This is a genomic window from uncultured Sphingomonas sp. (genome assembly GCF_913777625.1).
Classification (GTDB): Bacteria; Pseudomonadota; Alphaproteobacteria; order Sphingomonadales; family Sphingomonadaceae; genus Sphingomonas.
In genome coordinates, this window is the sequence record NZ_CAJYTI010000001.1 from 1 (window position 1) to 57671 (window position 57671).

Genomic DNA, 57671 nt, shown 5'->3' on the forward strand with positions numbered 1-57671 from the left:
TCCTTTGCCATTGCGCATCGTTCAGTTCGTACCGCTTCACCGCCATCACTTGCTCCGCGTCTCAACACGAATGCCTATGAATCAGCGATCAGCTCGTTTGGGAATCCCGAATGTCGATCCGCACTAGAGGGAGCGTGCACCTAGGCGTCGGCCCAGCGGCGGAGCAGATTGTGGTACACACCGGTCAGCGCCACCACCTCGGCATGGCCCTGCCCCAGGTCTCCGGCCAGCGTCTGGATCGAGCGATCGAGATCGAACAGGATTCGGCGCTCGCCATCGTCGCGCACCATCGACTGGAGCCAGAAAAAGCTGGAGGTCCTGGCACCCCGCGTCACCGGATCCACCCGGTGGAGGCTCGACGACGGATAGAGGATCGCGTGCCCCGCGGGCAGCTTGACGCTCTGCTCGCCGAACAGCCCCTCGATCCGCAGCTCGCCGCCGTCATAGGCCTCGGGCGGTTCGAGGAACACGGTCATCGACAGATCGGAGCGGATGCGGAAGTCGCTGCCGCGCTGGATGCGGATGGCATTGTCGACATGGGTGCCGAATGCCTGGCCACCGGCATAGCGGTTGAACAGCGGCGGGAACACCTTGAGCGGCAGCGCGGCGGCGACGAACAGCGGCGAACGCGCCAGCGCATCGAGGATGATCGCGCCCGCCTTGCGGTGTGCCGCGCCGCCTTCGGGCAACTGTTCGTTGCGCTTGGCGAGTGCCGATTGCGCGCCCGAGGTGACGTTGCCGTCGACCCACTCCGCTGCATCGATGATGCCGCGGATCGTCGCGACTTCCTGGGGCGTCAGCAGGTCGGGAATGGGAATCAGCAAAGATGGGTCTCCAGCTCCGGCCAGGGCGAGCGGCGGAGCCAGTCGCGGGCCTTTTCGACAAAGGCCGGGGTCGCGGTTTCGCGGCAGCGGGTCAGCCAGTGCGCCGCCGTCTCCAGCAGCCCGTCGCCCGCGAGCATGCGGGCATGGTTGAACGCGCCGCGGAAATCGCCGCCCTCGGCCGCGCGGGCATAGCAGTCGGCGGCCTTCCCCATGTCCTGCGGCACCACCCAGCCATCCTCGTGGAAGCTGCCGACATAGTTGATCGCCTTGGCATTACCCGTCGCCGCGGCCTTTTCGAACCAGCCGAGCGCGGCGGCCTTGTCCTCGGTCAAGCCTTCGCCGAGCGCGAGCGCCGTCGCGTAATTATACATGCCCCAGTCGAGCCCGCGCTCGGCGGCGACGCGGAAGCATTCGGCGGCGCGGACCTTGTCGACGCCGGTGCCCCAGCCGAGATCGTAGCAGCGCCCGAGCATGTTGAGCGCCATCAGATGCCCGGCGCGGGCGGCGCGGCCGAACCAGTCGAACGCCTCGTGCTTGCGGCCCTGATCGAGCAGCATCTGCCCCCATACCGCCTGTGCCTCGGCGACGCCGGCCTCTGCCCCTTCCCGAATCAGCGCCGCCCGCGCCTCCGGCGAACCGGAGAGGCGGGCGGCGATCTCGTCGGCGCTCAGGGCATCGATGGATACCCGCATCAGAACTTTACGTTCAGCGTCGCGAAGGCCGAGCGACCTGGCGCGATCGTCGCGTAATGCGAGGTATAGGCCTGGGTGTAATAGGTCTTGTCGGTGAGGTTCTGCACATTGGCGCTGATCCGGATCTTGTCGGTCAGCTGGTACCCCGCCTGCGCATCGAAGCGCCAGTAGGAGGGCACGGTGCGCACCAGCACCTTGGTCGCCGGGTTCACCGTCACCACGCCGCTGGCATCCTGGGTGGCGGTGCGGTTGTCCTGATAGCCGCCGAACACCCGGCTCATATAATAGGCGCCGCCGCCGAAGCTGAAGCGGTGCGTCGGCTTGAAGTTCGCCGAGAGGGTGAAGCTGTCCTTGGCGGTCTGGGGTGCCTGGCGGCCGGTGTTGACCGAGGGGACCAGCACCGTCTTGGCTAGCTGGCTGCCGACCGCAGCGGCCGTGAGCGCGGTGAAGCCGCCATCGACGATCTTCGGATCGAGATGGGTATAGCCGCCGAACACGCTCAGCCACTTGGTGACGTTGCCGTTGAAAGTGAGCTCCAGCCCCCGGATGCGGCGCTTGCCGACGAACTGCACCGTATTATCGGCGCTGGTCACGCGGGCATTGTCGGTATCGGTCTGGAACACCGCGACGCCGAGTGCGAGCTGCTCGTGGAACAGATTGGCCTTGGCACCCGCCTCATAGGATTTGGTCTTCTCGACCTTGAGGCTGTCGAGCAGCGCGGCTGCAGTGACCGTGGTGCCGAGCGAATTGCCCTCCTGGCCTTCGCCCAGCAGGCTGTTCGGCGGCGTCGCGGCGGTGGCGTAGCTGGCATAGAGGCTGGTGTTCGGCGTCGGCTTGAACACCAGGCCGGCCTGCCAGTTGAACAGGTTGTTGGTCTTGCTCAGGCTGAAGGTGCTGGTGGCGGTCGCCGCCTGGCCGGGGGTGACGGTCGATTCGAAGTGATCGTAGCGAGCGCCCAGGTTCAGGATCAGCTGGGGCAGCAGCGTGATCGAGTCGAACCCATAGACCGACACGGTGTGCGCGTCGTTCTGCGTCTCGGTGATCGGCGCATTCTTCACGATCGCGGTCGCCGTCGTCGAGGTATCGCTGGTATAGTTCACCCAGGCGTCGTTCGGGTTCGGGTTGAACAGGCTGGCGCAATAGAAGCGCGCGATCGACGCGCTGTTGCAGCGCGGACTGATCGTCGAGCCGTTGGCCGAAACGAACGCGCCGCGACGCGCCTTCTCCCAGCTGATCTCGACGCCGGTCGAGAAGCTGTGCTCGATCGCGCCGGTCTTGAACGTGCCGAACAGGTCGGTCTGGTTGGTCAGCGTCTTGGTATAGCCATAGCGGGTGTTGCCGCGGCGCCAGACATAGCCGCCGGTCAGCACGTCCCCGCGCGCGCCCGCCTGGCCCGTGGTCGGGTTGGTCGCGGCCGTGCCGTAGACGTTGCCCTGGCTGTCGTCCGGCAGCGTGAAGATATAGTCCTGATAGGTGTAGCCGAAGCGCGACGTGTTGCGCAGCGTGATGCCGCCGAAGTCATGCTCGGCGCGCAGCGTCGCCTGGTGCACCTGCGTGTTGCGGAAGTCGCGATCGGCAAGACCGTAAAAGGCCGAGCGCGAGACCGTGCCGGTCTGCCCGCCGATGGTGGTGAACTTGCCCATCACCGGCGCGCTGTAGATGGTGCCGGTGCCCGGCGCGTTCGCCAGCGTGTAGCGATACGGAATGCCGGCGTCGGGCAGTTCCTGGCTTTCGGTATAATAATAGGCGGCGGTGAGGCGCGTGTTCGTGCCCATGCCGAGCGTGATCGAGGGCGCGATGCCCCAGCGGCGGTTCCAGATCGCGTCCCGCCCGGCGACGTCCTGATCGTGGAACATGCCGGCGATGCGGACACCGATCGTGTCCGTCACCTTCTCGTTCACGTCGAGCGTGAAGCGGCGATAGTCGGCGGTGCCCACGCTTGCCGACGCCGAGACGAAGTTTCCGGATACCGGCAGCTTGGAGATGATGTTGATCGAGCCGCCGGCGCTGCCGCGGCCGCCCAGCGTCGAATCGGAGCCACGAACGATCTGCACGCGGTCGGTGGCGAACACCTCGCGGGTCTGCGCGCCGAGATCGCGCACGCCGTCGACAAAGGTCGAGCCCTGGCTGTCGAAGCCGCGGATGAAGGGGCGATCGCCGATCGGATTGCCGCCCTCGGCCGCGCCGAAGGTGATGCCGGGGACGGTGCGGAGCGCATCGGCCAGCGTGGTCGAGCCGGTCTGGTCGATGATCTCGGCCGAGAGCACCACCACCGAACGCGGCGTGTTCACCACCGGCGCCACCGCCTTCGGCCCCACCTGCTCGTTCGCGCGCTGGCCGTTGACGACGATGCGATCCTGGTCGTCGGAATCAGCGCCGTTCTTGTCCGAGTCGGCATGCGCCGGCGCCGTGGCGACGAAGCCGACACAGGCGAGCGCGAGGAAGGCGGGAACGCGGCTGGAAGTGGCTGGAGAAGACGAACGCAACGCTGGGTACCCCCGTATGATTGTTACGGGCCTGCTATTGAGAACGCCTCGCAGAGTCAACGCTAATGCGAGCGGTTTGCATATTTTCCGGCGATACGGCGGATTTCACCTATCTGGATCGCACCTAGTTTCCACTATACCGGTATAGGAGATATTATCGCGCGGCGGTTAAAATGGCCGAAATCGCTACTACCAGTGCGGCGGCAGCGATGGTCTCGCGCTTGGAGTGCCGGTTCCATTCCCAGAAGCGATACCCGGCGAACACCGGCATGTTGCGGCGAAGCCCGCCGCCGAACTGCTCAATCCATTGATATTCGCGCTGGGTGATTTCGCGCGCCACGCACACCGCGATGGCACAGAAGGCGCCCAGCCAGCTGCCGGGCACATAGCCGACGCCCAGCAGGCGCGCGAGCAGCATTGTGGCCAGCTGCAACGCCAAGGCGAGCGGAAGATGCGCGAACATGCGGCGGAAAACGTCGGAGCCGCCGCACGGTTCAGCGGCACCGCAGAGGATTGCCACCATGGCAACGGACATGCCCGGACGCACCGGCGGGCCAAGTCAGGCGGTCGCGCGCCTGCTGCGCTTCGGGCTGGCCGATTTGAGCACGCCGCGGCGGAACAGCCGTGCGGCGATCGTCAGCGTGATCGCCACCCACAGACCCTGCCAGGCGAAGGCGAGCGCGTGCGGCCACAGCTCCGGCGCGTTCGCGGCCCGTGCCGCCATCGCCATCGGCGAACTGAACGGGACGATCTGCGCGGCGGTCGCCACCCAGCTCTCCGGATTGCCGGCTGCATAGGAGGCCATGCCGAACATGGCGAACTGGAAGATGGTGATCGGCAGCGACAGCATCTGGATCTCGCGCTGGGTGGAGGCGAGCGCGCCGACGCCCAGGAACACCGCGCTTTGCAGCAGATAGGCCATCACGAAATAGCCGATCAGCAGCAGCGGGAAGACCGGCCCCACCGCCACGCTGAGGTCGGAGAACAGCCCGCTCATCGTCGGCGGCAGCAGCCTGGGCAGGTTGGCGACCAGCGTCCCCCAGAAGGCAACGAACAGCAGCGCCGATCCGAACGCGCCGAGCAGCTTGCCGAAGAACACGCTTTCCAGCGGCACCGCGGCGGCGAGGATCTCGATCACCTTGTTCGATCGCTCCTCGGCCATCGCCCCCACCGCCTGGCCCGAGAGCATCAGCGTGACCAGGAAGATGGCGAAGGTGGAGAAATAGGCCGCCTGCCCGCGCCCGCTGACGGTCGGCGCCTCGCGCGTGATGGTCTCGAAACGAGGCGTGCTGCGGATCCCGGCGGCATGCTCTGCCCGCAGCGTCTGGGCGGCAAGCGCGGCGAGGTACCGGCCTTCCGCCTCGGCACCCGCACGCCGCAGCACGGTCGGATGGTCGAGCGGGCCGTAAAGCACTGCCGCGGCCTCGATCGCATCCGAATCGAAGGTCGCGCGCGCCTGGCGCACCGTATCGCCCTCCGACGCTTCGAGCTGCAACTTCGGTCGCGCGGAGTCGCGGGTGAACACGCTGCGCAACTCGCGATCGGCAGCACGCAGCGCGTCCTGCTGGCCCGCGGGCGCGATCGCGACGATCACCTGCCGCGCCTCGCCGGCAGCCCCCGCCGCCTGGCCGCTGAGGCCGCCGATCACGCCGAAGCCGATCATCAGCAGCGGGCTGAGCAGGAACAGCAGGAACGTGGGCGTCATCACCGTGGCCTTGAGATCGCGGCGGGCGATGGTGAGCGCGTGGCGCAGGAAGCGCGGCATCATGCGATCGTCTCCGGCTGGTCGGCCAGCGCCTCGGCGCCGACGATGCGGACAAAGGCGTCGTGCAGCCCCGGCCGCTCGATCGACAGGCCGGAGATGCCGTGCCCGGCCTCGATCAGCCGGACGAGCAGCGCCTCGATGCCGCTATCCGGCACGGTGAAGCGCCAGCTGCCCTCCTGCCATACGGCGTCGGCGGGCAGCATCGCGGCGATGGCGTCGGCATCTTTGCGCGGCGTGTAGCGCGCCCGCAGCGGCAGCAGCGCGCGGGCCTCGTCCACCGTGCCCTCGAACCGCACCTTGCCGCCGGCGATCACCGAGATGCGCTCGCACAACCGCTCGGCATGCGCCATCACATGGGTGGAGAAGAGGATCGTCGCCCCCCGATCGCGCTGGGCGCGGATCAGCAGCTCCAGCCGTTCCTGGTTGACCGGATCCAGCCCCGAAAAGGGTTCGTCGAGCACCAGCAGCTCGGGTTCGTGCACCACCGATCCGAGCAGCTGCACCAGCTGCGCCATGCCCTTCGACAGCTTGCGGATCTTGTCGTCGGCGGCGTGGCCGAGCCCGGCGCTTTCGAGCAAGGCATCGGCACGCTTGCGGCCCGTCTTCCACGGCAGCCCGCGCAGCGCGCCCATGAACGCGATCGCCTCGCGGCACTTCATGTTGGGATAAAGCCCGCGCTCTTCCGGCAGGTAGCCGACACGGTCGCTCTCGTCGCGCGGGTGGCGGCTGCCGAGCAGGGTGCGCTCGCCCTCGTCCGGCTCGATGATGCCGAGCAGCATGCGCAGCGTAGTGGTCTTGCCCGCGCCATTGGGGCCGAGCACGCCGTAGATGAGGCCCTTGGGCACCGCGATCCCCACGCCATCGACGGCGCGGCGCTCGCCGAAGCGCTTGACCAGCCCGGAGGCGCTGACAGCCAGTTCCTGCACTTTGCCTCCCCCTGATTGTCGCAACGTGGTAGCGGGAGCGCGTGGCGCAAGACAAGTCCCTCGAAGAACGACTGAAAGCAAAGGCGAGCGAGATCGGCTTCGCGGCGTGCGGGATCGCGGATGCCGATGCCGCGCCGAAAACCGCCGAGCGGCTGCGCGCGTGGCTGGCCGAGGGCGCGCATGGCGACATGCTGTGGATGGAAGAGCGCGCCGAACAGCGCGGCAGCCCCAGGGGCCTATGGCCCGAGGTGCGATCGGTGATCGCCCTCGGGATGAGCTACGCCCCCACCAGCGATCCGCTCGCCCTTGCCGGCGAAGGCGAGATCGGCCGCATCTCGGTCTATGCGCAAGGCGCCGACTATCACGACGTGGTCAAGCGCCGGCTGAAGGAGCTCGCGCGCTGGCTGGTCGCCGAGGCACCCGGTGCCGACGTGAAGGTGTTCGTCGATACCGCGCCGGTGATGGAAAAGCCGCTGTCCGAGGCCGCAGGACTCGGCTGGCAGGGCAAGCACACCAATCTGGTAAGCCGGGCCCATGGCAGCTGGCTGTTCCTCGGGGCGATCTACACCACGCTGGACCTGGCACCCGACGGCCCCGGGCGTGGCGGCTGCGGCAGCTGCGATGCCTGCCAGACCGCCTGCCCGACCAACGCCTTCCCCGCCCCCTATCGCATCGACGCGCGCCGCTGCGTTTCCTACCTCACGATCGAGAACAAGGGCCCGATCCCGCACGCGCTCCGCGCCGGCATCGGCAACCGCATCTATGGCTGTGACGATTGCCTGGCGGTCTGCCCGTGGAACAAGTTCGCCGCCGCCGCCCAGGCGAACCTCGCCTTCCATCCCCGCGCCGAACTCACCGTGCCGCGGCTCGCCGATCTGCTGGCGCTCGACGACGCCAGCTTCCGGGAGGTGTTCGCCGGCTCGCCGATCAAGCGCATCGGCCGCGACCGGATGATACGCAACTGCCTGATCGCCGCCGGCAACAGCGGCAGCGCGGCGCTGGAGCCCGCCATCCGCGCGCTGCTCGACGATCCGGCCCCCGTGGTGCGCGGCGCGGCGGTCTGGGCACTCGCGCAGGTCGACCCGGCCAAGTGGCGGGAAGAACGTGCGCGGCGTGCGGCAGCGGAACCGGATCCGATCGTGCAGGCGGAATGGGCATCGACAGACGAGGGATGCGGGCCGAGCGGATGTTCAACCGTTTGCGCAGGCACTTGACCCATTCTTTTTAGGTTTTCGCACCTGCGAAGGCACGCTAATCGATGCGTTCCTTTTGGGGGGAGAATCCAATGCGCTTGTTTTTCATCGCGACGTGCTGCCTTGTTGCTTCGCCGGCTTTTGCCCAGCAGACCGCGCCTGCCGCGGCACCGGCGGGGACTGGGCCGGCAGCGGAAGCGCCTGCGCCCGAAAAGCCCATCTGCCGCCGCATCCAGGTAACCGGTTCCAACATGGCCAAGCGCGAGTGCCATAGCCGCGCCGAGTGGAAGGCGATCGACGCGCAGCAGGACCCTAGCAGCGTCCGCGCCTTCCAGAACCGCCCTACCGGCGGTTGACGCGAGGTGTGGGCGTGCGGGACGGCTTGACTCGTCCCGCCCACCCCGCTAGGCGCGCCGCTTCGCAATTGGCCCCGCACCCCCGGTGAAGCGGTGGCCCTTCGCTCTTCTCGCAAGGAAAGGCACAGGCGAAACCGGGATCGCGATCAGGACGGTTCACCGCCCGGGTCAACGTCACAGCAATTGGTAAGGAATTGACATGTCGAAGCGCTCCAGCGCCAAGCATAAGCTCGATCGCCGCATGGGCGAAAACATCTGGGGTCGTCCGAAGTCCCCGGTGAACAAGCGCGAGTACGGCCCGGGCCAGCACGGCCAGCGCCGCAAGGGCAAGATGTCGGACTTCGGCATCCAGCTGCGCGCCAAGCAGAAGCTCAAGGGCTATTACGGCGACATCACCGAGAAGCAGTTCAAGCGCTCGTACGAAGACGCGTCGCGCATGAAGGGCGACACCGGTCAGAACCTGATCGGCCTGCTCGAGCAGCGCCTCGACATGATCGTCTACCGCGCCAAGTTCGCGCCGACGATCTTCGCGGCCCGCCAGCTGGTCAACCACGGTCATGTCCGCGTCGACGGCGAGAAGTGCAACATCGGCTCGCGCCGCATCAAGCCGGGCCAGGAAATCAGCCTGAGCAGCAAGGCGCAGGAAATGGCCCTGGTCATGGAAGCGCAGAGCCTGGCCGAGCGCGACATCCCCGACTATGTCGTGCCGGAAGGTGCGTCGAAGGTCACCTTCACCCGCGTGCCGACGCTCGACGAAGTGCCGTACCCGGTGAAGATGGAACCGAACCTGGTCGTCGAGTTCTACTCGCGCTAATTCGGTTCCTTCGGGAAACGAGAAAGGGGGCGGTCCTTCGGGCCGCCCTTTTTCGTTGGGCTGGACCGGACCCGCAGGGCTTGCCAGAACAGGCGCACCAGGAGGAACTCCATGCGCTTTTCGTTGCTTGCCCTTGCCCTGCTCTCCACCACCGCCGCCCAGGCCCAGACCGCGCCCGCCATCTCGGTCGACACGCTGAAGACCGTCACCCAGACCCTGTCCTCCGACGCGTTCGAAGGCCGCAAGCCGACCACCGCGGGCGAGGACAAGACGATCGCCTATCTGATCGAGCGCTTCCAAAAGGCGGGCCTCCAGCCCGGCAACAAGGGGCAATGGGTGCAGGACGTGCCGCTGGTCGAGCTCAGCGTGCAGAGCCCCAGCAAGCTCAGCTTCACCGGCGGCAAGACGCCGGTATCGCTCGCCTACGGCAGCGAAGCGGTGTTCTCCACCTATCGCGTCACCCCGAAGATCGAGCTGAAGGACAGCGAGGTCGTGTTCGTCGGCTATGGCATCAACGCGCCCGAGCAGGGCTGGAACGACTATGCCGGCGTCGACGTGAAGGGCAAGACCGTCGTCATCCTGATCAACGATCCCGACTGGCAGACGATGACGCTGGACGGCCCCTTCGGCGGCCGGGCGATGACCTATTATGGCCGCTGGACCTACAAGTACGAGGAAGCCGCGCGCCAGGGTGCGGCGGGCGCGATCATCATCCATGATACGGAGCCGGCCGCCTATGGCTGGGGCGTGGTGGAAAGCAGCTGGGGCGGCCCCAAGCTCGAGCAGGACACGCTAGGCAATCATGCCGACCAGTCGCAGCTGATCGGCTGGATCCAGCAGGATTCGGCGAAGGCGCTCTTCGCCAGCGCAGGCAAGGACTATGCCGCGCTGGTCGAGGCGGCGAAGCACAAGGGCTTCAAGGCGGTGCCGCTGGGGGTGAAGGCTTCGGCCAGCTTCGGGGTGGGCATCAAGCGCCAGGCCTCGAAGAACGTCGTCGGCATCCTGCCCGGCACCGAACGGCCGGACGAAGTGGTGCTGTTCTCGGCGCACTGGGACCATCTCGGCCACTGCAAGCCGGTGAACGGGGACGACATCTGCAACGGCGCGGTCGACAATGCCACCGGCACCGCCGGACTGGTCGCGCTGGCCGAGGCCAATGCCAAGGCGGGGCCGGCCAAGCGCAGCATGGTGTTCCTGGCGGTGACCGCCGAGGAACAGGGGCTGATCGGCTCGCAATATTATGCCGAACACCCGGTCTATCCGCTGGCGAAGACGGTGGGCGGGGTGAACATGGACGGGCTCGACATCGTCGGCAAGGCACGCGACTTCGTGCTGACTGGCGCGGGCAAGTCCGAGCTGGAGGACCTGGTGAAGCCGTTGGTCGCCGCCGAGGGCCGGGTGATCGGCGTGGAGCCGAGCCCGGAAAAGGGCGGCTATTACCGTTCGGACCATTTCAGCTTCGCCAAGCTGGGCGTGCCGATGCTCTATGGAGAGAGCGGCGAGGATCTGGTGGTCGGCGGAAAGGCGGCCGGCGCCAAGGCGGCGGCGGACTATACGGAAAAGCGCTACCACAAGCCGCAGGACGAATATGATCCCAACTGGAACTGGGACGGGGCGCTTTCGGACCTGCGAATCTATTACGGCCTGGGCCGCGAACTGGCCGAGGGCAGCAGCTGGCCGAACTGGTTCAAGGATGCCGAATTCCGGACGATCCGGGACAAGGCACGGGCGGGGCAGTAAGGCGGTTCATCGCGCCTTCCATTGTCATCCCGGCGAAAGCCGGGATCTATTGGGGTCTCCGTCGCGGCTTCTGCTGATGCCGAGAGTCGAATGGATCCCGGCCTTCGCCGGGATGACGGCTGGTGGGTGCGGGAACGGCCGGCCTTTCCCCTGTCACGCTACGGGGCTAAAGGCCGCGCCATGACTCGTACTCCTCCCCCCGAATGGGCGCCGCACGACGCGGTCTGGATCGGCTTTCCCAGCCACGCTGACCTCTGGGTCGAAGACCTGGAGCCCGCCCGCGAAGAAGTGATCGCCTTTGCCCGCGCGGTACATGCCGAAGGCCGCGGCGAGCGCGTGATCCTCGTCGCCGCCGATGACGCCGCCGCAGAGGTCGCCCGCACGATGGCTGGCGACGCGGCCGAGGTGGTGACCGAGCTGTTCGGGGACATCTGGCTGCGCGATACCGCCGGCATCATCACCGGCGATGGCGTCGCGCAGGATTTCGGCTTCAACGGCTGGGGCGGCAAATACGACCTGGAAGGCGACGACACGATCGGCGCCCGCCTCGCCGCGCGGCGCGGTCTTACCGCCGCCAAGCATGGCTGGATCCTCGAAGGCGGCGCGATCGACGGCGACGGCACCGGCCTGTGCGTTACCACCGAACAGTGCCTGCTCAACCCCAACCGCAACCCGGACCTCGACCGCGCTGCCATCGAGGCGAAGCTGGCGGCGGACCTCGGCTACACCCGCGTGCTGTGGCTGGGCGACGGCCTCGCCAACGACCATACCGACGGCCATGTCGACAATCTCGCCCGCTTCGTCGGCCCGAACCGGCTGCTGATCCCCACGCCCGTCGAGGACGATCCCAATGCGGCGATCTATGCCGATGCGGTCGCCCGCGCCGAGGCATTCGGCGTGAACGTCGTGCGCATGCCCTCCCCTGGCGCGGTGCTGGACGAGGATGGCGCGGTGATCCCGGCGAGCTACATGAACTTCTACATCGGCAATGCCGCCGTGGTGGTGCCGCTCTACGGCCAGCCCAACGACCAGGCCGCGATCGAGACACTGCAGGGCCTCTTCCCCGGCCGCGCGATCGTCGGCCAGCGGGCAGACCATATCCTCACCGGCGGGGGCAGCTTCCACTGCATCTCGCAGCAGATCCCGACGATCGGGTGACCGCCTTCGCCGTCCGCGCGCTGCTCTCCGGGCTGATCATCGCCGCCGTGGCGATGCTGGCCCGGCGTAGTCCCGCGTTCGGCGCTTTGGTCGCGTCGCTGCCGCTGATCTCGCTGCTCGGGGTCGTGTGGCTGTGGCGCGACACGCAGGACCCGGTGCGCGTGGCGGATCATCTCCAGGCGACCTTCTGGTATGTGCTGCCCTCGCTCCCCATGTTCCTGCTCGTACCCGCGCTGCTGCGATCGGGGCTGGGCTTCGCCCCCGCCCTGCTCGCCGGCATCGCGCTCACGATCCTGTTGTATTTCCTGACCGCCGCGGCGCTCGCCCGGTTCGGCATCACGCTCTGAGGACCGTCATGACTGAGATTACCGTCGGCGCGCTGCAGCTCGCCTTCTCCAACGATATCGATGCCAACATCGCGCGCGTGACCGAGTTGGTCCGCGAGGCGGCCGGGCGCGGCGCGCAGGTCGTGCTGCCGCCCGAACTGTTCGAGGGCGAGTATTTCTGCCGCGTCGAGGACGAGGGCCTGTTCGCCAACGCCAAGCCGGTGACCGAGCACAAGGCGGTGCTGGCGATGCAGGCGCTCGCCGCCGAGCTTAGCATCCACATCCCCACCAGCTTCTTCGAGGCGGACGGGCCGCACCATTACAACAGCCTCGCGATGATCGGCCCCGACGGCAAGGTCTCAGGCGTCTATCGCAAGAGCCACATCCCCGACGGCCCGGGCTATGAGGAGAAGTTCTACTTCCGCCCCGGCAATACCGGCTTCAAGGTGTGGGACGGCCCCGGCGCCAAGCTGGGCGTGGGCGTGTGCTGGGACCAATGGTATCCCGAAACCGCGCGCGCGATGATGCTGATGGGCGCCGAGCTGCTCTTCTACCCCACCGCGATCGGCAGCGAGCCGCATGACGACAGCCTCGACACCGCCCGGCTGTGGCGCCGCGCGATGGTGGGCCATGCGGTCTCCAACGTCGTGCCGGTGATCGCCGCCAATCGCGTCGGCACCGAACATGGCCAGACCTTCTACGGCACCAGCTTCATCACCGACGAGCGCGGCGACATCCTCGCCGAACTGGACCGCGAGGAAGAGGGCGTGATCACCGCGACGCTCGACCTCGACCGGGTGAAGCGCCACCGCGCCGCCTTCGGCTTCTTCCGCGATCGCCGGCCGGAGCTGTACGGCCGCCTGGTGCAGGACATCTGACCGGACCTCCCCGGCGCGTCAGCCGCGCGCCGGGGCCTTGCGAAACGGCACGTCGCGCCGCCAGTAGGTAAGCGCCCGCCACACCCATTCGATGGGGCCATATTGGAAGCGCGCCAGCCACCAGTGCGCGACGACGATCTGCACTGCGATCGCAACCACAGCGACCCCCAGCCGGGTGCCCGCGCTCCAGTCATCGTACATCCCCAAGCCATAATGGTAGAAGATCGGCACGAAGATAACCGACTGCAGGATGTAGTAGGTCAGCGTCAGCCGCCCCGGCGCGGCCAGCGGCTGCACCAGCCAGCGCGCCCGGCTGTCGTAGAGCGCGATCACCAGCAGCGCCCAGAAGGCGGTGCCGGCCAGGTCCAGCCACATGTTGACCAGCGCCCAGAAGGCCCGTCCGGCGCCCGGGCCGAAGCCCTGCGCCATGAACGCCTCGCGCAGCGGCTCGCGCGTCACGAACAGCGCGGCGGCGATGGCGGCCGCGATCGGCAAGGCCCAGGCGCGCCAGCGCCGGCTGCGCACCAGGTCACCGAAGAAGTTGGTGCGGCCCAGCACCAGCCCGAGCAGATAGAGGCCGAGGATCTGCACCATTCGGCCATATTCGAGGAAGAACCAGTATTTGGACTGCTGCCCGGCCCATAGGTTCACCCGCAGCACCTGCCAGAGGTCGCCGCTGAGATAGACCGGCATGCCCGGATCGACCGACGACATCGCCGGGGCATTGGCCCAGGCCGCACCGCTGGCGCCAGCGATCAGCTGGACGATCAGCGACGGGCCCGCCAGACAGAAGGCGGCGCCGGCCAGCAGCGCCGCGTTGCTGCGGATTCGGTTGAACAGCAGCAGCAGGAATCCGATGGCCGCCAGCGTCTGCATGATATCGCCGCGGTAGATCAGCGCATGCAGGAAGCCGATGCCTTCCAGAATGAGTAGCCGCCATGCGAACCGCGCAGTGAAATCCTGCCCACGTTCGGCCGCGCGATCCATCAAGATGAAGAAGCTGAAGCCGAAACAAAGCGCGAGCAGCGAGAAGCTCTTGCCCATGAATAGTGCAAACACCGTTTCGGATATCCAACCGGGTTTCTCCCCGGCCCAAAACAGTTCATAGCTTTCGATGACGTGCACCAGGAACAGCGCCATCAATGCAAAGCCGCGCAACACGTCTACGACGTCGAGCCGGCTATTGTCCCGGCGGGCGGGGGCATTGGCGTGGCGCATCGGCATCCCGGGCGTACCGGCACGGCCGCCATCCCCGGGGCTGCCCGCCGCAGTGTCAACGATGCACGATACTCGCCTCATTTACGTCTTCTTCGTCCGACAGGCGTAGCAACGCCACCATGGTTAGCGCGCGTATCCGCCGGCTGCTGAGCATCGCGTTGTTCGCGATGCTGGCATGCATCGTGCACCCGGCACATGCCCAAGCGGGGGTTGCCGGTCAACCGCTTGGCGTCTGTCTCGTGCGCGATACCGGACAGGCGGCGGAGGCGCTGCTCCATCACCCGGAACGATTCGACTGCACAACGCCGCAACACCGCTTCGGTGCCGGGAACTATTGGGCGATCACCACCCCGATCGATCGCCGCTCGACCTTCATGACACCGCTGGTGCTGCGCTTCGCCAGCGTCTGGCATGGCGGCAGCACGGTCTATTTCGTCTATGCCGACGGCGCGGTCCGCCGGTGGCAGAGCGACCGGCGCGGGCTGACGCCGCTGATCCAGCTCGGCGCGATCGCCCAGCTTCCGGTGCCGGTGCGTGATCCCGCGCTGGTGCGGGTGCTGGTGCATGTCGAACATGCGGCGAACCTGCGCGGCGTGCTGATGGGCGTGCGGATCGCCACGCTGGCCGAAAGCGACCATGCCAATCTGGTGCTCGCCGCGCTCTATGCCTTTTTCGCCGGGGTCGCGCTCGCGCTCATCGTCTACAATTTTGCTTTGTGGTGCGCGATGCGGCACCGCTTCCAGCTGCATTACTGCATGCTGCTCAGCGCTCTGCTCGGCTACACCATCAGTTCGTCCGGCGCGCTCGCCTGGGCGGCCCCGCTGCTCGCCAACAACGACCGGATCCGCTTCAACTATCTGTTCGTCGGCCTCGCCGGCGGCGCGGCGGCGCTGTTCACCCGCAGCTTCTTCGAAGACCAGAAATTGCCCCGCTGGCTGGATCGCGGCAGCCAGATCGTCGCCATGGCGGTGCCGCTGTCGGCATTGGCGGTGGTGGTATTGGGCGCCAACAACCTGCGCTGCGCCGATCTGCTCTACACGCTAGCCTTTGGCGGGCTGCTCGCCATCATCGTGCCGACGCTGTGGAGCGCCTGGCGCCAGGGCTCGCGCTTCCTGTGGCTGTTCGCCGCGGCGTGGAGCGCGCCCTTCCTGCTGGCCTGCGTCCGGGTGCTCGCCGCGGTGCACCTCCTGCCCTGGAACTTCTGGATCGACAATTCGACGATCCTCTCGATCGGCACCGAGGCACTCGTCTCCTCGTTGGCGGTGGCCTATCGGATCAAGTTCCTGCGCGACGAGCGCGACGCCGCCCTCACCCGCGAACTGGTGGCGCGCGAGCTTGCCGATATCGATCCGCTCACCGGCCTGCTCAACCGCCGCGCCTTCCTGCACCGCGCGATCGGGCGGACGAAACCACAGCAGCTGCTGCTGATCGACATCGATCATTTCAAGCGCGTCAACGAAACGCTGGGGCATGACGGCGGCGACGAGGTGCTGCGGCTGTTCGCGCGCGCCTTGCGGGCCGCCGCGCCCGAGCCGGTGCTGGTTGCGCGGATGGGGGGCGAGGAGTTCGCGCTGCTGGTTCCCCTGGATGCCCGCATCGAACCCGAGGCACTGCTTGCCACGCTGCGCAAGGCTCGCATGCCGTTCGATCTGACCATCACCGCCAGCATCGGCACCTGCGCGGGGCCGGTGACCAACGAGATCGACTGGAAGGCGCTGTATCGCTGCGCCGATGGCGCGCTGTTCGACGCCAAGGCAGCCGGGCGCGACCGCGTCCGCGCCTCGCTGCTCGGCGCGGCCTGAGCTTGTATCGCCCCTATATCGGGTGTACGTATTCCGGCGGGGAGAACTGTCTACATGTCGCGTCGGAAGCGTCTGGTGCTGGTTGCAGGGGTTACCGCACTCACCCTGGCGATCGTGCGTCCGCCGCGCCCCCATGCCGATCTCGAGATTCTCACCCACCGCGCCGGCGACTCCGCGCCGCAACAGGTGCGCGCCGCGATCGACCTCGGCATCCTCGCCGTCTCGGTGCTGGTCACCTGGAGCCGCCAGATCGCGCGCTGAGGCGCGGAACCAACCCCGGTTGTTCCCGTAGAGACGGAGCGCGCACCCCGCGCGATGAAGCATGCACGTGTGCTGAAAAGCGCACTTGCGTGGCAAAAATCGGTTGCTTACACTGATGTCAATGACAAAGCCCGAAATGGTCTGGAAGACCGCCTATCGGCATCCAGGAGAGTGGGATCGCAGCTACGCGCCGCGGTCCATGGTAGACCTGTTCGAGGAAAGCGCGGCCGCCCATCCGCACGCCCCGCTCCTCGATTTCATGGGTCGCATCTACAGCTATGGCGAGACACTGGACGGCGCCAATCGCGTCGCCTGCGGGCTGCGCGCGCTGGGCTATGGGCCGGGCGACCGGATCGGCCTGTTCCTGCCCAACGTGCCGCACTATGTCGCCGCCTATTACGGCATCCTCAAGCTCGGCGCGACGGTGGTGAACTTCTCGCCGCTCTATTCGGTGGACGAGCTTGCCGCACAGGTCGCCGATTCGGGCACAAGGCTGCTCTTCACCCTTTCCGCCACCGCGCTGCTCCCCACCGCGCTCAAGGTGCTGGAGAAGAGCGCGCTCGAGCGGCTGGTGGTCGGCTCGGTCGCCGGCGCGCTGCCCACCGCCAAGTCGCTCTTCTACCAGCTGTTCCGCGGCAGCGAAGTGACCGCCAAACCGCACGATCCGCGTGTCCTCGCCTTCTCCAAGCTGATCGCCAACAAGGGCGACTGCACGCGTCCCGCCATCAATCCCGAGCGCGATGTCGCGCTGATCCAATATACCGGCGGCACCACGGGCACCCCCAAGGGCGCAGTGCTCACCCACCAGAATCTCTCGGCCAATGCCCGGCAGGTGTCCGAACTCGATCCCGATCTCGGCAAGGTCGAGGATTCGGTGCTGGGTGTGCTGCCCTTCTTCCACGTCTTCGCCAATACCTGCGTGCTCAACCGCACGGTGATCACCGGCGGCAAGATCGTGATGCTGCCGCGCTTCAACGCGCAGCAGGTGCTCACCGAACTGCGTCGCACCAAGCCCCGCTCGCTGCCCGGCGTGCCGACCATGTACCAGGCGCTGCTCGACGCACCGGGCATGAAGCCGTCGGACTTCGCGTCGCTGCGTTTCTGCATCTCGGGTGGCGCGCCGCTGCCGGAGCAGCTCAAGCTCAACTGGGAGGCGACCACCGGCGCCCACATCATCGAGGGCTATGGCCTGTCCGAAAGCTCGGGCGTGGTCTCGGCCAACCCCTATGTCGGGCTCAACAAGAGCGGCACGATCGGCCAGCCGATCGCCGGCACCCGCGTCCGGCTGGTCGACAAGGAAGACCCCCGCAAGCCCGCCCCCGAGGGCGAGCCCGGCGAGATCGTCGTGCAGGGCCCGCAGATCATGCAGGGCTATTGGAACCGGCCCGAGGCCGATGTCGGCACGTTCGTCGACGATCACTGGCTGCGCACCGGCGATGTCGGCATCATCGACGAGGACGGCTATATTCACATCGTCGACCGGCTGAAGGACATGATCGCGGTCGGCGGGTTCAAGGTGTTTCCCAGCCAGATCGAGGCGGTGCTCTACACCCATCCGGCGGTGAAGGAGACGCTCGTGCTGGGGCTGCCCGATGCATATCATGGCGAGCTGCCGCACGCCTATGTCGCGCTCAACGACGGCATGACCGCCGATCCAAAGGAAATGTGCGACTGGCTCAACGCGCAGCTCGGCAAGCATGAGCGGGTGAAGGAAGTGGTGATCCGCGACAGCCTGCCCAAGACGATGATCGGCAAGCTCAGCCGGAAGGATTTGCTGAACGAGGTGAAGGCGGGACGGTAAGTTCCATTTCTTAAGCCCCTCCCCTTCAGGAGAGGGGTTGGGGTGGGGCAGTGTCTCACCGAGACCAACAGGCGTTCTGGCATCCCTCCACCCCAACCCCTCCTCCCAGGAGGAGAGGCTTGAAGTTCAATCCCCGGCCTTGCCGCCCCCAAACATCACCGCCTTGAGATTCATGAACTCGTGCAGCCCCCAGGGCCCGAGCTCTCGGCCATGGCCGGAGAGCTTCACGCCGCCAAAGGGCGCCGCCGGGACGGAGGCGAGCAGCGAATTCACCGCGGTCATCCCCGCCTCGATGTCGCGGGCGAAGCGCTCGATCTCACCCTCGTCCTGCGTCCACACCGACGAGCCGAGGCCGTAGGGCACGTCGTTCGCCAGCGCGATCGCTTCGTCGATGTTCGCGACCTTGTAGACCGCCGCGACCGGCCCGAAGATCTCCTCCTTCGCCACATCGCTTTCCGGATCGAGGTCAACCAGCACGCCCGGCGTCATCCAGGCGCCCTCGCGCTCGATCCTGGTGCCGCCGGTCAGCAGCGTCGCGCCGGCACGCTGCGCCTTCGCCACCTGCTCCAGGACGGTATCGCGCTGCTGCACGCTGGAAAGCGGCCCCATCACCGTCTCCTTGTCCATCGGATCGCCGATCTTCACCGCCTCCATCCCGGCGACGAACTTGGCGAGAAACGCGTCGTACACCTCGGCGTGGACGATCATCCGCTTCGAGCAGATGCAGCTCTGCCCGGCATTCTGCACGCGGGCGGTCACCGCGGTCTTCACCGCCGCGTCGAGATCGGTGGAGGGCATGACGATGAACGGATCCGAGCCGCCCAGCTCCAGCACCACCTTCTTGAGCGCGCGCCCCGCGGCCTCGGCCACCTTGGCGCCCGCGCCCTCGGAGCCGGTGAGCGTCACCGCCACCACCCGCTTGTCGGCGATGATCGCGTCGATCTTGTTCGACTTGATCGCGAGGTTCTGGAACAGCCCCTCGGGTGCGCCTGCCTGCCGCGCCATCTCCTCCATTGCCGCCGCGCAGCCCTGCACCGACGACGCGTGCTTGAGCAGCGCGACATTGCCGGCGAGGATCGTCGGCGCGAGGAAGCGCACCGCCTGCCAATAGGGGAAGTTCCACGGCATCACCGCCAACACCGGTCCCAGCGGTAGCCAGCGCGCCACGGCATGGCCGGTCGGTGTCTGGACCGTGGTCGGCTCCAGATAGGCGGGGCCATGCTCGGCATAGTGGCGGAAACCCGAGATGCACTTCTCCACCTCGGCGAGGCCCGCGGTGATGGTCTTGCCCATCTCGCGCACCGCCAGCTCGGCGAGATGCTGCGTGTTGGCTTCCCACGCATCGGCGATCTTCGTCAGCAGCGCGGTGCGCGTCTCGATCGAAGTTTCCCGCCACGCCTTGTACCCGACCGCCGCACGCGCCAGCGCCGCCTCGATCCCGGCATCGTCCAGCTCGGCGATGCGGTCGACCGTCTCGCCGGTCGCCGGGTTGATAATTTCGAACATCCGCAAGTCTCCTTCGCGCTTCTCAACGCGGAGCTAGGCGCAGGGTGCCGCGCCCGCAATCATACCGGCGTCCGTTGCGCGCGGAACGGCTTGCCAAGCGACCGTCGCCCGAACACGATGCCGCACCTGCCCTGCCGGAGACCTTCATGCGCCTCGCCTCCCTCGCCCTGCTGCTCAGCGCCGCGATGCCCGCCGTCGCCATCGCCCAGGACGGCCCGACCCGCCTGTTCACCGGCAGCGATCTGTTTTCGCTCGAACAGGCGAGCGATCCGCAGATCAGCCCGGACGGCACCAAGGTCGCCTATGTCCGCCAGTCGGCCGACATCATGACCGATCGCGGCCGCGCGAGCATCTGGCTGGTCGATGTGAAGACCGGCCAGCAGACTCCGCTGATCACCGCCCCCGGCTCGCACAGCCAGCCGCGCTGGTCGCCCGACGGCGCCCGCCTCGCCTATGTCTCCAGCGCCGAGGGCGGCGCGCCGCAGCTGTTCGTCCGCTGGATCGCCACCGGCGCCACCGCGCGGATCACCGGTCTGCCGGACAGCCCGCAGGGCATCGCCTGGTCGCCCGACGGCACCCAGATCGCCTACACCATGACCGTGCCCGGCGAAGGCATGTCGCTCGGCAGCCAGCCGCCCAAGCCCGAGGGCGCCAAATGGGCCGAGCCGCTGGAGGTGATCGACCGCGTCACCTACCGCGCCGATGGCGGCGGCTATCTCAAGCCCGGCTCGGACCATATCTTCGTCGTTGCGGCGGACGGCGGTGCGCCGCGCCAGGTGACCTTCGGCAAATTCGACGATGCCGGCCCGCTCGCCTGGTCGAACGACGGCCGCAGCATCTTCTTTGGCAGCAACCGCCGCAAGGATTGGGAGCGCGAGTTCAACGACAGCGAGATCTATGCGGTGGATGTCGCCTCGGGCGCCCTCACCCAGTTGACCAAGCGCTACGGCCCCGATGCCGCGCCGGTGCTCTCGCCCGACGGGACCCGCATCGCCTATCTCGGCTATGACGACACGCATCGTAGCTACCAGAACACCCAGCTCTATGTGATGAACCACGACGGCAGCGGCAGCCGCGTGCTCACCGCCGCACTCGACAAGAGCATCGACAGCGCGGTCTGGGCCAAGGACGGGCGCAGCCTGTTCGTTTCCTATGACGATCACGGCCGCAAGCTGGTTGCGCGCATCGGGCTGGACGGCAAGGTCAGCACGGTGGCGACCGGCCTCACCGGCGGCGGGCTCGACCGGCCCTATACCGGCGGCGACTTTACCGTCTCGCCAAGCGGCACCGTCGCCTATACCGGCGGCGACGCGCTGCATCCGGCCGACATCTATGTGAACGGCAAGCGCCTCACCCGGCTCAACGACAATCTGCTCGCCGCCAAGATGCTGGCGCCGGTCACCCCGCTGGCAGTGACCGCGCCCGACGGCCGCAAGATCGACGCCTGGCTCGTCACCCCGCCCGGGGTGAAGCCCGGCACCCGCGTGCCGACTATCCTCGAGATTCATGGCGGCCCGCACACCGCCTATGGCCCCGGCTTCTCCTCCGATTATCAGCTCTACGCCGCGCATGGCTATGCGGTGCTCTATGCCAATCCGCGCGGCAGCACCTCCTACGGCGAGGACTTCGCCGACCTGATCGACAAGAAATATCCCGGTGACGATTACGGGGACCTGATGGCCGCGGTGGATGCCGCGATCGGGACGGGCGTCGCCGATCCGGACAATCTGTTCGTCACCGGTGGATCGGGCGGCGGCGTGCTCACCGCCTGGATCGTCGGCAAGAACGATCGCTTCAAGGCCGCCGCGACGCAGAAGCCGGTGATCAACTGGATCAGCGAGGCGCTGACCATGGACAATACCGGCTTCACCTCGCGCTACTGGTTCGCCAAGCAGCCCTGGGAGGATCCGATGAGCTATTGGAACCGCTCGCCGCTGAGCCTGGTCGGCAACGTCAAGACGCCGACGCTCGTCGTCGTCGGCAGCGAGGATTACCGCACCCCGGTGAGCGAATCGGAGCAGTACTATGCCGCGCTCCAGATCCGCGGCGTGCCGACCGCGCTGGTGAAAGTACCCGGCGCCAGCCATGGCGGCATCGCCGCGCGGCCGAGCCAGTCCGCAGCCAAGGCGGCGGCGATCCTCGCCTGGTTCGATCGCTATCGCACGGGTACGACGTCCGCCGGCAAATGACCCGCCCCCGTATCTAATGAACAGCCGCCCGCCCCTAGCCGTCATCCCGGCGAAAGCCGGGATCCAGTCGCCTCTCGGCTCCAGCAAGAGCCATGGCGGTGACCCCAATGGATCCCGGCTTTCGCCGGGATGACAGTCGGGTAGAGGCCTGCCGAAGGAGCCCGCGCACAAATACCTGGGGCCCCGGTTGCCATCGCCCCCTGCCCTGCCGCATAGCGGCGGCATGGCTACCCAAGCAGACATCACGGCGCTCTCCTTCGAAGAGGCGCTGAAGGAACTGGAGAAGATCGTGAGCCGGCTGGAGAGCGGCGAAGCGGCGCTGCAGGAGGCGATCGACCTCTATGAGCGCGGCGACCAGCTGCGCCGGCAATGCGCGGCGCGGCTCGACGCGGCGCAGGCCCGGATCGAGGCGATCCGCACCGATGCCGACGGCCGCGCCGCCGGCACCACGCCCTTCGCGGCCGGCTGAGGCGTGGCGAGCGTGACGCACGCTTCGCTCGCGCTCGAATCGGCGCTGCGCCAGGTCGCCGCCGAGATCGACGCCCAGTTCGACCGGCTGCTCGACGTACCGGACGATCCCCGTGCCGACCTGTACCGCGCGATGCGCCATGCCGCGATCGGCGGCGGCAAGCGGCTGCGGCCGCTGCTGGTGTTCGCGACGGCCCAGCTGTTCGCGGTCGACAAGACCTGCGCCGCGCGCGTAGCGACCGCGCTCGAATGCATCCATGTCTATTCGCTGATCCATGACGATCTGCCGGCGATGGACGATGACGACATGCGCCGCGGCAAGCCGACCGTGCACAAGGCGTTCGACGAGGCGACCGCGATCCTGGCGGGCGACTGCCTCCACGCGCTCGCCTTCGAGATCCTCGGCCACGAAGCGACCCACCCGGATCCCTATGTCCGCGTCGAACTGATCGCCGAACTCGCCCGCGCCTCCGGCCCCTCGGGCATGGCGGGCGGCCAGATGATGGACCTCGAGGCGGAAAAGGCGAGCTTCGATCTCGCCACCGTCACCCGGCTCCAGGCGATGAAGACCGGCGCGCTGATCTCTTGCGCGGTCGAATGCGCCGCGATCCTCGGCCGCGTCTCGCCCGAGGGCCGCACGGGGCTGCGCGGCTATGCCCGCGACATCGGGCTGGCGTTCCAGATCGTCGACGACATCCTCGATGCCGAGGGCGACGAGGCGGTGGTCGGCAAGAAGCTCGGCAAGGACGGCGCGGCGGGCAAGGAGACCTTCCTGTCGCTGCTCGGCATCGATCGCGCGCGCGAACAGGCGCGGATGCTGGTCGACCAGGCGATCGCCCATCTCCACGCCTTCGGCCCCGAGGCCGATCTGCTGCGCGACGTGGCGCGCTTCACGCTGGAACGCGACCGCTGAGCGGTCCTGGGGGGAGAGACCATATGCACAGCCGTATCGGGGTCTATCCCGGCACCTTCGACCCGATCACCCGCGGCCATATGGACATCATCCGGCGCGGCGCGAAGCTGGTCGACCGGCTGGTGATCGGGGTCACCACCAATCCTTCCAAGTCGCCGATGTTCACGGTCGAAGAGCGGATGGCGATGGTCCGCCGCGAGGTGGAGGGGCTGGCCGGCACGATCGACGTGGTCAGCTTCGATTCGCTGCTGATGGATTTCGCCGAGCGCGAGCGGGCGAGCGTGATCATCCGCGGCCTGCGCGCCGTCGCCGATTTCGAATATGAATATCAGATGGCGGGCATGAACCAGCAGATCAACGACCGGATCGAGACCGTCTTCCTGATGGCCGATGTCTCGCTCCAGCCGATCGCCAGCCGGCTGGTGAAGGAGATCGCCCTCTATGGCGGCCCGATCCACCGCTTCGTCACCCCCACCGTGGAGGCCGACATGGTCGCCCGGGTCGAGGCGATCGGGCGCAAGGGCAGCAACTGACCGCAGGTCACCCCGCCGGGCTTTGCGGCGCCCGGCGATTGGTCTAGAGCCGCGCATTCACCAGAAGCGAGTGGGAAGTTCGATGCGTTTGCTAGCCACGATGGCCGCCATGGCCGCCACGCTGTTTGCCATGCCGGCGTTGGCGCAGGGCGGGGGCGGCGGCAAGCCGAAACCCGTCATCGAGCCGTTCAAGGGCGTCAATGCCGATGCAAACACGCGCCCCTCGGTGCTGGTTCCGGCCGACCCCGAGAATACGTGGGTGCTGGACCTCTCGACCGGCGGCCGCGTGACGATCCGCCTGCGCCCGGACGTCGCACCCAAGATGGTCGAGCGGGTCAAGACGCTTACCCGCAAGCATTTCTATGACGGCCTTACCTTCCACCGCGTGGTCGACGATCCCTACAACATCGCCCAGGGCGGCGATCCCAAGGGCGACGGCACCGGCGATTCGGATCTCCCCAACGTGCCCGCCGAGTTCAGCTCGCTGCCGCATGTCCGCGGCACCGTGTCCGCCGCGCGCCGCGGTGCACCGGACGGCGCCACCGCCGAGCAGAAGACCGAGGCGGAGAACAGCGCGAACAGCCAGTTCTTCATCATGATGCAGCCCAAGCTGGCGTTCGATCACGACTATACCGTGTTCGGCCGGGTCACGTCGGGGATGGAGTGGGTCGACAAGATCCAGCGCGGCGAGCCGCCGCAGAACCCGACCAAGATCATCCACGCCTATATCCAGTCGGACAATCCCCCGCCCTACCAGCCGATGGCGCCTGCCGCTCCGGCCGCAGCAGGCCCGATGCTGATCCCGGTAGGCCCGGCCGCACCGGCCAAGACCACGCCGGCGGCGAAGAAGCCGGCGCCCAAGAAGCAGTAATCGCAGCCGTCCCGTGAACGTCGACCTTTTCGATTTCGAGCTGCCCAACGAACGGATCGCGCTCCGCCCTGCCGCGCCGCGCGATTCCGCCCGTATGTTCGTGCTGGACGGCGCGGAGACGCGCGACGCGATCGTCCGCGACCTCGCCCAGCAGCTCCGCCCCGGCGACTGCCTGGTGTTCAACGACACCCGCGTGATCCCCGCCCAGCTGGAGGGCACGCGCGGCGAGGCGCGGATCGGCGCGACGCTCCACAAGCGCGAGGGGCCGCGCCGCTGGCGGGCCTTCATCCGCAACGCCAAGCGGCTGCGCGACGGCGACGCGATCGATTTCGGGCCGGACGCGATCGCCATCGCCTCGGATCGCGGCGAAGACGGCAGCTTCGCGCTCGACTTCCAGGGCGACGAGCCGGTCGAGCTGCTGTTGCAGCGCTGCGGCCAGATGCCGCTGCCGCCCTATATCGCCTCCAAGCGTCCGACCGACGAACGCGACGCCGAAGACTATCAGACGATGTTCGCGGCCGAACCGGGCGCCGTCGCCGCGCCGACGGCCGCACTGCACTTCACGCCCGGGTTGATGGCGTCGCTGGCAGCGGCCGGCATCGGCCACACCACGCTGACCCTCCATGTCGGCGCGGGCACCTTCCTGCCGGTCAAGGCCGAGGATACCGACGAGCACAAGATGCACGCCGAATGGGGCCGCATCACCCCGGAAGTAGCGGACCGCCTCAACGCGGTACGCGCGGCGGGCAACCGGATCATCGCGGTGGGCACCACCAGCCTGCGCCTGCTCGAAAGCGCGGCGGACGAGCACCGCGTGATCCAGCCCTTCGAAGGCGACACTGCGATCTTCATTACCCCCGGCTATCGCTTCAAGGGCGTCGACGGGCTGGTCACCAACTTCCACCTGCCGCGCTCGACGCTGTTCATGCTGGTAAGTGCGCTGATGGGGCTGGACCGGATGCAGGCGGCCTATGCGCACGCCATCGAGAGCGGCTATCGCTTCTACAGCTACGGCGATTCCAGCCTGTTGCTGCCGGCCCGCTAAGCCCCGCCGTCCGCTGTGCCTCTGGCCTGGTTTCGCATCCGCTGGGGCCATGCACTGACAGCGCTGGTGCTGTTCCTCGTCGAGGCAGCGATCGCGATCTGGCTGCACGACCCGATCATCCGCCCCTATGCGGGGGATAGCCTGGCGGTCGTGCTGGTCTATGCCGCGCTACGGGCGGGCACGTCGCTCGGCGTCCGCCGCGCCGCCCTGATCGCGACGCTGGTCGCCTTCGCCATCGAGGTCTCCCAATATTTTCACCTGGTCTACCTGCTCGGCCTGGGTGGCTCGCGGGTTGCGCGGGCGGTACTCGGCACCGGCTTCGACTTCAAGGATTTCGGCGCCTATCTGCTCGGGACCACCGCGATCCTGATCGTCGAAGCCGTCCGCCGCCGGCGCAGCCGACACCCCTAGGCGGGCCGCCCGCAATGCGGCTATCGCTGGCCAGGCGAACCCGTTCCCGTTCGCGCCCCGTGTACCGATGAGGGTTTGATGCGCCTGTTCCTCTTGCTCGCCGCCTGCACCGCGGCCCTGCCCGTGCCCGCCCTCGCCCAGGAACGCCCCGCGCCCGGGCAGATCACGGTCAACGGTCCCGGCGCGCAGCCGCAGGCGACGGTGATCGCCGAGCCGGTCGCGCTGCTGATCGCAGGGTTCGATACCGATGGCGACGCGCACGTCACCCGCGCGGAGTTCGACGCCGGCCTCAAGCGCAGCTTCGACAGCGCCGATACCGGGCACACGGGCGCGCTCGGCTATATCGCCTATTCGGACTGGTCGCTGCGCTGGATGGGCGATCGCAACACCCTGCCCAGCCCGTTCGAGATGGACCGCGACGGCGACAACAAGGTGAGCTGGGCCGAGTTCCAGGACCGATTCGCGCTGATCTGGGCGCGGTTCGACAAGAACAAGGACGGCGTGATCGAACGCAGCGAGCTGGTGACGATCCGCCCGCCCGCGTTCAGCCCGATGGACGGCAAGGGCAAGCACGGACGGCGGTAATCCCGCCGCACACGTTCGCCGCAATGGGCTAGTATCACACGGCAAACGCCCGCTAGGATCGCCCCAGCATGTCGGGAAATCACGCGCACGGCCACCGTCACGGGCATGGCCATTCACACCACGGGCACAGCCATGGGCACGGCCATGGCCATAGCCATGCACCCGCCAGTTTCGGGCGCGCCTTCGCGATCGGCACCGCGCTCAACATCGCCTTCGTGCTGATCGAGGGCGGCGCCGGCATCTGGACCGGATCGATGGCGCTGCTGGCGGACGCCGGCCACAATCTTTCCGACGTGCTGGGGCTGCTGATCGCCTGGGGCGGCGCGGAGCTCGGCAAGCGCCCCGCCACGCCGCGCTTCACCTATGGCCTGGGCGCCTCGTCGATCCTCGCCGCGCTCGCCAATGCGCTGCTGCTGCTGATTGCGATCGGCGCGATCCTCCTCGAGACGATCCAGCGCCTCGCCGATCCGCCCGCCGTAGCGCCGATCCCGGTGATGCTGGTGGCGGGTGCGGGTATCGTCGTGAACCTCGGCACCGCCCTGCTCTTCGCCCGCGGCCGCGAGCACGACATCAACATCCGCGGCGCGTACATGCACATGGCGGCCGATGCCGGCGTCTCGGCGGCCGTGGTGGTGGCCGGCGCGCTGATCTGGTGGACGGGCCTGCGCTGGATCGATCCGGTGATCAGCCTGATCGTCGTGCTGGTCATCCTCGTCGGCACCTGGGGCCTTCTGCGCGAATCGCTGACCATGGTGCTGCAGGCGGTGCCCGATCGCATTGACCTCGCCTCGGTCGAGAAGGCGCTGCTCGCCCAGCCCGGCGTTACCCGCGTCCACGACCTGCACGTCTGGCCGATGAGCACCACCGAAGCGGCGCTGACGGCCCATCTGGTCATGCCCGATGGTCATCCAGGTGACGCATTTCTGCTTCATCTTCAGCACTTGCTCGCGCACGATTTCCGGATCGAGCACAGCACGGTACAGATCGAATTGGGCAACGGGGCGGAGTGCCGGATGCATGGAACTGGTAGCGGACATGGCTAAGACGGGCGCCTTCGCGAGCCCCCTCGCGACCCGACGCCCCCTGGATCTCGTCATCTTCGATTTCGACGGCACCCTGTCCGACAGCGGCGACTGGTTCGTCTCCGTCGCCAACGATCTCGCCGAACGCTTCCGCTTCCGCAAGATCGCGCCGCACGAGGTGGAGCTGCTCCGCCGCAAGACCTCGCGCGAGGTGATCGATTTCCTCGGCATCGCGCGCTGGAAGATGCCATGGATCGCCCGCTATGTCCGCAAGCTGGTGAGCCGCGACGCGCATCGCATCGAACTCTTTCCCGGCACCCCCCATCTGCTCGACCGGCTGGTCGAAACCGGCGTCAAGCTCGCGCTGGTCACCTCCAACTCGGAGGAGAATGCCCGCAAGATCCTGGGCCCGCGCCATGCCGCCAAGATCCATTGCTATGCCTGCGGCTCGTCGCTGTTCGGCAAGGCGCCGAAGTTCCGCCGGGTGCTCCGCAAGATGGGCGTAACGCCCGAGGCCGCGCTGGCGATCGGCGACGAGACCCGCGACGTCGATGCCGCCCGCGAAGTGGGGATGCGGGCAGGCTCGGTACTGTGGGGCTATGCCGCCGAGGACCTGCTGACCGGCATGGCCCCCGACGCGCTGTTCCGTACGCCGGAGGACATCCTCTCCTATGTAAGCCAGCACCGGGGCTGACACCCCGCGGCGCCCCTCAAGCCGTCATCCCGGCGGAAGCCGGGATCCATTCGCCTGCGCGGCTCGACTCCTTCTGAAACGGAGCGCCAATGGATTCCGGCTTTCGCCGGGATGACGATCAAGAGGGCCCTGCCGAGATCAAATATCCAGCGCCCAGCCGTCGCGGCCCTTGGGGTCGGGCGGGGTGACCGGCACGTAACGCGCCGCACCCGCCGCCAGCCGCAGGATCGTCCAGTCGCCGCGGCGATCGACCGCCTCCAACGTGCAGCCGCACGCCGCGAACGCCTCGACCACCTGGGGGCGCTGCGTCTCGAGCAGCCCGGCCAGCACGATCGTCGCGTTCGGCGCGGCGATGGCGGCGAGCTCCGGCGCCATCGAGACCAGCGGCCCTGCCAGGATGTTGGCGATCACCAGATCGTACGGCGCCTTGGCCGTGATCGCATCGGACAGCGCACCGTCCGCCACCACCAGATCGACGCCCCCGATCCCGTTCGCCACCGCATTCTCGCGCGTCACGTCCACCGCGGCGGGGTCGATGTCGGTCGCCATCACCTTGGCCTCGGGCCAGAGATGCGCGCCGGCAAAGGCGAGCAGGCCGGTGCCGGTGCCGACATCGATGATGTTCGCGAAGCGCCGATCCGCCATGCCGTCGAGCATCGCGAGGCAGCCCGAGGTCGTCGCATGATGCCCGGTACCGAACGCTCGCCCGGCATCGATCAGGAACGCGCGGCCGCCTTCCGGCGCCTCCACGGGATGCGCGCTGGTATGGACGACGAAGCGCCCTTCACGGATCGGCTCCAGTCCTTCCTGGCTCAGCGTCACCCAGTCCTGCGCGGTCAGCGCCTCGACCTCCGGCTCGACATCGCCCGCGCTCGGCACCAGCGCCTTGAGCACCGCGAGCATCGCCGCATCGGGTTCGTTCTCGAAATAGGCGTCGAGCCGCCAATGCTCGACATCGTCCTCCACCGTCTCGGTAGTCATCAGCACCGCGTCGATCTCGATCGTGCCCGCGTCGATCGCCTCGGCCTCGGCGCGAGTGCAGGGCAGGCTGACCTTCCAGCTGTCGATCTCAGCGGACATAGCTGGCTCCATTGGCATCGAGGACCGCACCGGTCATCGAGGGGGGCGCATCGAGCGCGCAGAACTTGGCGATGGCGGCGATTTCCTCCGGGCTGGCAACGCGGCCGAGCGGGATGTCCGCGAGCAGCTTGTCGCCGCCGCGGCTGGCCAGATAGTCCTCGGCCATGCCGGTCATGGTGAAGCCGGGGCAGATCGCGAAGGCGAGGATGCCCTCGGCCGCATAGCCGCGCGCGATCGACTTGGTCATGCCGACCATGCCCGCCTTGGAGGCGGCATAATGCCAGTGCGCCGGGCTGTCGCCGCGATAGGCGGCACGGCTGGCGACGTTGACGATGCGCCCGCCGCTCCCCCGCTCCTGCCAGTGGCGCACGGCGAGCCGGCAGAGCTCGGCCGACGCGGTGAGGTTGACGCGCATGGTGCGCTCCCAGCCGTCGACCCAGGCCTCATGAGACGCGTCGAGCGGATTGGCCTCGAAGATGCCGGCATTGTTGATGAGCACGTCGATCCGGCCGTCGAGCGCCTTGAGCGCCTGTGCCCAGAGTGCCTGCGGGGCGGCGGGATCGGTGAAGTCGGCGGGAATGCCGCTACGCGTGCCCTGGCCGACGATCTTCACGCGCGCATCGTCGCCGAGCAGCGCCGCCGTCGCCGCGCCGATGCCCCGGCTGCTGCCGGTGAGAAGGATATGGGTGGTCATGGGCCCAGCCCTAGCGCGGGCGCGCGGGCGCGTCACCCCGGCGCGGCGGCACTTGCATCCTGGTGGTTGGCCGCCTGCGCCCGACACGCAGCCATTCTCTATGGTGGGGCCATACGCGACAAAGCGCCGACGGAGGCACGCGGTCATGGGCCAAATCGAGCGGTGGATCGGGCAAAGGCTGGACTTGGCCGTCGCTGCCGGGGTCGGTGACTGGGCCGCCTGCCCGCCGACGGTGTTCGGACGATCGATCTATACAATTGCACATGGCGCGATGACGCTTACGCTCTCGGAATTGGGTTCAGCTATACCGGGCCCACGCCCACTGTAGAGCGCCGGTAGGACGCGATCGAAGCCCTCGAACCCGCTTCGCAGCAGACGATCATGAAGCGCCGCGGTGATTTGAACGCGCCCGTGCCAATCGGCCCGGTCCTTCGTGGGCCAACCGTTCGGGCCGAGATGCAGTGGCCCCTCCGGGCCTATTCAAATGTGGTGAGGGTGCCTGATCGGACCGTGAAAGAGTTGGCCTGACGCCACGGCCAGGCCGTCGTAAGCAAAAACCCTTCCCCCCCTGCGCAAGGATCGTTCATCGTCCGGCTGCGCGTCGTCATCCAGCGCCTGCCGGCACGGCAACCGATCCCGGGCGTCGACTGATGCCGGCGATGGACAGGCCAGGCGCAGCGTAGAGATCGAGGACGTTGATCCGGTTGGGGCCGGACCGCAGCCACGACGCCGGGCAGTACAGCGCGGTTTGCGGGCCCAGGCGACAATGACGTCCCAGCAGACGATCATTGACCCAGACGAAGCCCGTACCCCAGCCGGTCATGTCGATGAAGGTATCCCCCACCCGCGGCAGGACGACGGTGGCTTCATGGAGCAAGGCGGGACCGAATTTACGTGGTGTCGCGCGCATGGCATCCAGATGCCGCGCATCGAGCGGCAGGCCGCGCACCTCCCAGCCCCGCAGCGCCACGCCGTTCAGCTGGACCGCACCGAGGATGCCTTTTCGGTCAGACATATAGTGGCCGTAGTTCACCCGACCGAAGGGGTAGACCAATATGTCGAGCCGCTGCGCTACTGCGCGCGCAGGCAGCTGCACGGCATCGGGAGCCTTGGCGGCAGCGACGCGCGATAGCCAGCCGATGACCTGTCCTTCCAGCAATACCAACGCTTCATCGTGCAGACCGGCAATGCGCAACGCGCCGGGGCCACCGGGTGCCAGCGAATGCACGTACTGGACCATCCCCTGATCCTGATGGAGCAACGTCTCCATCGGTTGCGGATCGGCGGCCATTTCGACGCGCGCACTGTCCCACACCGACCCGACCGGCCGGGTCGCTACCGGTTCGAACGCGATCGCTGGCGGTAGCGCCGGCACCGGGGCCGGCGTCGAACCCGTCGCACGCGCGATGATGCGTTGCAGATCGCCATATTGCGGAGTTGGCGCCCCCTGTTCGTCGATCGGCGCACCATAATCGTAGCTGGTCAGCGACGGCAGGAAGTTCGTGCCGTCGGAATCGGCATTGGCACCGGCGCCAAATCCAAAATTGGTGCCGCCGTGCACGACATAGAGGTTGAACGAGATCCGTTGCTGCATGAGCATCGTCAGGGTCTGGCGATAGTCGCCGCTGGCAAAGGCTGGATCGCCCCAATGGGTCAGCCAGCCAGGATAGCCCTCCCCGACCCAGACCGGCGCCCCTTGCGCAATCGTGCGGGCCGCGGCGAAATCGGTGTCGCCGTCCAGGCCCAGTGCGGTGCCCGGGAGATAGGTCTGCGCCGCCTGGATCTGCTTCAGGCCGTCCGAAATGCTGAACGGCCCCTCGATGCCGGCCGTCCGCCACATCGTCCGGATCGTATCGAGATAGGCGAGATCCTTGCCGAACGAGGCATATTCGTTCTCAACCTGGACCATCAGAATGGGGCCGCCACGATCGTGCATGAGCGGCCGAACCACCCGCGCGACCTCGCCGATGTAACGCGCCACGGCCGCCATGTAGCGAACGTCACCGCCGTCCCGCAGGCGGATATCGGGATCGCGCAGCAGATAGGCCGGCAACCCGCCCAGATCCCATTCGCCGCAGACATAGGGGCCGGCGCGCAGATACACCAACAGGCCCTCGCGCGCGCAGAGGCGGATGAATGCGGCGATATCGCGATTGTCGCTGGTGAAGTCCCAAACGCCCGGCGCCAACTCATGGTGATTCCACATGAGGTAGATCGCAATGGTATTGAGCCCCATCGCCTTGGCCATGCGAATGCGATGTCGCCAATGAATCCGTGGGATCCGTGCCGGGTGCATCTCGCCGGACCGGATCTGGAACGGGGCCCCGTCGAGAAGGAAGCCTTCCGGAATGGCCGCGTCGGCGAAAGCAAAGCGATGCCCCGGTTTGGCTCCAGCCGGATCGGCCAGCGCTTGATCGGGAAGCGCACCAAGCAAACCAATGCCCGTCCAGCCAAAAACGGTATGGCCGAGCAACGTGCGGCGATCGATTGTCATCGTTTCAGGACTCCCCACGCCAAGCGCGCAAGCCGGCGCCCTTGACTGCATAAAATACCAGCATGGCGTAGCACGGCAGCGCCAGCGCATAGGCGTTCTGGAGATTGGTGACGTGGGTGCCGATCCAGCCGAACAGCAACGGCAGCACGGCACCGCCCGAGATCGCCATGATCAGCACCGCGGAGGCCCGGGCGGTGTGCCGCCCTAGATCCGCCAGCGCCAGCGGCCAAAGCAACGGCCAGACCAGCGCATGCGCCAGCCCCATCGCCGCGACGCAAAATAGCGGGTCTGGAATGGGTGGGATCCCGCTCCAGCCCCAGACCAGGTGCGCGATGGCATCCGAATGGGCGGATGTCGTCAAGATGCCGATCACGGCGACCAACCCGCTTCCCCCGCATACCGCCAAGGCCGTACGCTGGTTGATCAACCGGGGTACGCATATGATTCCCAGCGCATAGCCCAGTACCATCGCTGCCATCGTGTAGGACGTCAGCAGGGTATAGCTGCGGACGCCCAGACTCTGCCCGAAAAGGCCGATCGTGTCGCCGGCCATCACCTCGACACCCATATATCCAAACAGGGCGATCGCACCGAGCACCAATTGCGGATTCGAGGCCAGACCACGCCCGGCCGGCTGGTGGCTCGGGGCAGGAGCGGGCGTGATTTCCGGCAGATCCGCGAACCGGATCAACCCGATCAGGCCGACCAGAATCACCGCCATGGCGCAATAGGGCGCGATCAGCTTGTGCGCCAGGCGCATGCTGTCGGCTACGCTGGGTTCCGCCGGGCCGAGGTCGGTAAAAATGAAGGCGGTGAACGCCAGTGGTACCAGCACGCCGGCAGATTTGTTGACGATGCCCATGATGCTGATCCGTCGGGTTGCCCCCTCGATCGGGCCGAGCAGCACGAGATAGGGGTTCGACGCGGTCTGCAATACCGTCAGGCCGGTGCCCAAGGTGAAGAGCGCCAGCAGGAACAACGGATAGCTGGCGAACAGCGCCGCCGGGATGTGGATCAGCGCAGCCAGCGCCATGATCCCCAGCCCGACCATCATCCCCGCACGATAGCCGGTGCGTTCCAGCACTCCGGCCATTGGCAGCGCCATCACGGTGTAGGAAATGTAAAATGCGAAGGTTACCAACAGGGACTGCGAGCTATCGAGCCGACAAACGATCTTCAGATAGGGGATCAGCGATCCGTTCAGCCATGTCACCGATCCAAAAAGAAAGAACAGAAGACCGATGAATATCATGATCCTGATCTGCTCGGCAGCGCCTCTTTGACGTACGAGACTGTTATGTTGATTCATGTCGACAAGGCCTGTCCGTAGATTTCTGTCGCGCCGAAATTGGCGTCACGCGATCGATGGTCGTGGGGCAGCGAATTGCGCCAGCGGTTCGCCAGCTGCAAAATCGGGCGCCAGCCAAGCGCACTGCCCCCCGACCAGCGTCGCTCGAACGTCACCCGCCGTATCGAGCACGGTCAGGTCCGCGCGCTTGCCGGGCGCAATACTGCCGGTGTCTTGCGCGATCTCCAGGAAGCGTGCGGGCGTCAGACTGGCCATGTGGACCGCCTCCTCCAGCGCGATCCCGGTCGCGTCGATGATGCGAGCCAGCGCGCGGTCTATTGTCAGGGTGCTACCGGCCAGCCCCCCTGCCGCTGTCCGCGCCACCCCGTCGCGCACCGCAACGTCCATTTCGCCCAATCGATAGGTGCCATTGGGCATCCCCCCCGCACACATGCAATCGCTGATCAGCATGACCTGGTCGGCCGATTTCAACCGGGCTATCAATTGCAATATCGCGGGATGCAGATGCGCCCCGTCGGCGATCACTTCGACGAAGCAATCTTCCATCAGTAGCGCGCCGGCACAGCCCGGCTCGCGATGATGCAAACCACGCATGCCGTTGAACAAATGAACCCCGGAGCTGGCCCCGGCGGCAAGCGCCGCGCGCGTCTGATCGTAACTGGCGTCGGTGTGCCCCAACGCCACCCGCAGCCCCCGCGCCACGGCATGGCGCAGGCTGTCCATCGCGCCGTCGATCTCCGGTGCGAGGGCCAGTACTTTGAGGGCCCCGCGCGAGGCGGCAATCAGCGCGTCGATACGGTCGCGATCGGGCTTCAGGAACCAGTCCGGATTGTGCGCGCCGCGATGGGTGCAGCTGAAGAACAGTCCCTCACTATAGGCGCCCAGAAGCCGTGCCCCCGAAGGAACTTCGTGCATCATATCGGCTACCACGCCCAGTGCGGCGAGCGTCCGGTTCCAGTCGGCGGTGACGGTCGTGGCAAGAAAGCCGGTCACACCGTGGCGCGCGAGCGATCGCGCGATCGTGCGTAACGATACCGGATCCGCATCCATCACGTCGGCGCCCTCGCGGCCATGAATGTGGATGTCGATCAGGCCGGGAATGAGGGTGACATCCCCCAGGTCTAACGAGATCGCCGTGCCGATCGGCTGCGTGCGGGATACGCGTTCGATCCGGCCATCTGACAGCACCAGCCAACTGCCATGGGCGATTCCCGCCTCCGTAACGATCCGATCTGCGCGGAGGGCAAGAGCGGGGCTCACAGGGGCAGCTCCTGGCCAGCCAGGATCGCAGCGCCGCGCGCGCCGCTGCTGTCACCAAACGCAGCCCGGCGTACCGGTGGCGCGGAAAATCCGGCAAATAGTTCCGCCTCGATCGCGCGGGGCAGCTGTTCGATGATCTCGTCCACCAGGGACAACCCGCCGCCCAGCACGACGATGTCGGGGTCATACAGCTTGACCAGCGCAACAAAGGCGGCCCCCAGCAGCGCAAAATAGCATTCGCGCACGACTAACGCCAAAGCATCGCCACGCTGCCAGGCGGCGATCACGTCCGCGGTCCGTGCCGCCGTCACCCCGAAATCGCGTGCCAACCGCAACAGACCGGGTCCTGCGATGTAGGCTTCCAGGCAGTTTTGTAAGCCGCAACCGCACCTGCGGAACGGGAGATCGAACGCCCGTGCGATGTGCGCGGGGAGCGGCAGATGGCCATATTCCCCAGCCATTTGGAGTCGCCCGCGATAGAGCTTTCCGTCGATGACGAGCCCACCGGCGGCACCGGTGCCGAGGATCGCACCGAACACGCTTCGAAAGCCGGCCCCCGCGCCGCCCACCGCCTCGGACAAGGCGAAGCAATGCGTGTCGTTGCACAGCGCGACAGGACGATCGAGCCGCTGCGCAATGTCGATCTCGACATGGCGCAGCCTGGCGCAGGGAACATTCGCGGATAGCGATCGCCCCTGCGCGTCGATCAGGCCCGGAAAGCCCACGCCGACCCGCGTCCGACACCCGGCCTGGGCATCCCCCCAGGCGACCAGACCGGCGATTTCAGCCATGAAACCGGAATAATCGTCGGTCGGCGTGGCAACGCGGTGTCGGGCTAGCGCGGTGAACTGTTCGTCGAACACCGCCGCTTCCATCTTGGTGCCGCCGATATCGAGGCCCAGGATCATGGTTGACGGTCGGGCCAAGCGTAGATCGTCACGCCCTGGACGACCCGGTTGACCTGACCGTCCGCACTCGGGCTGTCGGGATCGATGTTGAGCGCGAGCGCGTGACGCCGGGCCAGTCGCTGGCACCAGATCAGGTAGATCAGCGTAAGCCAAACGTCGCTGATCTCAGCGCCTAGCAGATAGGGCAATTCCCCCAGCCGGATGACCTGCAATGCGCGCCCGTCTTGCGTGACCTCGCGGGCAAGGTCGTCGTCATAGTCGTGGGTATACGGCTCTATGCTGTCCAGCATGACCACCAGCGTGCGCTCGTCGAGGACAAATTTGGGTCCATGACGGAAGCCGAGCGGCGTATCGGCATAGCAGTCGATTCGGCCGCTGCTCAGTTCGAGCATCTTGAGCGCCGCTTCGGTGGCGATGCCGCTCAGGGCGCCGCTACCCAGAAAGGCTATGCGCTCGAAGCCTAGGGCGATCGCCGCGTCGATCTCTCGAGCGGGGTCGGCCAGTAACGTGCGGGCAAGAGCGATGGTGCGCTCGGCCTGTGCTGCATCGGGCGCAAACGCGGCGATCGACGTCAGCAGCATGCTGGAAAAGCTGCTGGTCATGGCGAAGCTGCGATCCAGGGTCGCAGTCGGCATCAGCAAGGAGAAGCTTCGCGAATTGTCGCGTGCATGCAGCGCGAGTGCGCCGGCCGGATTGCACGAAATGGTGAGGTGCCAGCAATTTTCGACGAGCTGATCGGCGAGCTTCACTGCGGCCACGCTTTCCGGACTGTCCCCTGACCGGCCAAAGGATACCAGCAACGTAGGCTTGCGCGGCAGCAGATAGTCGAGCGGGGCGGCCACCAGGTCGGTGGTGGCGATTGCTTCGACGAGCCGATCCAGTGCACGGGTCAGCACCGGTGCTGCCGTCCGCCCGACAAAGGCGGAAGAGCCCGCGCCGGTCAGAATGATGCGTAGATCGTCCTGCGCCAGCAGCGGCGCCAGAAACGCCTCGAGCGCGGGACGCACTCGATCGAGGTTCGCCAGCGCCTCGGTCCAGACATCGGGCTGCTGGGCGATTTCACGCCCGGTCCAGTCGCCGTCGGTGATGCGTAGAGAGTCCGTCATGACTGAAAATCCTCGCGGATCGTGACTGCCGGCGAGCAGGCAGCAGCATAGGGCAACAATGCGGTGCGGATCTTGTGGCGGATCAGCGAGCGGGCGTCGGGCATCAGCGTGCCTTGCCGCACCGCTTCGAATTCGACCGGCAGGTACTGGCTGAGCAACCCAGCAGGGATGGCGTGCGCGTCGATATTGGCGATCAGCCTCTCGACGGCCAAATCCAGCGCGGGATCGGGCCAGTAATAGCGGATCCGGTCGCTGAAGCTGTACCGCCGGAGCAGTCGCAACTCGGTCTCATCCCCATGATAAAATTTGTTCCACGCGCCCGGCACGTCGCGCATGCGCCGTTCGCATACCGCCCGCAAATCCGAGCGCTGCGCGGACTCGACCAGTTCGTCCTCGATATGGGACAGTGCGAAGAGCGCTTCGCGCAGCGCGAAGGTCAGCGCCGGGCCAACCTTCAGAATGGCAAAATGATTCTCGACAAGCGCCGCCAGCGCCTGTGGCAACTGATAATCGGTCGAGTGCGCCTCGAACGCGATCGCCTCGCGCCACCCTTCAGCCAAATCGCGCAGCTTGGCCGCATTGCCCGCCGGATAGTCGATTACCGAGGCATTATCGAATTCGACGCCCGGCTGGACGACCAGCCCGATGACGCGCCGCCACGCATCGTTCAGCCCCGCAGCCTCGAACGCTTGCCGGTGCGTCACGAGGGTGCAGTGTGCGGCTTCGACATCCGTGGCAGGCACCTCCGCGAGTTGCTCGCTCGCGCCTCCGGGCGGCGGAACCTCCGTGCCGATGACATAGCTGATGCTGCTGGACCCGAACTTTGCAATCGCCGCCAGCTCGGCGCGCGCACACAGTTCGGCGGCGCGCGCGGCGATGATCGAATCGTCCAGCACGTCAGGGTCCCCCTGCAGCGGCATCGAGCAATCGAGGTGGATCTTGACGAAGCCCGCCTCGGCAAATGCGGCCACAAGGTCGCAGGCCTTAGCAAGTGCGATGGCGGCAGGTTCCGCCGTCCAGGCAACGGGGCCGAGATGATCTCCGCCCAGCGCCAGCCGCGTCAGCGGAAGGCCTCGCTGCGATGCAATCGACTCGACAAAGAGCCGGAAGTCGGCGGGCGTCATCCCCGTATAGCCGCCGAATTGATTGACCTGATTGGCCGTCGCTTCGACCAGCAGCAGCCCGCCATCGGCGATGGCTTGATCGACGGCTGCTTCGAGGATCAGCGGGTGCGTGCAGCAAACGGAATAAATCCCGCAGGATTTTCCCGCAATATTTGCTTGGATTATCGATCTGATGTCATGCGCCCGCGCATCTGAAATCGATATGATGTCATCGCCTATGATCATGTCGCCTCTACGATAGATAGCTCGACGCCACTTTTCAGAAGCGCGTCGGCATATTTTGGAGAAATATTTGAGTCCGTGACGAGTATATCGATGCTGCCAAAGTTACATATCTTGTGAAGACTCGACCTTCCAAACTTCGAAGAATCCGTCACCGCGATAATATACTGCGAAACCTCGCACATCTTTCGATTCAGGATCGCCTCTTGTTCGAAATGTGTGGTCACGCCCGCAGTGAATTCATACCCATCCACCCCAAGAAAGACTTTATCAAAATTATAGTTCATCAAGCCTTCTTCAGCTCTCTTTCCAAAGAGGGATTGAGACTTTTTGCGAAGATTTCCACCACTCATCATGATCTCAACCCCCTGATACTGGCATGCAGCTTGAGCAACATTCAGGCTGTTCGTCATGACCTTCAGATTGTTGAACCCGTTCAAGCAGCAAGATATCTCACCAGTAGTACTACCCGAATCTATTATGATCGCATCCCCATCACGGATGTACTCACGAGCTTTCCATGCAAGCTTCTTTTTAAGATCAGCATTTTGATGGATCTTTTCGAGCAGGGACAATTCCCTGAATATGCCTTTGCTTGCCGTCGCACCACCACGGGTACGTTGAAGCGCGCCTCGACGATCAAGTAATTCGAGATCCTTCCGAATTGTAACTTCGGAAACACCGAAGCGATGCGCCAGGTCTAGAACATTTACTCTGCCATCGACCGAGGCAATCTGCAGAATTTCATGCCTGCGTTCCGTTGAAATCACAGGTCCATGACTCCTTTTCTCGGCGATTCAGCTCACAGCACGCTGTTGGTTGAGATATGTTGGGCGGACCACTCGCCGTCAACAGCCCCTGCATTGCAGCACTTTCGAAATCGCATACCATTGATATTTCAGCATATTATCGCATCACACCCGCCCCGGACGGGTGATTTCGGCGCGATTTCGAAAGCTTTTCTTCGGTACACCGAGCGACCGGATGTTGCATTTTGCCCGGTGAAATGGTCTCGATAATAACGCAGACGGCAAGCGTCTCCGAACATTATTTCAAAATATAACAAATAATTTCCGCGCTATGCGTCGGGAACAAATATTCCGCGGGCGGCGCACTGCTTTATAAAGGTGAGGAAGACATGATTAATTTGAGGGGTCGAGTTCCAAAAACCTATTTTCTTCTGGCTTCAACTATATTCACATGCCCAGCCCTGGCACAAACGCAATCCACTGCCACAAATACGCCGCAAGTCACGCAGACAGGCGACATCGTCGTAACCGCTCAGCGCCGTGAAGAAAAAATCAAGGACGTTCCTGCGCAAGTAACGGTGCTGGATGGAGATCGCATCCAGCAAATGGCGCTGTCCGATGTCGTAAGTGTCGTGGAGCATCTTCCGGCTATCAGCTTCCAACAGACCGGAGACCCGCGCACCGACATGCTGTCGATCCGCGGCATTGCCACGTTGGCCAACATTCCCGGCGTCGAGCCCGACGCGGCCATCGTGATCGACGGCGAAACGCTCGCTCGAAACGCGCAGCTCGACATGAATCTCGGCGATATCAAACGGGTAGAGCTCCTGGAGGGCCCCCAGGGCACCTTGTTCGGCAAGAATGCCGTGGCCGGCATGCTCAACATCGTCACCACGGCGCCGTCGCTCAGCGACGGCCTGTCAGGGAAGGTTAGCGCCGGCATCGCGGAATATGGCGACTATCGCCTGAAAGCAGGCATCAACGTCCCCTTGTCGCCGACGGTAGCGGCGATGGTAAACGGCTATTGGGCCCAGACCGATGGCTGGGTGCCCAATGCGAATGCGGGGCAGCCCAACGGTGGCAAGGGCCATGGCTGGGGCGTGCGCGGGCAGTTGTTGTGGGAACCCGCAAGCAACCTGGAAGTGCTTCTTCGTGTCGAAGGATCGCGCAAGGTTGTCGCCATGCCATCAACCGTACTGGTCAATCTGACCCAGGCCGATGTGGACCAGGCAGGCGGCGGCGCCAATACGGCGATGACGGCCTGGTACAACAACTTCCTGAAAATTTCCGGAATCACCTTACCTCTCGTCAACAACAATCACACCTACCTCAACGAGGATCGCGTCAACGCGGACGCCCGCAATTTCGCCTTCTCCGGGAAGGTTACGTATTCTCTCGGTAGCGTCAAACTTATCTATAACGGATCTTATAGAAATTACCGCCTGAACAGCAATGACAATGAATTGGGAATTCCGGTCAACCTCGCTCCACTGATGTATGCTGGCCCGTCGAACTACAAAACGACACAGCATGAACTGCGGATCGAGTCGGATAGCGACCAGAAATTGCGCTATACCGGCGGACTGTTCTATTATCACCTTAATGATTATCGCCGTGAGACGGACGTTCAGTGCTGGAACGCGATGTACAGCGTGCCGAATGTGCCGGCACCGACGTCACTCGCCAATTTCAACTGCGCGAGTTATGGCGGGCCCGTCTCCAACGGTCCGTATAACGGCTATAATATTGAGGACTATGCGAGCTCCGTTGTCACCGACAACTATGCCGTTTTCGGTCAGGCCGAATATGACCTGACGCATAACCTCACGGCCTTCGTCGGCGGCCGGTACCTTACCGAGAAGCAGACGATGACCTACCAGACCTTCGCGGATGACAATGAAGGTCCGGCCTATCTGACGCCGTTTTCAGCGTCGGCGACGCATAGTCATTTCATCGACCGCGAGGGGCTTCGCTTCAAGGCTGGCGATGCAACGTTCTTCGCGACGCATTCGACCGGCTTCAAGGGCGTTGCCTGGGACAATGGCGGCGGCAAGAACATCAGCGAATTCGTCGGGCCAAGCGCATTCGCACCAGCGCCGCCCGAGGTCAGTCGCCAGTTCGAAATCGGGGTAAAGGGCGACGCGCTGGACCGCAAGATCAGCTATGGCCTGACGCTGTTCGACCTGCGCGTCCACAATTACCAGGCGCGCGTCAATTTCTTCGACCCGAGCAATCCGGCACCCACCGTGCAGCGCTTGCAGAACGCGGGTACGCTGGGGTCTGACGGCGTAGAAGCGCGGATCGATTTCAGGCCGGACAACCACTGGGCCTTCGGCACCAGCGTCAACTGGATCCATGCCCGCTTCACCAGCGACACCTATATCGCATGCAACAGCTATGCCGTCGCCATGGGCGCCTGCATCGCCGGCGCGGACGGTCAGATGCTGCAGAATCTGAAGGGTCAAGCGCCGACCAATGCCCCCAAGTTCAGCGCAGATGCCAATGTGCAATACGCATTCGCCGGGCCCGGGGGACTCGAGAACAGCGTGCGGCTGGATTTCCGCCACCGCGCCTCTCAAAACAACACGATCAGTCCCGATCCATTCGAAATCCAGCCAGCGTATAGCATCTTCGACCTGAGCTACAATCTGCACTCTTCGGATCAGCGCTATAGTCTCACGCTGTACGTGAAGAATCTTATGGACAAGTTCTACTATCAGCGGCCCTTCGAGCCTGCCGGAATCGGCTGGGGAGCAGGCGAGAACGCCGTCCTTCCGATGGACTACAAGCGTTATTTCGGCGCAGTTTTCACTTCTAAATTCTGAAATCTCGACAGCAACTGAAACTATAGGGGGTGATGATGGTGCGGAAGGTTGAACGGCAGCGTGAAGTCTTGGCTGCCAATGTCAGCGGCATGGCGCTTGCCATGGGCATGTTTTTCGTACCGAGCGTCGGCCACGCCCAAACCTCGGGCGCGGTGTGTATCGCCAGCGGTAGCAGCACGGCACAGGCAGGCGGCGCCTGCACCTGGGCGGCGGACACCGACTATTCGGGCGGGACTCAGGCTTCGACCAGCCACGCCATCATCATCCCTGCCGGTTTGGCAAGTGCGGCGCCCGCATCGGTCTATCAATCGCAGCGCTATGGAGCGCTGACCTACACCATTCCCAATCTGACCGCAGGCGCCAATTATACGGTGACGCTGCATTTTGCGGAGATTTACGCCAACACCGTCGCCGGGAACCGTCGGTTCGCGATTCTGGTCAACGGTGTGCAGCAAGTGGCCGATTTTGATGTCGTGGCGGCTGCCGGGGCAATGTACACTGCAACCGACAAGACCTTCGCCGCCATCGCGAACAGCAACGGTCAAGTGGTGATCGCACTGGCCAATGGCAACAATAACCCGATCATCAGCGGAATAGAGGTTGCCCCGTCCGGTGCGCAGCAGACCTGCATCGCGGTCGGCAGTGCGTCGGCGTCCAGCAATGCGATGTGCGGCTGGGCCGCCGATATCGACTATTCGGGCGGCACAGTGTGGACGACCGCCAATGCCATCACCATTCCCGCGACGCTGACCAATGCAGCCCCCGCCTCGCTCTATCAGGCGCAGCGTTACGGCAATGCGACCTATACGATCCCAAATTTGACGCCCGGCGCGACCTACGCGGTCAATCTTCATTTTGCCGAAACCTATGCCAACACCGTTGCCGGCAACCGTCAGTTCAACGTCAGCATCGCCGGGCAGCAGGTGCTGACCAATTTCGATGTGGTAGCCGCGGCCGGCGCCATGAACACCGCCGTGGTGAAATCCTTCATGGTCGTTGCGCCTTCGACCGGACAATTGCCCATTACCCTGACTCGGGGGAACAACAATCCCATCATCAGCGGCATTCAAGTCGTGCCGGTTCCGGCGCAACAAGTCTGTATTGGGGCTGGCAGTACCGCGATTGTCGGCGGGCCGACCTGCATGTGGTCGGCGGATGCGAACTATGCGGGCGGCACCGCGACTTCGACGACGACAGCGATCTCCATCCCATCCGCGGTTACCAACGCGGCACCCGCCGCAGTCTATCAGTCACAGCGTTATGGTCCGGCAACCTACACCATCCCCAATCTGGTCCCCGGCGCGCAATATACGGTGAACCTGCACTTCGCCGAGATTTATCCGGGCGCCAAGGCGGGCGACAGAACGTTCAACGTGGCCATCAACGGCACGCCGGTCCTGTCGAACTTCGACGTTGCAGCCACAGCCGGTGCTGTGAACACCGCATTGGTAGAAAGCTTCAGCGCAGTCGCTTCGTCCAGCGGACAAATCAGCGTAGCGTTGACCAATGGCAACAACAACGCGATCATCAACGCGATTCAAATAGTGCCGCTATTACCGCAGGCCGCGACTGCAACGCTGACCATGCCCACCTCAGCCAGCTACGGCACGATTGGCACCTATACCCTGTCGGCCACTGCCAATTCGAGCGCGCCGATTTCCTATGCCGTACTCAGCGGGCCCGCACTCATCTCCGGATCGACCTTGAATGTGTTCGGCGGCGGCTATGTCACCATTCAGGCCTACCAGAACGCCAATGGCACCTTCGGCCCGATTACCTCGTCGACCCAGACATATGCGGTCAATACCGCGACCTCCAATCAGTTGAACTGGCGCGCCGTCGGCTCCGGGAGCATCAGCCACTCCGGCAGCGACGCGCCGAACAACTATTTCATCGACACGAACGGTCAGTTTTTCCTCGAAAATGCGTTCAGCCAATATGATACCGTACCAGCCAATCACTATTGGTCCTTCTATTCCGGCACCAATGAATCAACCGCGACGCCATCCCCCGCGAATTCCTACAACTCGAACTGGAGCGTCAACGGTGTAGCAAGACCCGACACGCAGGCCTTGTGCTCCAGCGGCAATCCGGTGTGGACCGGGTTTACCGCAGCGACCGGGCTGACCGCCGGCAGTAATTATACCGACGGGAACTTCTGTGACGCGATCGGCGTCTGGGTCGATCCGGATACGGGCACCTGGTATGGACTCATACACAACGAACTCTATCCAAATGCGCCGCGGATCGACGCCATTTCGCTCGCTACGTCGACCGACCGGGGCAATAGCTGGACGTTGCTGGGACCGGTCCTTACCTCGCCCTACGGAATCGGCAACGCAAGCAGCTATTACTATCAATATGGCGCCGGCGACCAACGGCTCTTCGTCGACACTGCCTCCGGATATTTCTACGTTCAGTATATGACCCGAATCCTGACGCCGCCTGCAGCCGGCAAGCCGGGCGGGCTATTCCAGACGACCTATGTCGAAGTGGCGCGCGCGCCCATCCGCGAGAAGATGGCCCCTGGCTCGTGGCAGAAGTTCTACCAGGGTTCGTTCCAAAACACCCCCGGCATCCAGTGGACCTGCGATCCCGCTGTTAACAGCGCATGCCCTGTCGGCGATGCCGCCGCATCCTTGGCAAGCTATGTCTCTGCCGATTCCAATCCCGTCATGAATCAGTCGATGGTTTGGCCGATATCGTCGCAAAGATCGACAGACCTTTCCACCTACCTCGCCAATGGCGCTACGACGCTGGAAGGGCCGTACGGCATTTCCTGGAATGCCTATCTCGGGAAATATGTGTCCGCCGTTCAGGACTTCACCAACAACAGTTACATAAACTTCTATGTAACCAGTGACCTTGCATCGCAGCAATGGACATATGCGGGGAGCGTGCCCTATTCGACGCCGGAGAATCCATGGTACATGTGGGTCCGCGATACGCAGACCATGACCACCGGCAAGACTACCGGAAGCACGTTCGACTTTCTGTGCACAGTCAAGTGTAACGGCGGCCAAACGGTGTCGGTCGCGTTTGGCTCCGGCGCGACACTGCCGACCTATTACGCCAGTTACGATGGAACGGTCAGTGCCAGCAGCACCTACCTGATCCAGCACCCTTCCGCTTCCGTTCCCGCCGCCAGCGGCACTGGTACGGGCTGGACGTTTACGCCGGTCGGCGACGGCTCGTTCACGATCGGCCAGAACGGCCAGTATCTCACCGTGGCCGACGGTGATGCTGGCCGGGCCTGGGGGGCCAGTGTCGCCCTCGCCGCGCCGCTCGCGGCATCCAGCAGCGGACCGCAACTTAGTCGTCAACAGTGGTTCTTCGAACCGATCCGAATGATCGGCGGCACCGCCGCGCCGGCCAACGAGTATCGCCTGGTCAATCGCTATAGCGGACTGGTGCTCAGCTTCTCGGCCGCAGGTCTGACCGCATCGAACCTCGGCTTGGCCGTGACCGCTCCCAGCCGCGACTGGGATCCCGCTTCGGGCGCGACCTATGCGTCCTGGCACGTCGCTGATCAGACGTTGATCTTCGTCGCACAATGACGGGGCGCCGTTCACACGAAAGAGGCAACATGACACATCTTTCCGGCAAGACCGCGGGGCTCGCGGCGGTATTTTTCGGCAGCATGCGCTCCGGGGTGGCGCAGGCACAAAGCCTCCCCGATCCGCAAGGCTCTGGCGCGCTGGTCAACGCCGTCACCTGGTTGCAAGGAACGTTGCTGGGGTCCGTCGCCACGGTGATCGCGGTCATCGCGGTAGCCGGTGTCGGGTTCGGAATGCTGACCGGGCGGATCAACTGGCGCCACGGCGCGGTCGTGATCCTCGGCTGCTTCATCCTCTTCGGCGCGGCCAGCATCGTCGCGGGGATCCGCGCTGCTGTGGTGGGTGGTTAACGCGTGAGCACGACGCGCGGGAGCCGACGCACCTCGAACCGCATGGCCCGGTCCGGCAGCCCAACGGTGTCTCGATGAGTCGGAGTCAGGCCCGGGGCCGCACCATGGCCGCCCCCGATCTGATGCCGCTCGATCGCTGCACCGTGTTCATCGCGCTGACTCGGCCGCAGATGTTCGCGGGCGTCACCTACAGCCTGTTCATCGTCAACGCGATCCTCGCAGCCGAGCTGTTTCTGCTCACGCGGAGCGTGTTGACGATTGCTGTGGCGGTTGCACTGCATCTTGCCGGAGCGGTGCTGTCCCTCCGCGAGCCGCGGTTCCTCGACTTGTGGATCATCCGCTTGGCGCGCACGCCGCGTCTCGCCAACCATGGGCTGTGGGGATGCAACTCGTACCGCCCCTGACGGGCGATCCCCGCGTCGTCGCGAAAGACGTCTCGGCGGGCCGCCATCTTCCCTATGCCCGCCATGTCGACGAGGGCACGCTGCAAACGCGGGACGGGCTGCTGATGCAGACCATTCGGCTGGGCGGACTGATGTTCGAGACGGCGGATACTGCCGAGCTGAACTATCGTGCCGCCCTTCGCGCCGCGATGCTGCACGCCCTGGGGTCATCGCGCTTCGCACTGTGGCATCATGTCGTGCGCCGCAGCGCCCATGTCGCTCTGGACGCGACGTTCGGCGATGCCTTTTCGCGACGCCTCGACGCGCGCTGGCGCGAAAAGTTGGCGACGCGCCAGATGTACGTCAACGACCTGTTCCTGACCGTCGTCCGTCGCCCGGCGGCCGGCCGATCCGGATTGGCGGGTCGGTTCGGTGCGCTCTGGCCGCGATCGTCGGTCGAGCGTGCCGCCGCACTCGCAGCGGAGGTGCGGGCGCTCGACGGCGCGGTGCAGGCGCTGATCGCGGCGCTCGGCGCTTATGCCCCGCAACGGCTGGAGATCGTGGAGGCCGCAGGAGTCTGGCGGTCCGAACCGTTGGAATTTCTCGCCTGCCTGTACAACGGCACGATGCGGCCGATGGAACTGCCGCAGGGCGACCTGGGCGAGCATCTGCCTTGGCGCCGCGTCAGTTTCGGCGAGAGCAGCTTTGAATTGGCGCCGGCCGGGCACGAACCGCGCACGTTCGGCGCGATCGTGTCGATCAAGGATTATCCCGCGCAGACCATGCCCGGGATGTTCGACGCGCTCTACCGCATGCCGTTCGACATGGTCGCCAGCCAGTCGTTCGCGTTTGTGGAGCGCGCGGCGGCACTCGGCCGGATGAACCTTGCGTTGCGCCGCATGCGCTCGGCCGAGGACGAAGCCGTTAGTCTCCGGCACGAACTGGCCGGAGCAAAGGACGAGGTGGCCGCCGGGCGCGCGATGTTCGGCGAGCACCACACCACGCTCACGCTGTATGGCGCGACCCCCGCCCATGTGGACGAAGCGGTGGCGGAAGTCAGCGCGATGCTAGCGGATCTCGGCATTGTCGGCGTGCGCGAAGAGATCGCGCAGGAAGCAGCTTTCTGGTCGCAATTCCCCGGCAATTTTCGATACATCGCACGCCGTGCGCTGATTTCTACCGCCAATTTCGCCGGGCTTGCCTCGCTACACAATTTCCCGGTTGGCCGCGCGCGCGGCAATCATTGGGGGGAAGCGGTGACCTTGCTCGAAACCACTGCCGCCGGTCCGTATTTCTTCAACTTCCATCGCTTTGACCTGGGCAATTTCACAATCATCGGGCCTTCCGGCTCGGGCAAGACGGTGGTGCTGAACTTTCTCCTGGCGCAAGCCCGCAAGTTCGCGCCGCGCATCGTATTCTTTGACAAGGATCGCGGCGCCGAATTGTTCATTCGGGCGATCGGCGGCCAATATGACCGGCTGCGACCGGGGGTTCCCGCCGGGCTCAACCCGCTGCTGATGGAGGATACGCCCCCCAATCGCAGCTTTCTGATGGAATGGCTTTCGATGTTGGCCGGCGGGGTCAGCGTCGAGGAGAGCGACATCCTCCGCGATGCACTCGATGCCAACTTTGCCGCGCCGCGCGCGCATCGGCGCCTGTCGGATCTGGTCGCGTTGTTTCGCGGCTATGAGCGCCCGCATGCGGGTGACCTCGCGTCGCGGATGCGGCCCTGGGTGGGAGAAGGCGAGCGCGCGTGGCTGTTCGACAATGCGGACGATCTGACCGATCTGAACGCGCGCAGCGTCGGCTTCGACATGACGGCCGTGCTGGACGATCCGGGGCTGCGCACGCCGGCGCTATTCTACTTCTTCCATCGCGTGGAGGAACGGTTGGACGGCACTCCCGCGATCATCGTCATCGACGAAGGATGGAAGGCTCTGGACGATCCGGTCTTCGTCCGGCGGATCAAGGACTGGGAAAAGACCATCCGCAAAAAGAACGGAATTGTCGGTTTTGCGACGCAGAGCGCTTCCGACGCACTGGAAAGCAAGATTGCCAGCGCCATCATCGAACAAGCCGCGACGCAGATCTTCATGATCAATCCCAAGGCGCGCGCCGAGGATTATGTCGATGGCTTTGGCCTTTCGCCGCACGAATTCGACCTGATCCGCACGCTACCGCAATCTTCCCACTGCTTTCTGATCAAGCACGGGCTCGACAGCGTCATCGCGCGGCTCAATCTGACGGGTGAAACCGAAATACTGACGGTGCTGTCGGGGCGCGAGACGACGCTGCGGCGCTACGACGCGCTGGTCGCCGAGACCGGGCTGGAACCGCATGACTGGATCGCGACTCTGGCGGAGACGGCGACATGAGCTGTCCGGCACTGCACACCGGCACGCATTTTCTGGGGACCGCCCTCACCCTGCTCGACTGTCAGGCGCGTGGAATAGGTGCCTACGGCTATGGCGCGCTGGCCGATCCGAGCTCGATGGTGGCGGTCGCATCGGGCGGGATGCTGACGCTCTTCGTCGCGCTGTTCGGTGTGCGGCTGATGCTGGGCGAACCTCTCGACGGCCGCGATGCGGTGGGCGCAGTATTGCGCATCGCCATCGTCCTGACGCTCGCGACCTCCTGGCCGGCTTGGCGGGTGATCGGACAGGATCTGGTGCTCGACGCCCCGACGGACATCGCGAACGTCATCGCCCGGGGGGCGGGGCTGGACCCGACCAGCGGCGGGACGATGGGCGCCCGCTTGCAGGCGGTGGACGATGGCATCGTGGCAATGACGATGCTCAGTGCGAAAGGTGCCTCGGGTGCCTATGCCGGGCAGAATGCCGGGCCGTATGGCGATCCGATCGGCTCCATCGCCCTGATGGACAAGATGGGCCTGGCGCTGGGACGGATCGCATTTCTGGCCGGCACGATCGCTCCCTATGCGGTGACCCGGATCGGCGCCGGGCTATTGCTGGCGCTGGCACCCGCGATCGCCGGCCTATTGCTGTTCGGCGAGACGGCTGCGCTGTTTGCGGGCTGGCTGCGTGGGCTGGCCTTTGTCCTGCTGGCGGGAATGTTCTTTGCCCTGAGCAGTCGGGTGGAGCTGGCGCTGATCGAGCCGTGGCTGCGTGAGGCGGTAAGCTTGCGGGTGGCCGGAGCGATCACGCCGTCCTTTGCCACGGAACTGGTCGTGCTCGCGCTGGCCGGCGGCTCGCTGCAGGCCGGGTTGCTGATGCTGGCCGCGCGCGTCGCGTTTCTGCCCGGCGTCGCGGCGAGTCGCGCGGCGACGGCAGTGCGCGCGGTGCCGCCGACCGCACAGCCTGCAATGGCGGCCAGCCTGGTGCCAAGGCCTGACCTCGGCGTGAGGGGCACCCCGCCGCTCGCCAGCCCGGGTCGGGCCAGCGTGATCGCGGATGCGCTGGCGGTTCGCCTGCACCGCGAAGGCGCATCGGCTTCGGCGCCGCTGTCGACGCCCACCGCCGGGCCAGTAGAGCGGCTTCCCCGGCCAACGACCAGCGCCCCGGCGCCGCTCTCGCAACGAGAACCGCTCGGTAGCAGCTATCGCCGTCAGGGTACGCCCGTTTCATCCCTGCACGCGCGCCGGGATAGCCGGTCATGACCGCATCACGCGATCCCGTGGTTCAAAACTGGCTGGACCGAGCCGATGATTGGCAGCGCGATCGCGAAGCCGGTCAGCGTCGTGCGCTGGCCATCGGATATGGCCTTGCCGGCGTGATGACACTGGTGGCGCTGTGCGAGGCGTTCGCGCTGGCGGCGCTCAGCCCGTTGAAGACGGCAGTCCCATATACCCTCCTGGTCGACCGCCAGACCGGCTATGTCGAAACGCTCAAGCCCCTCGACCAACGCACGATCGCGCCGGACGCGGCGCTCACCCGATCGATGATCGCGCAATATGTCCTGGCGCGCGAGGGCTTCGACATCAGCACCGTGCAGTCGGATTACCGCAAGGTGGTGCTGTGGTCCTCGGGCGAGGCGCGGGACCGCTATGTTGCCGGAATGCAGCCGAGCAATCCCGCCAGCCCGCTTGCGCGATACCCACGCCGGGCGCTGGTCGAAGTCGAGATCCGCGGATTGTCTTCGCTCGCGCCCAACGTGATGCTCGTCCGCTACGCAACCCGGCGCACCGATCTCGCCACCAATGAACCACCGCAAATGTGGCAGGCGGTGGTGTCGTTCCGCTTTTCCAACGAGGCGATGAGCGCGGCGGACCGGTTGCTCAATCCGCTGGGCTTCCAGGTCATTCGCTATCGTCGTGATGCCGAGACGATCGCGGACCCGGTACGCCCCGCGGCAACAGGCGCTACCGCACCATGAGGGCGCTGGCGGCCTTGGCAGCGCTGGCGTTGGCAGGGTGCGCGTCGGGGCGCGGCATCAGCGTGGCACCTGCCGTCGCACCCGTGCCCGTAGCCGCAATCGGCCATGTCTACCGCTTGTCGGGCGATCGCCTCCTATGGCCGGTCGCGATGCAGGATGACGGCGCGCGGACGTTCATCACCTGGGCCAGCGATCAGCCGCTCCCGGCGGTCTTCGCGCTCAACGACCTCGGGCATGAAGAAATGGTCGATGGCTATATGCGTGGCGGTGTTTTCGTGATCGACCGACTCTACGGCGCATTCATATTCCGAATCGATCGGGCGGAAGCCGCGGCGCGGCGGATGTCCGATGCCGGTGCTCCGCGATGACCGTGCCGAGCAACGATTCTGCGTCGAACAGCCTGCGCCCGCTCGTCGCCGGCGCGGCGGGCAGGCGCTCGCTATGGATGGGCATCGCAGTGCTCGGCCTTGTGGGCGCCGGCCTCTTCGCGATGCTCGAAAGCCGCCGCAATGCGCAGCAGGAGCCGGCGCTCGGCGCGAGGTTGGGCGCAGTGGAGGGCGCGTCGTCGACGGCGAGGAGCGATTTCCCGCCACTGACGCTGCCACAGGCCGATCCAGAACCGCCCATGCCGCAGCCGATATCGGTTGGTCCGGCCGCGGCTGCCTTCACCGCGCCGGCATTGCCCCCCGCTCCCCATCCTGTGCCGGCGGCGGTTCCCCCCGCCGCCTATGTCATGCCTGTCCCTGCTCCGGCCGTGGGCATGGGCAAACAGGCCGGTGTCTATGATGGTGCGCGCCAACACGTCGATGTGCCGGGCACCGGCAATGCGAATGCCGATCGCGTGCTGGCAGTCCCGTTCGCCAACCCTTCCAGCACCGTCCCCAAGGGGGCGGTTATCCAGGCGGTGCTGGAAAGCGCGCTCGATTCCACCCGTGTCGGCATGGTCCGCGCGATCGTTTCGCGCGACGTCCACGGCTTCGACGGCACGCACGTGGTGGTTCCGCGCGGGAGCCGGCTCATCGGCGAGTACAAGACTGATCAGGCAGCGGGCCAGGCGCGCGCGCTCATCCAGTGGCAGCGATTGATGCGCCCCGATGGTGCGACAATCGCGCTCGAATCCCCGGCCGCCGACCCGCTGGGCCGTGCAGGCGTGGCTGGCAAGGTGCACAGCCACTTCTGGGCGCGCCTTGGAGGGGCGCTGCTGCAATCTACGATCAATGTCGGCAATCAGGTCGCCGTCAACGATTTGTCGAAGACGGGGGTCTATGTGCTGCCGGGAGTAGGCAGCTACCCCGCTACCGCCGGGGCGGCCGCAAGCGGTGGTGCCCTGATTCCGCAGATCACCACCACGGTACCCCAGCCCAGTCTGACCGTGCCAGCAGGTACCAGCGTTTCGGTGTTCGTCGCGCGCGATCTCGATTTTTCGGAGGTCGGGCCGTGACGGCGCTGGTATCCACCTGGTTGCACAGCGGACTGGCCCCCCTCGCACCGTTTCTGGCACGCACCGACGTCACCGACATCTGGATCAACATGCCCGGTGAAATCTGGGTCGAGGCGTTGGGGCAGCAGCCTTGCCGCCACGTCTTGCCCGAGCTCACCGATGCGCATCTGTTGCGACTGGTACGGCAGGTCGCCGCCCATTCGGCGCAGGCCATCAGCCGGCGCCATCCGATCCTGTCGGCCAGTCTGCCGGGAGGCGAGCGGGTGCAGGTGGTGATGCCGCCGGCGACGCGCGGTGCGATCGCCATCGCCATCCGCAAGCCGTCCGTGGCCAGCCTCGATCTGGCGGCGTACGTGGTACCGAGCGACGATGCGGGTGCCGCCACGCCGCCGGTCGAGGGCGATGACGTCGTCGCGCTATTGCGAGGCGCGGTAAGGGCTCGGCGCAACATCCTGATCTCGGGCGGCACGTCGACGGGAAAGACCACGTTTCTCAACGCGCTGATCGCAGAAATCGCACAGCACGAACGGCTGGTGCTGATCGAGGATACGCCCGAAATCAACGTCGCACAGCCGAACCATGTCGGTCTTCTGGCGGTGCGCGGGGGACAGGGCGAGGCGGAGGTCACGGCCGAGGATTTGCTGATCGCCAGTCTGCGGCTGCGACCCGATCGCATCATTCTGGGGGAGATCAGGGGAGCGGAGGCGGCCACTTTCCTGCGTGCGATCAACACGGGACACCCCGGATCGCTATCGACAATTCACGCCGATTCCCCGCTCCGCGCGATCGACCAGCTCGCGCTGCTCGTGCTGCAAACCGGTATCCGGATGACATTCGAGGATGTGGTGACCTATGTCCGCCGTTCGATCGACATCATCGTTCAGCTGGAGCGCAGCGGCGGGCAGCGGCGGATCCGCCAGACCCTGACGCTGAAGCGGTTCTCCGACTGATTTGTTCGTGGCTGCCACCGCCGCTACCGACAGCTACGACACCGAGGTTGGTCGATCGCGCAGAACGCCCCGGCCGCGCGTACGTCTTTCCATCCTTCCTCGCTCCGATCGATCGGGCAATGGACAGGCCCGCGGGATCGTTGAGCGAGGGAGAGGATCTCCGCGAATGCTTAGCGGGCGATCCCGCGGACTGGCTGCGCAGCAGCGTGGCCTTCGTCCTCCCCCCTCCCCCGCGCATGCGCCGCCGGCGCTGCCCCCTTCGGATCCAACCCCGCCGGACCGGGACTCGCCCAAGCCGGCGTTGCTCCGCGCGCATACCAGGACGCACCGCGTGCGCGTACATCATCCAGCCTCCACCGATAGAACAACTGTACTACCTTCATTAATAGGCACGACAAATTTTCGATAAATTCTTGTTACGGCATCGTGTTATTTGTTAATATCTAACAACGCTGTCGGACTTTCATCGTGGCATCAATTATGAAAAACCCAGAATGCCGCGCTGATTCCGCTGGCTACCGGCTATAAATCAACAACTTAACACGGCAACAAGGATAGGTACGCAGGTGCAGTACAAATTATCGGCAGAATTTTTCGGGACGTTCTGGCTCGTTTTCGGCGGGTGCGGTTCGGCGGTGCTGGCTGCGGCATTTCCCGCACTGGGAATCGGCTTTGCCGGCGTCGCACTGGCGTTCGGCTTGACCGTGATGACCATGGCCTATGCCGTCGGCGGAATCTCGGGCGGCCATTTCAACCCCGCCGTCTCGCTCGGCCTTGCCGTCGCAGGCCGGTTCGATTGGCGCGACCTGCTGCCCTATTGGATCGCACAGGTGCTGGGCTCAGTGGTCGCCGCAGGCGCACTCTACGTCATTGCCACCGGCCAGCCAGGCTTCAGCGTCGGCGGCTTTGCTTCGAACGGGTTTGGCGACTTGTCGCCGGGGCATTATTCCCTTCTGGCAGCCGCATTGATCGAAGTGATCCTCACGGCCGGCTTTCTGGTGGTCATCCTGGGTTCCACCGCGCGCCTGGTTCCCGCCGGCTTTGCCCCGATCGCCATCGGCCTTGCCCTGACGCTGATCCACCTGATCTCGATCCCCGTTACCAACACCTCCGTCAATCCGGCTCGGTCGTCCGGCGTCGCGCTGATCGCGCAAACCGGTGCGCTCAGCCAATTGTGGCTGTTCTGGGTCGCGCCATTGGCGGGCGCTGTGATCGGCGCGCTGATCTGGCGGTACCTGCTGGCGGGGTCGACGGAAAGCACGTCGAACGGCTGATTGCTCCCGGCAATCGCGAGGCTGGTTTCGCCTTATCGGATCAGACCTGCCTTCCCACGCACATATCCCTGGTGCCGCCCCGCGCGTGCGCCAGGGGAATGTGGATGGCGCACGCCTCGGCGGGCAGTGCCTTCGCTTCCGCTGACCACGCTGTGCGCGGCCGTGCTGACGTCGACCCGGCAGCCTATCGCCGGCGCGTGCAGACGCCGCGCGCGACAGATCGTCGGCGCCCCGAACCGTATGGGCTTTACGAGCCGCCCCACAGAGTCAAAGATCAGGCGGCGACGGCGTCTTAGTACGGTCGACGTTGCAGGGATCGAGTACCTGCGCACCTTAGGATCGTGTCGCTGCCGGCAGGCACCGGACCGTCAGCCCGCTCCGCACTTCCATGCCCGTGGCATCCCGCAGCGCCACCCGGACGCGCGCCAAGCACAACAGCGCCCCCTTGTCGCGAGAGCTCCGTAAAAACCCCTAAGCCGGCAAACATGCATCTCCGCGCGTACCCGTACGTTCAGCGTTCGTATACGAAATCACGCCGCGCGGGTTCATGAGCATCGACCATCCCTCCATCGACCTTCCCCAGCTCCGTCACATCATCTCCGGCCTGCGCGAAGGCGTGATCCTGGTCGACACCGACCAGAAGATCCGCTGGGCGAACGACGCGGCGCTGCGGATGCACGGGGTGGAGGCCGTTGGCGACCTGGGCGCCGACGTCGACGCCTATCGCGAGCGCTTCCAGCTGCGCTACCGCAACAACCACCGGCTCGATCGCGGCGACTATCCGCTCGACCGGGTGCTGGCGGGCGAGAGCTTCGACGAGGTGGTGGTCGAGGTCGTCCCCGCCGGCGACGAGGATGCGCGCTGGATCCACGAAGTGCGCAGCCTGGTGATCGGCGATGCCGAGGGCCGACCGGACCTGCTGGTTCTCGTCCTCCAGGACGTCTCGCAGCGCTTCGAGGCCGAGCAGCGCTTCGAGCGGACCTTCAACGTCAACCCCGCCCCCGCTGTGATCCTCCGCCTGTCCGACCAGCGCTATGTGAAGGTCAACCAGGGGTTTCTCGATCTCACTGGCTATGCCCGCGACGAGGTGCTGGGCCGCTCGCTCTACGACATCGACGTGCTGAAGGACGCCGCCGACCTCGACACGGCCAAGGAGCGCATCCGCGAGGGCCGCACCGTGCCGCAGATGCAGGCGGACCTCGAACTCCCCGATGGCGGCCGCAAGCTGGTGATCGTCGCCGGCCAGCCGGTCGAGCTCGACGAGGAGGCCTGCATGCTCTTCTCCTTCGCCGACCTGGAGCCGCGCCGCCAGGCCGAGAACGAGCTGCGCCACAGCGAGGAGCGCTTCGTCACCACCTTCCGCCTGGCGCCGGTGGCGATGGCGATCACCACCCGCGACGACTGCACGCTGTGCGACACCAACGACGCCTTCCACCAGCTGAGCGGCTGGTCGAGCGACGAGGCGATGGGCCAGCGCATGGCGGCACTCCGCCTGTTCGAGGACGGCAGCTTCCTCAAGAACGCCTGCGCCGCGCTGGACGAACGCCGCGACTTCCGCAGCATGGATGCGCGCATCCGCACCAAGGAAGGCGCGATCACCGATTGCCTGGTCTCCGCCGCCGCCATCCCCTTGCGCCGCGACACCTGCATCCTGTGGGTGGTGCAGGATATCCATGCCCGCCGCCACAACGAGCTGGAGCTGATCGGCGCGATCGAGGCGGTGATGCAGGATACCAACTGGTTCAGCCGCTCGGTGGTCGAGAAGCTCGCCAATCTGCGCAACCCGCACGGGTCCGCGCGGCCGGTCGAGACCAGCGAACTCACCCGGCGCGAGAAGGAAGTGCTCAGCCTGCTGTGCGAGGGCGGCGACGACGCCACCATCGCCCGCGAGATGGGCGTCTCGCGCAACACGCTGCGCAACCATGTCGCCCGGGTCTATGCCAAGATCGGGGTCAATCGCCGTGCCCAGGCGATCCTGTGGGCGCGCGAGCGCGGCTACCCGCTTCAGCGCCCGATAAAATGACGCGATCTGATCCGGAAGCACCACACGAATTGGTACTTCCGCATCTCTTTCTGCCCCCTCTCATCCGCCATTTCTTCACCATGGACGCGGGGCCTTCCCCGCGCCCCGATCAGGAGGACGAACCTATGAACGAGAACCGTATCAAGGGTGAAGCCCATGCGCTGAAGGGCTCGATCAAGGAAGCCATCGGCAAGATCACCAGCGACCGCCGGATTCAGGCCGAGGGCGCTGCCGAAAAGCTGGCGGGCAAGGCCCAGGCCGGCGCCGGCGGGATCGCGGACACGGTGAAGAAGACGGTGGCGGGCAAGTGACCGACGCCTTCCCCCCAAGAGCAGGAGATGCCGCAATGGCAACCGCTATCTACGATACCCGCCTGGCCGTACGTCCGGTCCCTCGCGTCAGCTGGTCCGCGATCTTCGCGGGCGCGGTGATCGCCCTCGCCGTCGAGCTGATGCTCGCGCTGCTGGGCGCCGCGATCGGCTTTTCGACGATCGATCCCGCCCAGAATAGCGGCCCCAGCGCCGGCGGCCTGGGGCTGGGTGCGCTCGCCTGGTGGACGATCAGCAGCGTGATCGCGCTAGGCCTGGGATCCTACGGCGCGGCCCGCGTCGCCAAGCTCCGCCGCCCGTTCGACGGTGCCGCGCACGGCCTCGCCATCTGGGCGCTGACGCTGCTGCTCACCTTCTACCTGCTCACCTCGGCGATCGGCGGGCTGGTCGGCAGCGCCTTCCGCACCGTCGGGACCGTGGCCTCGACCACCGTCGCGGGTGCCGGCGCAGTGACGCCCACGCTCGCCAAGGCGGCCGGCGTCGATGAAAGCGCGGTGGACGCGCAGGTCGCTGCCCTGCTCGATACCACGCCGAGCAACCCCAAGGACATGACGCCCGAACAGGCCCGCAAGGCGATGATCGCCGAGCTGCCGGCCATGGCCAAGGGCGGCGCCGAGGGCCAGGCCGCCGAGCAGCGGATCGCCCAGATCATCGCGGTGCAGAACAGCGTGAGCGAGCAGGAAGCGATGGCCCGCGTCGAAAAGGCCCGCCGCCAGTTCGTCGCCACCAAGAACGATGCGCTGCAGACCGCGAAGAATGCGGGCAGCGCCGGCGCCAGCGTCGC

General features: G+C 65.8%; 51 protein-coding genes (1 of these 51 running past the window's edge). 34 read left to right on the top strand and 17 right to left on the bottom strand.

Annotated elements, in window-relative coordinates; all coding sequences use genetic code 11:
• Positions 1–140: 140 nt before the first annotated feature.
• The 6 genes from QZ814_RS00005 to QZ814_RS00030 form a co-directional block, all read right to left on the bottom strand.
• Positions 141–824 carry a Fe2+-dependent dioxygenase gene (locus QZ814_RS00005; RefSeq protein ID WP_294328949.1) on the bottom strand — a complete coding sequence of 228 codons (684 nt, stop codon included), beginning with the start codon at positions 822–824 and terminating at the stop codon, positions 141–143.
• Positions 818–1516: a tetratricopeptide repeat protein gene (locus QZ814_RS00010; protein ID WP_294328950.1), complete on the bottom strand. Its 699-nt coding sequence runs from the start codon at positions 1514–1516 to the stop codon at positions 818–820. The genes QZ814_RS00005 and QZ814_RS00010 overlap by 7 nt, the downstream gene beginning before the upstream one ends.
• The gene (locus QZ814_RS00015) at positions 1516–4002 is read right to left on the bottom strand and encodes a TonB-dependent receptor (RefSeq protein ID WP_294328951.1); all 2487 of its coding nucleotides are present in this window, start codon (positions 4000–4002) and stop codon (positions 1516–1518) included. Before QZ814_RS00015 ends, QZ814_RS00010 begins: the two co-directional genes overlap by 1 nt.
• Before the next feature lie 154 nt (positions 4003–4156).
• Entirely contained in the window at positions 4157–4525 is a 369-nt protein-coding gene (locus QZ814_RS00020) for a hypothetical protein (RefSeq protein ID WP_294328953.1), read from the bottom strand.
• Positions 4526–4561: 36 nt separating this feature from the next.
• A complete protein-coding gene (locus QZ814_RS00025; RefSeq protein ID WP_294328954.1) occupies positions 4562–5770 on the bottom strand; it encodes an ABC transporter permease in 1209 nt (402 codons plus the stop codon).
• Positions 5767–6693 carry an ATP-binding cassette domain-containing protein gene (locus QZ814_RS00030; protein ID WP_294328955.1) on the bottom strand — a complete coding sequence of 309 codons (927 nt, stop codon included), beginning with the start codon at positions 6691–6693 and terminating at the stop codon, positions 5767–5769. Before QZ814_RS00030 ends, QZ814_RS00025 begins: the two co-directional genes overlap by 4 nt.
• Positions 6694–6734: 41 nt before the next feature.
• Here QZ814_RS00030 and queG point away from each other — a divergent pair, with 41 nt between their 5' ends.
• The 7 genes from queG to aguB all read left to right on the top strand — a co-directional run bounded on the left by queG (position 6735) and on the right by aguB (position 13158).
• On the top strand, positions 6735–7907 hold the full coding sequence (gene queG, locus QZ814_RS00035; RefSeq protein WP_294328956.1) for a tRNA epoxyqueuosine(34) reductase QueG: 1173 nt from the start codon (positions 6735–6737) through the stop codon (positions 7905–7907).
• A gap of 71 nt (positions 7908–7978) precedes the next feature.
• On the top strand, positions 7979–8242 hold the full coding sequence (locus tag QZ814_RS00040; protein ID WP_294328957.1) for a hypothetical protein: 264 nt from the start codon (positions 7979–7981) through the stop codon (positions 8240–8242).
• Positions 8243–8441: 199 nt separating this feature from the next.
• Positions 8442–9056, top strand: a complete 615-nt coding sequence (gene rpsD / locus QZ814_RS00045; RefSeq protein ID WP_116469360.1) for a 30S ribosomal protein S4 — start codon at positions 8442–8444, stop codon at positions 9054–9056.
• A 111-nt stretch (positions 9057–9167) separates the two neighbouring features.
• On the top strand, positions 9168–10796 hold the full coding sequence (locus tag QZ814_RS00050) for a M28 family metallopeptidase (protein WP_294328958.1): 1629 nt from the start codon (positions 9168–9170) through the stop codon (positions 10794–10796).
• Positions 10797–10976: 180 nt separating this feature from the next.
• Positions 10977–11954: an agmatine deiminase family protein gene (locus tag QZ814_RS00055; protein ID WP_294328959.1), complete on the top strand. Its 978-nt coding sequence runs from the start codon at positions 10977–10979 to the stop codon at positions 11952–11954.
• Complete coding sequence (locus QZ814_RS00060) at positions 11951–12301, top strand: DUF3147 family protein (protein ID WP_294328960.1); 351 nt, start codon at positions 11951–11953, stop codon at positions 12299–12301. Before QZ814_RS00055 ends, QZ814_RS00060 begins: the two co-directional genes overlap by 4 nt.
• An 8-nt stretch (positions 12302–12309) precedes the next feature.
• Positions 12310–13158, top strand: coding sequence for an N-carbamoylputrescine amidase (aguB, locus tag QZ814_RS00065; protein ID WP_294328962.1), 849 nt, complete (start codon positions 12310–12312; stop codon positions 13156–13158).
• A gap of 18 nt (positions 13159–13176) precedes the next feature.
• On the opposite strand, the gene QZ814_RS00070 is transcribed toward aguB, so the two are convergent.
• Positions 13177–14457 (bottom strand): DUF418 domain-containing protein, encoded by a 1281-nt coding sequence (locus QZ814_RS00070; RefSeq protein ID WP_294328963.1) that lies wholly within the window; start codon positions 14455–14457, stop codon positions 13177–13179.
• A gap of 38 nt (positions 14458–14495) precedes the next feature.
• On the opposite strand from QZ814_RS00070, the gene QZ814_RS00075 reads away from it, so the two are divergent.
• The 3 genes from QZ814_RS00075 (at position 14496) to QZ814_RS00085 (ending at position 18240) form a co-directional block, all read left to right on the top strand.
• Positions 14496–16178: a diguanylate cyclase gene (locus QZ814_RS00075; protein WP_294328964.1), complete on the top strand. Its 1683-nt coding sequence runs from the start codon at positions 14496–14498 to the stop codon at positions 16176–16178.
• A 54-nt stretch (positions 16179–16232) separates the two neighbouring features.
• Positions 16233–16439 carry a hypothetical protein gene (locus QZ814_RS00080; RefSeq protein WP_294328966.1) on the top strand — a complete coding sequence of 69 codons (207 nt, stop codon included), beginning with the start codon at positions 16233–16235 and terminating at the stop codon, positions 16437–16439.
• A 121-nt stretch (positions 16440–16560) separates the two neighbouring features.
• On the top strand, positions 16561–18240 hold the full coding sequence (locus QZ814_RS00085; protein WP_294328967.1) for a long-chain fatty acid--CoA ligase: 1680 nt from the start codon (positions 16561–16563) through the stop codon (positions 18238–18240).
• Positions 18241–18366: 126 nt separating this feature from the next.
• Here QZ814_RS00085 and QZ814_RS00090 read toward each other — a convergent pair whose 3' ends face one another.
• Positions 18367–19746, bottom strand: a complete 1380-nt coding sequence (locus QZ814_RS00090; protein WP_294328968.1) for an NAD-dependent succinate-semialdehyde dehydrogenase — start codon at positions 19744–19746, stop codon at positions 18367–18369.
• Between the two features lie 146 nt (positions 19747–19892).
• On the opposite strand from QZ814_RS00090, the gene QZ814_RS00095 reads away from it, so the two are divergent.
• From QZ814_RS00095 to QZ814_RS00140, 10 genes are all read left to right on the top strand, one after another.
• Positions 19893–21935 carry a S9 family peptidase gene (locus QZ814_RS00095; RefSeq protein WP_294328969.1) on the top strand — a complete coding sequence of 681 codons (2043 nt, stop codon included), beginning with the start codon at positions 19893–19895 and terminating at the stop codon, positions 21933–21935.
• A gap of 223 nt (positions 21936–22158) precedes the next feature.
• Positions 22159–22404, top strand: coding sequence for an exodeoxyribonuclease VII small subunit (locus QZ814_RS00100; protein WP_121074070.1), 246 nt, complete (start codon positions 22159–22161; stop codon positions 22402–22404).
• Between the two features lie 12 nt (positions 22405–22416).
• On the top strand, positions 22417–23316 hold the full coding sequence (locus QZ814_RS00105; protein ID WP_294328970.1) for a polyprenyl synthetase family protein: 900 nt from the start codon (positions 22417–22419) through the stop codon (positions 23314–23316).
• A gap of 23 nt (positions 23317–23339) precedes the next feature.
• Positions 23340–23849: a pantetheine-phosphate adenylyltransferase gene (gene coaD, locus QZ814_RS00110; RefSeq protein ID WP_294328971.1), complete on the top strand. Its 510-nt coding sequence runs from the start codon at positions 23340–23342 to the stop codon at positions 23847–23849.
• An 82-nt stretch (positions 23850–23931) separates the two neighbouring features.
• Positions 23932–24720, top strand: coding sequence for a peptidylprolyl isomerase (locus QZ814_RS00115; RefSeq protein ID WP_294328972.1), 789 nt, complete (start codon positions 23932–23934; stop codon positions 24718–24720).
• A 13-nt stretch (positions 24721–24733) separates the two neighbouring features.
• Complete coding sequence (gene queA, locus QZ814_RS00120; protein ID WP_294328973.1) at positions 24734–25765, top strand: tRNA preQ1(34) S-adenosylmethionine ribosyltransferase-isomerase QueA; 1032 nt, start codon at positions 24734–24736, stop codon at positions 25763–25765.
• 15 nt (positions 25766–25780) lie between these two features.
• A complete protein-coding gene (locus tag QZ814_RS00125) occupies positions 25781–26176 on the top strand; it encodes a DUF2809 domain-containing protein (protein ID WP_294328974.1) in 396 nt (131 codons plus the stop codon).
• Between the two features lie 78 nt (positions 26177–26254).
• Complete coding sequence (locus QZ814_RS00130; protein ID WP_294328975.1) at positions 26255–26761, top strand: EF-hand domain-containing protein; 507 nt, start codon at positions 26255–26257, stop codon at positions 26759–26761.
• Positions 26762–26829: 68 nt separating this feature from the next.
• Positions 26830–27804 carry a cation diffusion facilitator family transporter gene (locus QZ814_RS00135; protein ID WP_294328977.1) on the top strand — a complete coding sequence of 325 codons (975 nt, stop codon included), beginning with the start codon at positions 26830–26832 and terminating at the stop codon, positions 27802–27804.
• On the top strand, positions 27779–28477 hold the full coding sequence (locus tag QZ814_RS00140; protein ID WP_294328978.1) for an HAD hydrolase-like protein: 699 nt from the start codon (positions 27779–27781) through the stop codon (positions 28475–28477). Before QZ814_RS00135 ends, QZ814_RS00140 begins: the two co-directional genes overlap by 26 nt.
• A 138-nt stretch (positions 28478–28615) precedes the next feature.
• Here the strand turns inward: QZ814_RS00140 and QZ814_RS00145 are convergent, their stop codons facing one another.
• From QZ814_RS00145 to agaR, 9 genes are all read right to left on the bottom strand, one after another.
• The gene (locus tag QZ814_RS00145) at positions 28616–29557 is read right to left on the bottom strand and encodes a 50S ribosomal protein L11 methyltransferase (RefSeq protein WP_294328979.1); all 942 of its coding nucleotides are present in this window, start codon (positions 29555–29557) and stop codon (positions 28616–28618) included.
• Positions 29547–30251 carry an SDR family oxidoreductase gene (locus tag QZ814_RS00150; RefSeq protein WP_294328980.1) on the bottom strand — a complete coding sequence of 235 codons (705 nt, stop codon included), beginning with the start codon at positions 30249–30251 and terminating at the stop codon, positions 29547–29549. The genes QZ814_RS00145 and QZ814_RS00150 overlap by 11 nt, the downstream gene beginning before the upstream one ends.
• Positions 30252–30855: 604 nt before the next feature.
• Positions 30856–32745: a beta-galactosidase gene (locus tag QZ814_RS00155; RefSeq protein ID WP_294328981.1), complete on the bottom strand. Its 1890-nt coding sequence runs from the start codon at positions 32743–32745 to the stop codon at positions 30856–30858.
• Between the two features lie 4 nt (positions 32746–32749).
• Positions 32750–33997 (bottom strand): MFS transporter, encoded by a 1248-nt coding sequence (locus QZ814_RS00160; protein ID WP_294328982.1) that lies wholly within the window; start codon positions 33995–33997, stop codon positions 32750–32752.
• A gap of 102 nt (positions 33998–34099) precedes the next feature.
• Positions 34100–35314 carry an N-acetylglucosamine-6-phosphate deacetylase gene (nagA, locus tag QZ814_RS00165; RefSeq protein WP_294328983.1) on the bottom strand — a complete coding sequence of 405 codons (1215 nt, stop codon included), beginning with the start codon at positions 35312–35314 and terminating at the stop codon, positions 34100–34102.
• Positions 35311–36222 (bottom strand): ROK family protein, encoded by a 912-nt coding sequence (locus QZ814_RS00170; RefSeq protein ID WP_294328984.1) that lies wholly within the window; start codon positions 36220–36222, stop codon positions 35311–35313. Before QZ814_RS00170 ends, nagA begins: the two co-directional genes overlap by 4 nt.
• The gene (locus tag QZ814_RS00175) at positions 36219–37328 is read right to left on the bottom strand and encodes an SIS domain-containing protein (protein WP_294328985.1); all 1110 of its coding nucleotides are present in this window, start codon (positions 37326–37328) and stop codon (positions 36219–36221) included. Before QZ814_RS00175 ends, QZ814_RS00170 begins: the two co-directional genes overlap by 4 nt.
• Positions 37325–38677, bottom strand: coding sequence for a D-tagatose-bisphosphate aldolase, class II, non-catalytic subunit (locus QZ814_RS00180; RefSeq protein ID WP_294328986.1), 1353 nt, complete (start codon positions 38675–38677; stop codon positions 37325–37327). Before QZ814_RS00180 ends, QZ814_RS00175 begins: the two co-directional genes overlap by 4 nt.
• Positions 38674–39444, bottom strand: a complete 771-nt coding sequence (gene agaR / locus QZ814_RS00185) for a transcriptional repressor AgaR (RefSeq protein WP_294328987.1) — start codon at positions 39442–39444, stop codon at positions 38674–38676. Before agaR ends, QZ814_RS00180 begins: the two co-directional genes overlap by 4 nt.
• A gap of 368 nt (positions 39445–39812) precedes the next feature.
• Here agaR and QZ814_RS00190 point away from each other — a divergent pair, with 368 nt between their 5' ends.
• From QZ814_RS00190 to QZ814_RS00255, 14 genes are all read left to right on the top strand, one after another.
• Complete coding sequence (locus tag QZ814_RS00190; RefSeq protein WP_294328988.1) at positions 39813–42248, top strand: TonB-dependent receptor; 2436 nt, start codon at positions 39813–39815, stop codon at positions 42246–42248.
• 32 nt (positions 42249–42280) lie between these two features.
• Positions 42281–45805 carry a malectin domain-containing carbohydrate-binding protein gene (locus QZ814_RS00195; protein WP_294328989.1) on the top strand — a complete coding sequence of 1175 codons (3525 nt, stop codon included), beginning with the start codon at positions 42281–42283 and terminating at the stop codon, positions 45803–45805.
• Between the two features lie 29 nt (positions 45806–45834).
• Positions 45835–46155, top strand: a complete 321-nt coding sequence (locus QZ814_RS00200) for a TrbC/VirB2 family protein (protein WP_294328990.1) — start codon at positions 45835–45837, stop codon at positions 46153–46155.
• Positions 46156–46259: 104 nt separating this feature from the next.
• Entirely contained in the window at positions 46260–46559 is a 300-nt protein-coding gene (locus QZ814_RS00205) for a VirB3 family type IV secretion system protein (RefSeq protein WP_294328991.1), read from the top strand.
• On the top strand, positions 46538–48913 hold the full coding sequence (locus QZ814_RS00210; RefSeq protein ID WP_294328992.1) for a VirB4 family type IV secretion/conjugal transfer ATPase: 2376 nt from the start codon (positions 46538–46540) through the stop codon (positions 48911–48913). Before QZ814_RS00205 ends, QZ814_RS00210 begins: the two co-directional genes overlap by 22 nt.
• Positions 48910–50154 carry a type IV secretion system protein gene (locus QZ814_RS00215; protein WP_294328993.1) on the top strand — a complete coding sequence of 415 codons (1245 nt, stop codon included), beginning with the start codon at positions 48910–48912 and terminating at the stop codon, positions 50152–50154. The genes QZ814_RS00210 and QZ814_RS00215 overlap by 4 nt, the downstream gene beginning before the upstream one ends.
• Positions 50151–50870: a VirB8/TrbF family protein gene (locus QZ814_RS00220; RefSeq protein ID WP_294328994.1), complete on the top strand. Its 720-nt coding sequence runs from the start codon at positions 50151–50153 to the stop codon at positions 50868–50870. The genes QZ814_RS00215 and QZ814_RS00220 overlap by 4 nt, the downstream gene beginning before the upstream one ends.
• Before the next feature lie 14 nt (positions 50871–50884).
• A complete protein-coding gene (locus QZ814_RS00225; protein ID WP_294328995.1) occupies positions 50885–51238 on the top strand; it encodes a TrbG/VirB9 family P-type conjugative transfer protein in 354 nt (117 codons plus the stop codon).
• On the top strand, positions 51235–52311 hold the full coding sequence (locus tag QZ814_RS00230; RefSeq protein WP_294328996.1) for a TrbI/VirB10 family protein: 1077 nt from the start codon (positions 51235–51237) through the stop codon (positions 52309–52311). Before QZ814_RS00225 ends, QZ814_RS00230 begins: the two co-directional genes overlap by 4 nt.
• Positions 52308–53261 carry a P-type DNA transfer ATPase VirB11 gene (gene virB11 / locus QZ814_RS00235; RefSeq protein WP_294328997.1) on the top strand — a complete coding sequence of 318 codons (954 nt, stop codon included), beginning with the start codon at positions 52308–52310 and terminating at the stop codon, positions 53259–53261. The genes QZ814_RS00230 and virB11 overlap by 4 nt, the downstream gene beginning before the upstream one ends.
• Before the next feature lie 566 nt (positions 53262–53827).
• Positions 53828–54535: an aquaporin Z gene (aqpZ, locus tag QZ814_RS00240; protein ID WP_294328999.1), complete on the top strand. Its 708-nt coding sequence runs from the start codon at positions 53828–53830 to the stop codon at positions 54533–54535.
• A 547-nt stretch (positions 54536–55082) separates the two neighbouring features.
• Positions 55083–56558, top strand: coding sequence for a PAS domain S-box protein (locus tag QZ814_RS00245; protein ID WP_294329000.1), 1476 nt, complete (start codon positions 55083–55085; stop codon positions 56556–56558).
• A 125-nt stretch (positions 56559–56683) separates the two neighbouring features.
• Complete coding sequence (locus tag QZ814_RS00250) at positions 56684–56869, top strand: CsbD family protein (protein WP_294329002.1); 186 nt, start codon at positions 56684–56686, stop codon at positions 56867–56869.
• 35 nt (positions 56870–56904) lie between these two features.
• Positions 56905–57671, top strand: partial view of a hypothetical protein gene (locus QZ814_RS00255; protein WP_294329004.1) — the 5' portion only. 106 nt of this gene lie beyond the right edge of the window; only the first 767 of its 873 coding nucleotides appear in the window; the start codon lies at positions 56905–56907; its stop codon lies off the right edge, out of view.

Bases quoted from the DNA above. Each gene is read 5' to 3' on its own strand.
- aguB (WP_294328962.1), top strand. From the start codon at position 12,310: ATGACTGAGATTACCGTCGGCGCGCTGCAGCTCGCCTTCTCCAACGAT.
- QZ814_RS00090 (WP_294328968.1), bottom strand. From the start codon at position 19,746: ATGTTCGAAATTATCAACCCGGCGACCGGCGAGACGGTCGACCGCATC.
- QZ814_RS00180 (WP_294328986.1), bottom strand. From the start codon at position 38,677: ATGATCATAGGCGATGACATCATATCGATTTCAGATGCGCGGGCGCAT.
- QZ814_RS00175 (WP_294328985.1), bottom strand. From the start codon at position 37,328: ATGACGGACTCTCTACGCATCACCGACGGCGACTGGACCGGGCGTGAA.
- QZ814_RS00205 (WP_294328991.1), top strand. From the start codon at position 46,260: ATGGCCGCCCCCGATCTGATGCCGCTCGATCGCTGCACCGTGTTCATC.
- coaD (WP_294328971.1), top strand. From the start codon at position 23,340: ATGCACAGCCGTATCGGGGTCTATCCCGGCACCTTCGACCCGATCACC.
- QZ814_RS00215 (WP_294328993.1), top strand. From the start codon at position 48,910: ATGAGCTGTCCGGCACTGCACACCGGCACGCATTTTCTGGGGACCGCC.
- QZ814_RS00075 (WP_294328964.1), top strand. From the start codon at position 14,496: ATGGTTAGCGCGCGTATCCGCCGGCTGCTGAGCATCGCGTTGTTCGCG.
- QZ814_RS00195 (WP_294328989.1), top strand. From the start codon at position 42,281: ATGATGGTGCGGAAGGTTGAACGGCAGCGTGAAGTCTTGGCTGCCAAT.
- QZ814_RS00115 (WP_294328972.1), top strand. From the start codon at position 23,932: ATGCGTTTGCTAGCCACGATGGCCGCCATGGCCGCCACGCTGTTTGCC.
- QZ814_RS00135 (WP_294328977.1), top strand. From the start codon at position 26,830: ATGTCGGGAAATCACGCGCACGGCCACCGTCACGGGCATGGCCATTCA.
- QZ814_RS00100 (WP_121074070.1), top strand. From the start codon at position 22,159: ATGGCTACCCAAGCAGACATCACGGCGCTCTCCTTCGAAGAGGCGCTG.
- QZ814_RS00210 (WP_294328992.1), top strand. From the start codon at position 46,538: ATGCAACTCGTACCGCCCCTGACGGGCGATCCCCGCGTCGTCGCGAAA.
- QZ814_RS00025 (WP_294328954.1), bottom strand. From the start codon at position 5,770: ATGATGCCGCGCTTCCTGCGCCACGCGCTCACCATCGCCCGCCGCGAT.
- QZ814_RS00230 (WP_294328996.1), top strand. From the start codon at position 51,235: ATGACCGTGCCGAGCAACGATTCTGCGTCGAACAGCCTGCGCCCGCTC.
- QZ814_RS00155 (WP_294328981.1), bottom strand. From the start codon at position 32,745: ATGACAATCGATCGCCGCACGTTGCTCGGCCATACCGTTTTTGGCTGG.
- QZ814_RS00040 (WP_294328957.1), top strand. From the start codon at position 7,979: ATGCGCTTGTTTTTCATCGCGACGTGCTGCCTTGTTGCTTCGCCGGCT.
- QZ814_RS00200 (WP_294328990.1), top strand. From the start codon at position 45,835: ATGACACATCTTTCCGGCAAGACCGCGGGGCTCGCGGCGGTATTTTTC.
- QZ814_RS00130 (WP_294328975.1), top strand. From the start codon at position 26,255: ATGCGCCTGTTCCTCTTGCTCGCCGCCTGCACCGCGGCCCTGCCCGTG.
- QZ814_RS00085 (WP_294328967.1), top strand. From the start codon at position 16,561: ATGACAAAGCCCGAAATGGTCTGGAAGACCGCCTATCGGCATCCAGGA.
- QZ814_RS00080 (WP_294328966.1), top strand. From the start codon at position 16,233: ATGTCGCGTCGGAAGCGTCTGGTGCTGGTTGCAGGGGTTACCGCACTC.
- QZ814_RS00170 (WP_294328984.1), bottom strand. From the start codon at position 36,222: ATGATCCTGGGCCTCGATATCGGCGGCACCAAGATGGAAGCGGCGGTG.
- QZ814_RS00055 (WP_294328959.1), top strand. From the start codon at position 10,977: ATGACTCGTACTCCTCCCCCCGAATGGGCGCCGCACGACGCGGTCTGG.
- QZ814_RS00020 (WP_294328953.1), bottom strand. From the start codon at position 4,525: ATGGTGGCAATCCTCTGCGGTGCCGCTGAACCGTGCGGCGGCTCCGAC.
- QZ814_RS00160 (WP_294328982.1), bottom strand. From the start codon at position 33,997: ATGATATTCATCGGTCTTCTGTTCTTTCTTTTTGGATCGGTGACATGG.
- QZ814_RS00140 (WP_294328978.1), top strand. From the start codon at position 27,779: ATGGAACTGGTAGCGGACATGGCTAAGACGGGCGCCTTCGCGAGCCCC.
- QZ814_RS00220 (WP_294328994.1), top strand. From the start codon at position 50,151: ATGACCGCATCACGCGATCCCGTGGTTCAAAACTGGCTGGACCGAGCC.
- QZ814_RS00070 (WP_294328963.1), bottom strand. From the start codon at position 14,457: ATGAGGCGAGTATCGTGCATCGTTGACACTGCGGCGGGCAGCCCCGGG.
- QZ814_RS00050 (WP_294328958.1), top strand. From the start codon at position 9,168: ATGCGCTTTTCGTTGCTTGCCCTTGCCCTGCTCTCCACCACCGCCGCC.
- QZ814_RS00150 (WP_294328980.1), bottom strand. From the start codon at position 30,251: ATGACCACCCATATCCTTCTCACCGGCAGCAGCCGGGGCATCGGCGCG.
- QZ814_RS00190 (WP_294328988.1), top strand. From the start codon at position 39,813: ATGATTAATTTGAGGGGTCGAGTTCCAAAAACCTATTTTCTTCTGGCT.
- QZ814_RS00250 (WP_294329002.1), top strand. From the start codon at position 56,684: ATGAACGAGAACCGTATCAAGGGTGAAGCCCATGCGCTGAAGGGCTCG.
- QZ814_RS00095 (WP_294328969.1), top strand. From the start codon at position 19,893: ATGCGCCTCGCCTCCCTCGCCCTGCTGCTCAGCGCCGCGATGCCCGCC.
- QZ814_RS00010 (WP_294328950.1), bottom strand. From the start codon at position 1,516: ATGCGGGTATCCATCGATGCCCTGAGCGCCGACGAGATCGCCGCCCGC.
- QZ814_RS00145 (WP_294328979.1), bottom strand. From the start codon at position 29,557: ATGTCCGCTGAGATCGACAGCTGGAAGGTCAGCCTGCCCTGCACTCGC.
- rpsD (WP_116469360.1), top strand. From the start codon at position 8,442: ATGTCGAAGCGCTCCAGCGCCAAGCATAAGCTCGATCGCCGCATGGGC.
- QZ814_RS00245 (WP_294329000.1), top strand. From the start codon at position 55,083: ATGAGCATCGACCATCCCTCCATCGACCTTCCCCAGCTCCGTCACATC.